Annotated in this window: 53 protein-coding genes and 1 riboswitch (1 of these 54 running past the window's edge); of the genes, 24 read left to right on the plus strand and 29 right to left on the minus strand. The window is 67.8% G+C overall.

Annotation, left to right across the window (positions count from 1 at the left end):
- Positions 1-6: 6 nt before the first annotated feature.
- From ACXJKJ_RS13795 to ACXJKJ_RS13805, 3 genes are all read left to right on the plus strand, one after another.
- The gene (locus ACXJKJ_RS13795) at positions 7-162 is read left to right on the plus strand and encodes a transposase (protein WP_457390582.1); all 156 of its coding nucleotides are present in this window, start codon (positions 7-9) and stop codon (positions 160-162) included.
- Positions 163-832: 670 nt separating this feature from the next.
- Positions 833-1,117: a hypothetical protein gene (locus ACXJKJ_RS13800; RefSeq protein WP_457390508.1), complete on the plus strand. Its 285-nt coding sequence runs from the start codon at positions 833-835 to the stop codon at positions 1,115-1,117.
- Positions 1,118-1,193: 76 nt separating this feature from the next.
- Positions 1,194-1,676 (plus strand): GNAT family N-acetyltransferase, encoded by a 483-nt coding sequence (locus ACXJKJ_RS13805; RefSeq protein ID WP_457390509.1) that lies wholly within the window; start codon positions 1,194-1,196, stop codon positions 1,674-1,676.
- Here the strand turns inward: ACXJKJ_RS13805 and ACXJKJ_RS13810 are convergent.
- The 3 genes from ACXJKJ_RS13810 to ACXJKJ_RS13820 are packed head-to-tail and all read right to left on the minus strand — an operon-like array spanning position 1,648 to position 4,729.
- Entirely contained in the window at positions 1,648-2,253 is a 606-nt protein-coding gene (locus ACXJKJ_RS13810; protein WP_457390510.1) for a M15 family metallopeptidase, read from the minus strand. The two genes, ACXJKJ_RS13805 and ACXJKJ_RS13810, sit on opposite strands and share 29 nt — an antisense overlap.
- Positions 2,250-3,149 carry a LysR family transcriptional regulator gene (locus tag ACXJKJ_RS13815; RefSeq protein WP_056192080.1) on the minus strand — a complete coding sequence of 300 codons (900 nt, stop codon included), beginning with the start codon at positions 3,147-3,149 and terminating at the stop codon, positions 2,250-2,252. Before ACXJKJ_RS13815 ends, ACXJKJ_RS13810 begins: the two co-directional genes overlap by 4 nt.
- Positions 3,146-4,729 (minus strand): ABC transporter substrate-binding protein, encoded by a 1,584-nt coding sequence (locus tag ACXJKJ_RS13820; RefSeq protein WP_457390511.1) that lies wholly within the window; start codon positions 4,727-4,729, stop codon positions 3,146-3,148. The genes ACXJKJ_RS13815 and ACXJKJ_RS13820 overlap by 4 nt, the downstream gene beginning before the upstream one ends.
- A gap of 455 nt (positions 4,730-5,184) precedes the next feature.
- Here ACXJKJ_RS13820 and ACXJKJ_RS13825 point away from each other — a divergent pair, with 455 nt between their 5' ends.
- The 3 genes from ACXJKJ_RS13825 to ACXJKJ_RS13835 all read left to right on the plus strand — a co-directional run bounded on the left by ACXJKJ_RS13825 (position 5,185) and on the right by ACXJKJ_RS13835 (position 10,597).
- Positions 5,185-8,214 (plus strand): hypothetical protein, encoded by a 3,030-nt coding sequence (locus ACXJKJ_RS13825; protein WP_457390512.1) that lies wholly within the window; start codon positions 5,185-5,187, stop codon positions 8,212-8,214.
- 300 nt (positions 8,215-8,514) lie between these two features.
- Positions 8,515-9,402: an alpha/beta fold hydrolase gene (locus ACXJKJ_RS13830; RefSeq protein WP_457350998.1), complete on the plus strand. Its 888-nt coding sequence runs from the start codon at positions 8,515-8,517 to the stop codon at positions 9,400-9,402.
- A 130-nt stretch (positions 9,403-9,532) separates the two neighbouring features.
- Positions 9,533-10,597: a homocysteine S-methyltransferase family protein gene (locus tag ACXJKJ_RS13835; protein WP_457350996.1), complete on the plus strand. Its 1,065-nt coding sequence runs from the start codon at positions 9,533-9,535 to the stop codon at positions 10,595-10,597.
- Positions 10,598-10,600: 3 nt separating this feature from the next.
- On the opposite strand, the gene ACXJKJ_RS13840 is transcribed toward ACXJKJ_RS13835, so the two are convergent.
- The 3 genes from ACXJKJ_RS13840 to ACXJKJ_RS13850 are packed head-to-tail and all read right to left on the minus strand — an operon-like array spanning position 10,601 to position 12,871.
- Entirely contained in the window at positions 10,601-11,746 is a 1,146-nt protein-coding gene (locus ACXJKJ_RS13840; RefSeq protein ID WP_457390513.1) for a hypothetical protein, read from the minus strand.
- A gap of 19 nt (positions 11,747-11,765) precedes the next feature.
- Positions 11,766-12,275 carry a hypothetical protein gene (locus ACXJKJ_RS13845; protein WP_457390514.1) on the minus strand — a complete coding sequence of 170 codons (510 nt, stop codon included), beginning with the start codon at positions 12,273-12,275 and terminating at the stop codon, positions 11,766-11,768.
- A complete protein-coding gene (locus tag ACXJKJ_RS13850; protein ID WP_457390515.1) occupies positions 12,272-12,871 on the minus strand; it encodes an RNA polymerase sigma factor in 600 nt (199 codons plus the stop codon). The genes ACXJKJ_RS13845 and ACXJKJ_RS13850 overlap by 4 nt, the downstream gene beginning before the upstream one ends.
- A 151-nt stretch (positions 12,872-13,022) precedes the next feature.
- On the opposite strand from ACXJKJ_RS13850, the gene ACXJKJ_RS13855 reads away from it, so the two are divergent.
- The 4 genes from ACXJKJ_RS13855 (at position 13,023) to ACXJKJ_RS13870 (ending at position 15,863) form a co-directional block, all read left to right on the plus strand.
- Positions 13,023-13,436 carry a VOC family protein gene (locus ACXJKJ_RS13855; RefSeq protein WP_457390516.1) on the plus strand — a complete coding sequence of 138 codons (414 nt, stop codon included), beginning with the start codon at positions 13,023-13,025 and terminating at the stop codon, positions 13,434-13,436.
- Positions 13,437-13,438: 2 nt separating this feature from the next.
- Complete coding sequence (locus tag ACXJKJ_RS13860) at positions 13,439-13,894, plus strand: hypothetical protein (protein ID WP_457390517.1); 456 nt, start codon at positions 13,439-13,441, stop codon at positions 13,892-13,894.
- A 26-nt stretch (positions 13,895-13,920) separates the two neighbouring features.
- A complete protein-coding gene (locus ACXJKJ_RS13865) occupies positions 13,921-15,072 on the plus strand; it encodes a methionine aminotransferase (RefSeq protein WP_457390518.1) in 1,152 nt (383 codons plus the stop codon).
- A gap of 107 nt (positions 15,073-15,179) precedes the next feature.
- Positions 15,180-15,863: a methyl-accepting chemotaxis protein gene (locus ACXJKJ_RS13870; protein WP_457390519.1), complete on the plus strand. Its 684-nt coding sequence runs from the start codon at positions 15,180-15,182 to the stop codon at positions 15,861-15,863.
- A gap of 4 nt (positions 15,864-15,867) precedes the next feature.
- Here the strand turns inward: ACXJKJ_RS13870 and ACXJKJ_RS13875 are convergent, their stop codons facing one another.
- A complete protein-coding gene (locus ACXJKJ_RS13875; protein WP_056192111.1) occupies positions 15,868-16,242 on the minus strand; it encodes a MerR family transcriptional regulator in 375 nt (124 codons plus the stop codon).
- Positions 16,243-16,318: 76 nt separating this feature from the next.
- Here ACXJKJ_RS13875 and ACXJKJ_RS13880 point away from each other — a divergent pair, with 76 nt between their 5' ends.
- Entirely contained in the window at positions 16,319-16,720 is a 402-nt protein-coding gene (locus ACXJKJ_RS13880; protein WP_457390520.1) for a hypothetical protein, read from the plus strand.
- A 1-nt stretch (position 16,721) separates the two neighbouring features.
- Here ACXJKJ_RS13880 and ACXJKJ_RS13885 read toward each other — a convergent pair whose 3' ends face one another.
- From ACXJKJ_RS13885 to ACXJKJ_RS13925, 9 genes are all read right to left on the minus strand, one after another.
- Entirely contained in the window at positions 16,722-16,946 is a 225-nt protein-coding gene (locus ACXJKJ_RS13885; RefSeq protein WP_457390521.1) for a hypothetical protein, read from the minus strand.
- Between the two features lie 19 nt (positions 16,947-16,965).
- Complete coding sequence (locus ACXJKJ_RS13890) at positions 16,966-17,604, minus strand: MltR family transcriptional regulator (RefSeq protein WP_457390522.1); 639 nt, start codon at positions 17,602-17,604, stop codon at positions 16,966-16,968.
- A 186-nt stretch (positions 17,605-17,790) separates the two neighbouring features.
- Entirely contained in the window at positions 17,791-19,056 is a 1,266-nt protein-coding gene (locus tag ACXJKJ_RS13895) for a Zn-dependent hydrolase (protein WP_457390523.1), read from the minus strand.
- Between the two features lie 9 nt (positions 19,057-19,065).
- A complete protein-coding gene (locus tag ACXJKJ_RS13900; protein WP_457320458.1) occupies positions 19,066-19,425 on the minus strand; it encodes a bleomycin resistance protein in 360 nt (119 codons plus the stop codon).
- Positions 19,422-20,873, minus strand: a complete 1,452-nt coding sequence (hydA, locus tag ACXJKJ_RS13905) for a dihydropyrimidinase (RefSeq protein WP_457390524.1) — start codon at positions 20,871-20,873, stop codon at positions 19,422-19,424. Before hydA ends, ACXJKJ_RS13900 begins: the two co-directional genes overlap by 4 nt.
- Positions 20,870-22,339, minus strand: coding sequence for an NCS1 family nucleobase:cation symporter-1 (locus tag ACXJKJ_RS13910; RefSeq protein WP_457390525.1), 1,470 nt, complete (start codon positions 22,337-22,339; stop codon positions 20,870-20,872). The genes hydA and ACXJKJ_RS13910 overlap by 4 nt, the downstream gene beginning before the upstream one ends.
- Before the next feature lie 18 nt (positions 22,340-22,357).
- A complete protein-coding gene (locus ACXJKJ_RS13915) occupies positions 22,358-23,857 on the minus strand; it encodes a CoA-acylating methylmalonate-semialdehyde dehydrogenase (protein ID WP_457390526.1) in 1,500 nt (499 codons plus the stop codon).
- Between the two features lie 10 nt (positions 23,858-23,867).
- Positions 23,868-25,175 carry an NAD-dependent dihydropyrimidine dehydrogenase subunit PreA gene (preA, locus tag ACXJKJ_RS13920; RefSeq protein WP_457390527.1) on the minus strand — a complete coding sequence of 436 codons (1,308 nt, stop codon included), beginning with the start codon at positions 25,173-25,175 and terminating at the stop codon, positions 23,868-23,870.
- On the minus strand, positions 25,168-26,541 hold the full coding sequence (locus tag ACXJKJ_RS13925; RefSeq protein ID WP_457390528.1) for an NAD(P)-dependent oxidoreductase: 1,374 nt from the start codon (positions 26,539-26,541) through the stop codon (positions 25,168-25,170). Before ACXJKJ_RS13925 ends, preA begins: the two co-directional genes overlap by 8 nt.
- A gap of 105 nt (positions 26,542-26,646) precedes the next feature.
- Between ACXJKJ_RS13925 and ACXJKJ_RS13930 the strand changes: the two genes are divergently transcribed.
- Positions 26,647-27,279: a TetR family transcriptional regulator C-terminal domain-containing protein gene (locus ACXJKJ_RS13930; RefSeq protein WP_457390529.1), complete on the plus strand. Its 633-nt coding sequence runs from the start codon at positions 26,647-26,649 to the stop codon at positions 27,277-27,279.
- A complete protein-coding gene (locus ACXJKJ_RS13935; RefSeq protein WP_457390530.1) occupies positions 27,279-27,719 on the plus strand; it encodes a nuclear transport factor 2 family protein in 441 nt (146 codons plus the stop codon). The genes ACXJKJ_RS13930 and ACXJKJ_RS13935 overlap by 1 nt, the downstream gene beginning before the upstream one ends.
- A 38-nt stretch (positions 27,720-27,757) precedes the next feature.
- Here ACXJKJ_RS13935 and ACXJKJ_RS13940 read toward each other — a convergent pair whose 3' ends face one another.
- From ACXJKJ_RS13940 to ACXJKJ_RS13950, 3 genes are all read right to left on the minus strand, one after another.
- Positions 27,758-29,617: a diguanylate cyclase domain-containing protein gene (locus ACXJKJ_RS13940; protein WP_457390531.1), complete on the minus strand. Its 1,860-nt coding sequence runs from the start codon at positions 29,615-29,617 to the stop codon at positions 27,758-27,760.
- A 74-nt stretch (positions 29,618-29,691) separates the two neighbouring features.
- Positions 29,692-30,291 carry a hypothetical protein gene (locus ACXJKJ_RS13945; protein WP_457320474.1) on the minus strand — a complete coding sequence of 200 codons (600 nt, stop codon included), beginning with the start codon at positions 30,289-30,291 and terminating at the stop codon, positions 29,692-29,694.
- On the minus strand, positions 30,288-30,785 hold the full coding sequence (locus ACXJKJ_RS13950) for an RNA polymerase sigma factor (RefSeq protein WP_457320476.1): 498 nt from the start codon (positions 30,783-30,785) through the stop codon (positions 30,288-30,290). The genes ACXJKJ_RS13945 and ACXJKJ_RS13950 overlap by 4 nt, the downstream gene beginning before the upstream one ends.
- A 78-nt stretch (positions 30,786-30,863) precedes the next feature.
- On the opposite strand from ACXJKJ_RS13950, the gene ACXJKJ_RS13955 reads away from it, so the two are divergent.
- The gene (locus tag ACXJKJ_RS13955) at positions 30,864-32,156 is read left to right on the plus strand and encodes a S8 family serine peptidase (protein WP_457390532.1); all 1,293 of its coding nucleotides are present in this window, start codon (positions 30,864-30,866) and stop codon (positions 32,154-32,156) included.
- Positions 32,157-32,265: 109 nt separating this feature from the next.
- On the plus strand, positions 32,266-33,051 hold the full coding sequence (locus tag ACXJKJ_RS13960) for a hypothetical protein (RefSeq protein ID WP_457390533.1): 786 nt from the start codon (positions 32,266-32,268) through the stop codon (positions 33,049-33,051).
- A 52-nt stretch (positions 33,052-33,103) separates the two neighbouring features.
- On the opposite strand, the gene ACXJKJ_RS13965 is transcribed toward ACXJKJ_RS13960, so the two are convergent.
- The 6 genes from ACXJKJ_RS13965 to ACXJKJ_RS13990 form a co-directional block, all read right to left on the minus strand.
- Positions 33,104-33,889 (minus strand): ABC transporter permease, encoded by a 786-nt coding sequence (locus tag ACXJKJ_RS13965; protein WP_457390534.1) that lies wholly within the window; start codon positions 33,887-33,889, stop codon positions 33,104-33,106.
- The gene (locus tag ACXJKJ_RS13970) at positions 33,886-35,979 is read right to left on the minus strand and encodes an ATP-binding cassette domain-containing protein (protein WP_457390535.1); all 2,094 of its coding nucleotides are present in this window, start codon (positions 35,977-35,979) and stop codon (positions 33,886-33,888) included. Before ACXJKJ_RS13970 ends, ACXJKJ_RS13965 begins: the two co-directional genes overlap by 4 nt.
- A 9-nt stretch (positions 35,980-35,988) precedes the next feature.
- On the minus strand, positions 35,989-36,657 hold the full coding sequence (locus ACXJKJ_RS13975; protein WP_457390536.1) for a hypothetical protein: 669 nt from the start codon (positions 36,655-36,657) through the stop codon (positions 35,989-35,991).
- A complete protein-coding gene (locus tag ACXJKJ_RS13980) occupies positions 36,654-37,547 on the minus strand; it encodes an ABC transporter ATP-binding protein (RefSeq protein WP_457390537.1) in 894 nt (297 codons plus the stop codon). The genes ACXJKJ_RS13975 and ACXJKJ_RS13980 overlap by 4 nt, the downstream gene beginning before the upstream one ends.
- Positions 37,544-37,933 (minus strand): GntR family transcriptional regulator, encoded by a 390-nt coding sequence (locus ACXJKJ_RS13985; protein WP_457390538.1) that lies wholly within the window; start codon positions 37,931-37,933, stop codon positions 37,544-37,546. The genes ACXJKJ_RS13980 and ACXJKJ_RS13985 overlap by 4 nt, the downstream gene beginning before the upstream one ends.
- Positions 37,934-38,034: 101 nt before the next feature.
- Positions 38,035-39,237, minus strand: coding sequence for an HD-GYP domain-containing protein (locus ACXJKJ_RS13990; protein ID WP_457390539.1), 1,203 nt, complete (start codon positions 39,235-39,237; stop codon positions 38,035-38,037).
- Between the two features lie 83 nt (positions 39,238-39,320).
- Positions 39,321-39,391, plus strand: a riboswitch (S-adenosyl-L-homocysteine riboswitch).
- Positions 39,392-39,410: 19 nt separating this feature from the next.
- On the opposite strand from ACXJKJ_RS13990, the gene metH reads away from it, so the two are divergent.
- The 3 genes from metH to ACXJKJ_RS14005 all read left to right on the plus strand — a co-directional run bounded on the left by metH (position 39,411) and on the right by ACXJKJ_RS14005 (position 43,262).
- Positions 39,411-42,104, plus strand: coding sequence for a methionine synthase (metH, locus tag ACXJKJ_RS13995; RefSeq protein ID WP_457390540.1), 2,694 nt, complete (start codon positions 39,411-39,413; stop codon positions 42,102-42,104).
- A gap of 94 nt (positions 42,105-42,198) precedes the next feature.
- On the plus strand, positions 42,199-42,768 hold the full coding sequence (locus ACXJKJ_RS14000) for a glycine zipper 2TM domain-containing protein (protein WP_056192176.1): 570 nt from the start codon (positions 42,199-42,201) through the stop codon (positions 42,766-42,768).
- Positions 42,769-42,812: 44 nt separating this feature from the next.
- Positions 42,813-43,262 carry a glycine zipper 2TM domain-containing protein gene (locus ACXJKJ_RS14005; protein WP_457390541.1) on the plus strand — a complete coding sequence of 150 codons (450 nt, stop codon included), beginning with the start codon at positions 42,813-42,815 and terminating at the stop codon, positions 43,260-43,262.
- 14 nt (positions 43,263-43,276) lie between these two features.
- Here ACXJKJ_RS14005 and ACXJKJ_RS14010 read toward each other — a convergent pair whose 3' ends face one another.
- Genes ACXJKJ_RS14010 through ACXJKJ_RS14025 form a run of 4 tightly spaced genes read right to left on the minus strand, consistent with a single transcriptional unit; the run spans position 43,277 to position 49,102 of the window.
- Complete coding sequence (locus tag ACXJKJ_RS14010; protein ID WP_457390542.1) at positions 43,277-45,622, minus strand: diguanylate cyclase domain-containing protein; 2,346 nt, start codon at positions 45,620-45,622, stop codon at positions 43,277-43,279.
- An 11-nt stretch (positions 45,623-45,633) separates the two neighbouring features.
- The gene (locus ACXJKJ_RS14015; RefSeq protein WP_457390543.1) at positions 45,634-46,596 is read right to left on the minus strand and encodes an ABC transporter substrate-binding protein; all 963 of its coding nucleotides are present in this window, start codon (positions 46,594-46,596) and stop codon (positions 45,634-45,636) included.
- 8 nt (positions 46,597-46,604) lie between these two features.
- Positions 46,605-47,585: an ABC transporter substrate-binding protein gene (locus ACXJKJ_RS14020; protein ID WP_457390544.1), complete on the minus strand. Its 981-nt coding sequence runs from the start codon at positions 47,583-47,585 to the stop codon at positions 46,605-46,607.
- Between the two features lie 2 nt (positions 47,586-47,587).
- Entirely contained in the window at positions 47,588-49,102 is a 1,515-nt protein-coding gene (locus ACXJKJ_RS14025) for a YifB family Mg chelatase-like AAA ATPase (RefSeq protein WP_457390545.1), read from the minus strand.
- Between the two features lie 326 nt (positions 49,103-49,428).
- Here ACXJKJ_RS14025 and ACXJKJ_RS14030 point away from each other — a divergent pair, with 326 nt between their 5' ends.
- The 6 genes from ACXJKJ_RS14030 to ACXJKJ_RS14055 form a co-directional block, all read left to right on the plus strand.
- Complete coding sequence (locus ACXJKJ_RS14030) at positions 49,429-50,166, plus strand: TorF family putative porin (protein ID WP_056192317.1); 738 nt, start codon at positions 49,429-49,431, stop codon at positions 50,164-50,166.
- A gap of 15 nt (positions 50,167-50,181) precedes the next feature.
- Complete coding sequence (glnK, locus tag ACXJKJ_RS14035; protein WP_056192325.1) at positions 50,182-50,520, plus strand: P-II family nitrogen regulator; 339 nt, start codon at positions 50,182-50,184, stop codon at positions 50,518-50,520.
- A 35-nt stretch (positions 50,521-50,555) separates the two neighbouring features.
- Positions 50,556-52,070: an ammonium transporter gene (gene amt / locus ACXJKJ_RS14040; RefSeq protein WP_457320170.1), complete on the plus strand. Its 1,515-nt coding sequence runs from the start codon at positions 50,556-50,558 to the stop codon at positions 52,068-52,070.
- An 88-nt stretch (positions 52,071-52,158) separates the two neighbouring features.
- Positions 52,159-53,304, plus strand: a complete 1,146-nt coding sequence (locus tag ACXJKJ_RS14045) for a GGDEF domain-containing protein (RefSeq protein ID WP_457390546.1) — start codon at positions 52,159-52,161, stop codon at positions 53,302-53,304.
- A 208-nt stretch (positions 53,305-53,512) separates the two neighbouring features.
- A complete protein-coding gene (gene gshA / locus ACXJKJ_RS14050) occupies positions 53,513-54,778 on the plus strand; it encodes a glutamate--cysteine ligase (protein WP_457390547.1) in 1,266 nt (421 codons plus the stop codon).
- Between the two features lie 68 nt (positions 54,779-54,846).
- Positions 54,847-55,304, plus strand: the 5' end (the start) of a protein-coding gene (locus ACXJKJ_RS14055; RefSeq protein WP_457390548.1) for a M13 family metallopeptidase. Its footprint extends 1,543 nt past the window's final position; 458 of the gene's 2,001 nt are visible here — the first part of the coding sequence; the start codon lies at positions 54,847-54,849; the stop codon falls past the right edge of the window.

A 55,304-nucleotide genomic window follows, 5' to 3' on the forward strand; every position in this document is an offset into this window, starting at 1 on the left:
CAGCGCATCGCCACCGTCGAGCCGGTGTTCGCCAACCTGCGCCACAACAAGCGGTTGAGCCGCTTCACGCTGCGCGGCAAGGACAAGGTCGGCACGCAGTGGCGGCTGTTCTGCCTGGTGCACAACATCGAGAAAATCGCCAATAGAGGCGAACGATCATGAGGAATGGGAAAGGTGCGCAACGCGAGCAAGGCGCCAGAAGCGCCACACAGGGCATTCACAAGGTCCAATCCAATCGGGTCGGTGCCTCGATGCATCAAACGATGAAGAATTCCTCAGCATCTACGGTGATCAGCCGCTGCGGGCATCGCAGAAATCGGGTTATTGCCCAGCCTCGTTAGGCGTCAAACTATGAGCGAGTCCCTCACGTTCTCCTTACTCGGAAAATTCCTCGTCCGCGCAGTTGTCGCAACGATAGGCAGTGTGATTGCGATCGTGTTGGCGATGTTGAGCGGGATTTTTTCCGGAGGAGGTCGTGATGGACTCACTTTCGCAGCGGCATTCGCGCTATTCGGAGTGGGCTGGTCATTTCTTCCAGTGGTACGAGCAACGCGAACGAGTGCAATCGCTGTCCTTATTGGCTGGCTAGCGTTGGCTGGTTTCCTAGCCACGTTTGGAGCCTCTGGAGTAAGGGGGTGGATGCTTCTCCCGTGGTTCCTGGCATCAATCGGGCTTGGGGCGTGTTTGGCTTTCGAGCCACCACCATTTCTTACAGAAACCCATAGCGCGACAGAAACACAAAGTGGTGAAAATGACGCCTAACCGGTCTTTCGAGCGGACTGCCCTCGGCAAGCCTCGGTCAGCCGCTCAACTTCAACGTCAGAGCGCATCAATGAAATCCTACGCAACCATCGCTCGCCGAGCGGTACGCATCCTCGGGCACCCAAACAGTGGGTGGTCGCCCGCAGATCCTGATGACGATAACGCGCTGGAGATCGAGTTTCGATTCGAGATCACAGACGATGGAAACAAGAACTTCTTGCTTGTTTGCCATTCGTTGGATGGGTGCTATGCCGCCGATACCTGGCATGAAACCCTTGAGGAGGCCGTTGCCTGTGCACAAGACTCCTATGACATCGCGCCATCGGAATGGATGATGTCTGGGCCCACCACCTAACTGAGTGAGCAGGCCGTGACGCAGACCGGCGCGTCAGGCGAGTTATGCCTTCCCTACAAGCCATGGAGCCATTTGCTTGACGAGCATCACCTTTGAATCTGCCAACCAGCCGGAGGTCATCGCCCTCATCGCCGAGTTGGACGCCTACCAGGACACCCTTTATCCGCCCGAAGCCCGGTATGCCTTGGACCTGGCTTCGCTGACCCAGCCGAACGTCGTCTTCGCCGTGGCCCGGGATACGGTGGGGCGGGCCGTGGGCTGCGGCGCAGTCGTGCTGACCCCGGAGTTCGGCGAGCTCAAGCGCATGTTCATCAGCCCGGCGGCACGTGGCCAGGGGCTGGCCCAGCGGCTGCTGTCCGAGCTGGAAGCCGAAGCGGCCGCTCGGGGTTGCGGGCTGGTGACGCTGGAGTCGGGGCCCTACCAGCTCGAAGCGCTGGCGCTGTATGCCCGATGCGGCTACGTCCGCCGCGGGCCCTACGGCGGCTATGCCGACGATCCCTTGAGCGTCTTCATGGAGAAGCGCATCGACGTCAAAGCACCCGCGGCAGATCCCGCCTGACCGCGACGCGGTCGCCGAAGTCGAAATGCCACCACTCGGTGGCGATACCGTGAAAGCCCGCCTCGCGCATCGCTGCGCGCAGCCAGCCACGCTCCACAAGGTGTTCGGGCGTCAGCGCGCCCAGGGCCAGGTGCTCGGCCTCGTGGTCGGGGTGGGAGGCCAGCGTCATCTCGTCGAAGCCGCTGCCCATGTCGACCTCGCGGCCTTGCGGGTCGAGCAGCGTCAGGTCCACGGCCATGCCAAAACTGTGGATGGAGCCGCGCTCGGGGTTGGCGAGATACATCGTCAACGGCGTGCCCTGCAGCTCGTCCCACAGGCGCTGCTGCACGCGCTGGGGGCGCAGGGCGTCCAGCACGAGCAGGCGGTAGCCGGGGCGGCGCTCATGCAGCCATGCGGCGGCCTGCTCCAGCGCGTCCGCGGCCTCGCGGCGCAGCCAGGCGCAGTCGATGCCGGCGTAAACGGAATGGCCGACGAAGTTGTCGGCCGTCGCGTAGCGCAGATCCACGGCGATGCCGTGCTGCAGCGAGGCGAGCGGGCGGAAGTCCGAATGCGAGGCAATGTCTTCGATGCGAATCACGGCAGTCGAGAAAGGTGTTCGTGCGCAGCGGCCGTGATGAACTTGACCAGGCGGCGCGAGGCCTGGCCCAGCGGCGCGCTGGCGGCGCTGAGCAGATAGAGCTGCACCGGCACGGTGGGTGACAGTGGCCGCACGCGGACCTTGCTGGCGTCGGCGCTGGCGGCGGTGAAGGGGTCCACCAGCGTCATGCCGACGCCGGCCTCGACGAGGGCGCGTGCGAGCTGGTAGGTCTGCACGGTGATGCGGCTGGCCAGCGGCTGGCCCAGGGCCTCGCCGGCGTGGTGCAGCAGGCCGGCGAGCGGGTCGTCGCTCTGCAGGCCGACGATCTCGGTGCGGATGTCGGCCAGGCCCAGCGGCCCCTCGCCCTTGGCCTCGGGGCTGTTCAAGGGGCACAGGGCAACCATGGCGCCGCTGGCGATGACTTCGGCCTTGATGCCGGGGTGGCGCGGGTCCTGCAGCGACAGGGCCAGGTCGGCCTCGCCCAGCAGCAGCGCTGAGACGATCTCTCGCGTGTGATGGGTGGCCAGCGAGCAGCTCGCGTTCGGGTAGGCCTTGCACCAGGGCGTCATCGCGGCCGGCACGATGGCCATCGCGAGGGCTGGTGTGGCAACGAGGCGCACCTGCTCGCTCTCGCCGCTCTTCAGGTTGGCCGCCAGGCGGCGGATGCCGACGAGATCGCGGTTGAGCTTGTCGATCTCGACGAAGAGGCGCTGGGCTTCGGGCGTCGGGTAGAGCTTGCCGCGCACGCGGTCGAACAGGGCCATGCCGAGCTGCAGCTCGCAATGCTGCAGCACCTTGGTCACGGCGGGCTGGGAGATGTGCAACAGCTGGGCGGCACCGCTGATGGTGCCGGCCTGCATGATGGCGTGGAAGACTTCGATGTGGCGCAGCCTCACTTGCGATACACCCCTTCGAAGTTCACTGAGCCGTTGGGCGCCATCTTGAAGCCCACCACGTCCTTGCGGATGGGGATGTAGACGGTGGAGTGGGCCATCGTGATCCAGGGCCGCTCGTGCTTGAAGATCTCCTGGGCCTTCTCGTACAGCGCGATGCGCTTCTTCTGGTCGGGGGTGGCGCGCGCCTCGTCGATGAGTTTCTCGAATTCTGCGTTGCAGAACTTGATGCCGCTCTTGTTGGCCGCGCAGCTCAGGTTGGGCGTCAGGAAGTCATCGGCGTCGCCGGTCTCGCCGCTCCAGCCGCTCATGTAGACGTTGTGCTCGCCGTTGTTGGCGCGCTTGAGGTACTCGCCCCATTCGAAGGTCTTGATGTTCGCCTTCACGCCGATCTTGGCCCAGTCCTGCTGGATGAGCTGGGCCATCAACTGGCCGTTCGGGTTGGTCGGGCGCTGCACGGGCAGGGCCCAGAGGTCGATCTCGAAGCCGTTGGGAAAGCCCGCCTTGGCCAGCAGCGCCTTGGCCTTCGCCGGGTCGAACTCGTTCTTCAGCTTCTTGTTGTAGCCGGGGATGGCCGGCGGGAAGGCGCTGACGGCCTGCATGGCGTCGCCGCGCGGGAACAGGGCCTTGAAGATGGCGTCGCGGTCGACGGCAATGTCCAGGGCCTCGCGCACCTCGCGCTTGTCGGTGGGCGGCTTCTTCAGGTTGAAGCTCAGGTAGGAGATGTTGAGCGCCTGGATCTTCTCGATGCTGATGTTGGCGTTGTTCGCCAGCGGGGCGATGTCGACGTCGCGCAGGGCTGCCGTTACATGGCATTCGCCGGCGGCGATCTTCTGCACGCGCACATTGGGCTCACGGCTGATGCTGAAGACCAGATTCGACGTGGGCTGCTTGCCGCCCCAGTAATCTGGGTGCGCTTCCATACGCAGCACGTCGTCCTTGGCATAACTTTTGAAGCGAAAGGGCCCCGCGCCGACCGGCTGCACATTGATTTGCGAGGCCTTTCCTTCCTTCAGAAGCTGCGCGGCGTACTCGGCGGACTGGATGCCCGCCCAGGCGAAGGCGAAGTTTGCGACGAATGTCACATTGGGCTGACGAAGCCGGAAACGAATTGTGCGGTCGTCGATTTTGTCGATGCCCTCGATCAGCTTGGTCAGTCCAAGGTTCTGCGGGTAGATGAAATTTGCCGGAAACGCCCTGTTGAACGGGTGGTTGGGGTCGATGAAGCGTTGAAAAGTGAACAGCACATCATCTGCATTGAGGTTGCGGGTGGGCCTGAACCAGGGGGTGGTGTGGAACTTCACGCCGTCCCGCAATCTGAAAATGAAGCTCTTCGCGTCGGGCGAGATTTCCCAGCTTGTGGCGAGCTTGGGGGTCAGCTCCGTCGTGGGTCGTTTGAAGCCAAGCAACCCGTCGAACATCTGTGCGCTGACCGTGTTGGTGCTAGCGCTGTCCCACATTCCAGGGTCAAAACCTTCCGGACTGGCGTCGGCGCAGTAGATCAGCGGCTTGTTTTGGGCTTGCACCGCAGGCGCGCTGGCCAGCGCAACCAGGGTCAGCAGGGCGAAGTGCAGGGGCTTCATGACGGTGGCTTTTCAGAGGGAGAACGGGCGGGAATTGTTTGGAGCACGACCCGTCGCGGCAAGGGCGGCGAAGGTCGAGACGCATAACCCAAACTTATACCCTCCGCGCCCCCTAGTTCGTAACGTTTAGCCACGGTCCCGTCAGGGCCTGCCATCAGAATCCGTTCCGCCCCCCTAGGCCACCCCCCTAGTACCGAAGTGCAGCGACGTTCGCTGCTAAGGATTGCTTTTCCATGACTGACCCCCAGCGCCGTAAATTCCTCCAGTATTCAGCCGCTCTTGGCGGAGCTGTTCCCTTGGCCGGTTGCGGTGGTGGAGGGGGAGAGGCCATGGCCGAGGCGACTGCGTCGGACGGAGCGACCGTCACTGCTTCGGTGATCAAGCTGCCCACGACCGCTCCTGCCCCCGCACCCGTTCCGGCTCCGCCCCCGGCTCCAGCTCCTGCCCCCGCACCTGTGGCCACTCCGACGCTCGGCCTGTTTACTGGCGCGATGCAGTTCAGCTTGGTCAGTACCAAGACGCAAGCCAAGGCGCCCTTCAGCCTGGGCTTCGCCTTCAAGCGCGGCGACATCCCGGCGGGCAGCACGGTGGGCTCTAGCCTGTCTGTGTTGCAGGTCACACCACGTACGACCTGGCCTGACGGCTCCCTGAAGTTCGCCCAGATCGCCGGCTTTGCCGACCTGACGGCCAACAGCTTGCTGACCGTGCGGCTGCGTCGCGTTGCAGCCAGCGCTGGCAGCGCTGCGCTGCTGACCGTTGCGGACCTGAAGAAAACTGGCATCACCGCCGAGGTTGGCGCCGGCAGCCTCGGCACGGCCAGCTTTGGCGCTGCCGACTGGGATGCGCCGCAGGCCACCTGGGTCAGTGGCGCGCAGATGTCGTCCTGGGTCTTCCGCAAGCCGGTGGGCAGTGACGCTCACCTGGTGGCCTGGTTGGAGGTGCGCCTGTTCGCCGGCGGCGCCGTCGAGATCCTGCCCTGGATCGAGAACGGCTACCTGATGGTGGCGGGCCCGACCAGCAAGGCGGCGACCTACACCTTCAAGATCAATGGCACGCAGCGTTTCTCGGCCACCATCGACCTGTCCCACCATTGCCGCACGGCGCTGATCAACGGCACGGCCCTGTCCTACTGGCTAGGCACCGACCCCGACGTGACGCCGCGCCATGACCTGGCCTATCTGCAGGCCACCGAGCAGGTGCCGACCTACAGCGCCCGCGTGGACGCCAATGGCGCCGTCGCCCAGTGGCTGGTGACCAGCTACACGCCGCTGGACAAGGCCAACTTCACCTACGCAGGTGACTCCATGGCGGCCACCGGCTACCAGGAACCCATCGGCCTGCTGCCGATGCATGACGCGCTTTATCTGACCTGCGAAAGCAGCAACACCTATGCGGCCGTGGTGCGCAACGGCTTCGCGGCAGGTCGCTATCCGCTGTTCTATCGCGACGAGAAGACGCAGCGCCCGATCCGCTTTTCCCAGTACCCCAACCTGGTGTTGCACAAGGACAGCCGCGTCAGCGACCTCGGCAGTTCGACGCGCAGCCAGTTCACGCCCCAGCCTACCGGCACGCAGTCGCCGCGCTGGGACTGCGCCCACAGCCCGTCGGTGGGTTATATGGCCTATCTGGTCACGGGCCGCTGGTACTTCATGGAGCAGGTGCAGTTCGCCGCCACGCTGAACTACCTGAGCAAGGCCGACGAGCCCAACATGCGCCGTGGCTCGCAAGGCCTGGTGCAGTCCTGCTTCGGCGGCTGGCAGACCCGTTCCGCTGCGTGGCAGTGGCGCGCTCTGACGCAGGCGCTGAACGTGACGCCGGACGACGACACCACGCTACGCCAGGAGTTCATCAACTGCGTGCAGTCCAACATCGAGAACTTCCACGCCGTCTACGTCGCCCAGCCCAACAACCCTTATGGCTGGATCCAGCCGGGCGAAGGCTACGAGAACACCATGCAGTTCGGTGCGGTCTGGCAGCAGGACTTCGTCACCGCCGCCTTCGGCTACTCGTTGTCCATGGGCCTGCCGGTACCGGCGGCCGTCGAAACCAAGCACGCGGCCTTCTTCCGCTGGAAGGCGCGCAGCGCCGTCATGCGCCTGGGGCCGGCCACCGGCTTCTGGTACGTGAACGCGGCCGTCTACACCATGAGCATTTCGCCTGTTGCGGTGCCCGACTTCCAGACCGGCAAGGGCCCCTGGCATCTCAACGATGCAGCTGTCTACCTGGCCAGCTATGCCAGCCTGCCGGCCTGGTTTGGCACCGTGGAAGGTAAGCTGGCGGGCGAGATCATGCCGGGTGATCGCGCGGCATGGGGCAACCTGACGACGGCCATGGCCTATGCAGTCAGGCATGGCGTCGACGGCGCCGCCACCGCCTACCAGCGCCTCATTTCGGCCAGCAACTATCCGGCGCTGCGAGATGCCTTCAACAGCGCGCCGGTCTGGTCGGTGGCGCCGGCGCGGGTCATTCCAAGCTGGCTGGCCAGCAAGCCCTTGAACACCTGGTTCGAGATCCCCGGCACGGCTGGCGCCGGCGGCGCGGCAGTCGATGCCTACAGCGGCATCGCCATCAACGACCGCACCAGCGAAATCATCATCGCGGCGGCCGGTGGCCATACCGATTCCTATGACAACCGGGTCGTCTCCATCAGCCTCGCGTCGGACGCGCCGACCTGGAAGGTGCGCCTGGCGGCCAGCAAGAGCTACGCGCAGAATGTTGCCCACTACACCGATGGCATGCCGTCGTCGCGCCATATCTACAGCACGGCTCATTTCATTCCGCAGATCAACCGCCTGATGCTGTTCGGTGCGCGCGGTGTGTACGGTTCATCCTGGGACTTTGCCAAGGTCGACGCCTTCAACCTCGACACCAACACCTGGGACAAGGCCGGCACCTGGGCCGACATGCCCTCGGGCTATTACGGTGCTGCGCAGATCCGCGCGACCGGCGAGGTTGTCAGCACTGGCCTGAAAAAGTGGTCGCCCGTCGATAAGAAGTGGACGGACCTCGTCACCAACCCCGTGGGTGACGCGGTGCGCTGGCCCATCGCCTTCGATGCGCGACGCAACCAGATGTTCTGCCTGCAATGGGGCGACGGCCAGGGCTTCGACCCGCAGCGCATGGTGGCCAGCCGCGTTCCGCTGGGCAGCGGCCAGCAGATCGCCGTCACATTCAACGCCAGCAGCGCGCTGACGCAATGGCAGAACGAAAAGCCGAGCTATGCGGCGATGGACTATGACCCGGACAGTGACCGCTTCCTGTTCTACAGCGGCCAGGGCGAAGCGGCGGGCCGCGTCTATGTCGTCACTCCCAATGACAGCAATGTCTGGGACATGAGCCTGCTCAACGGCGGCAGCCAGAAGATCGCGCCCACCCCCGACAACGGCAGCGGCCTGCAGAACCGCATGCGCTACGTGCCGGCTCTGCGTGGCTTCGTGCTGCTGACGCGTGGCAGCGCCAACCTCTACTTCCTGCGCACGGCCTGACATGCAGCCCCTCGTCCGGCCGCACACCGCTGAACGCGGTGCGACCGACCGGTCTTGCAGACCGCGCTGCGGCAGTGCCGCAGCCCTTCGGCAGGCACATGGCGCCCACTGGGCGCCATGTGTCCGGCCTCAGCCCCCGGGGGGGACGGCGATGCTTGCGGCATCGAACCGCAAGCACATCGCCAGCGCGGGCCGGCTCGGGAGCGGCCCAGCGCTCGGCCCGCAAGATGTCGACCCCGTCGGCTGCGGCACCGGCACTGCGCCGCGGACAACTGAAGGTGGCGGCAGAATCGGTCCACGATGTGGGCCGACTTCCAACCGCTAACCGTTCAGCGCGACGGCGTCACGCTGTTCGCCCGCCAGGGCGGCCCGTCGGCATCCGGCAGACCGCCCTTGCTGCTTTTGCACGGCCACCCGCAGACCATGGCGATGTGGCACCGGGTTGCGCCCACCTTGGCGAAGACGCGACGCATCGTGCTGATGGACCTGCGCGGCTATGGCGACAGCGACCGCCCACCGGCCGGTGAGGGCAGCGCGGCCTATGCCAAGCGAGAAATGGCGCGGGATGCCATCGCGCTGATGCAGTCCCTGGGCCATGAGCGCTTCGCCGTGCTCGCCCATGACCGCGGCGCGCGGGTGGCCCACCGGCTGGCGCTGGACCACCCCCAGGCTGTGACAAGACTGATGCTGCTGGACATCGCGCCCACGCTGGCCATGTACGAGGGCACGACCGAGGCCTTTGCGCGTGCCTACTGGCACTGGTTCTTCCTGATCCAGCCGGCGCCGCTGCCGGAGCGCCTGATCGAGGCTGATCCGATCGCCTATCTGCGCGACGGCATGGGCCGGCGGGGCAGCGGCTTCTTCGACAAGCGGGCCTGGGCGGAATACGAGCGCTGTATGGTGCGACCGGGTTCGGCCGCGGGCGTCTGCGCCGACTACCGTGCCAGCGCCGGCATTGATCTCGAACACGACCGTGCCGACCGTGCCGCGGGCCGGCGTGTGACCCCGCCGCTGCGCGTGCTGTGGGGTGCCAATGGCGTGGTGGGTCGTTGCTTTGACCCGCTCAAGCTCTGGCAGGCGGCGGCCGAACACGTCAGCGGCCGCGCCGTTGACAGCGGCCACTACATCGCCGAGGAAGTGCCCGAGGTGGTGCTGGCCGAGGCGCAAGCCTTTTTCAACGAGGATTAAGGGCTTTCGAGGCCATTGCCCGAGCTGCGACATGGTCTTGGCGCGTTGATTCCTATCGTAGGAATGCTCGCAAATCAGGGTTTCCTGCGCGTCAACGGTTCACGCGCCAGGAGCCAGCGAAAATAGCGCCATGAAGTCCATCGCCCAAACCCCCAAGTACAGCCGCGCCCAGGGCCTGCCCGCCCTGCTCCAGCAACGCATCGCCGTGCTCGACGGTGCGATGGGCACCATGATCCAGCGCTACAAGCTGGTCGAGGCCGACTACCGCGGCGAGCGCTTCAAGGACCATCACAAGGACCTGAAGGGCAACAACGAGATGCTGATGTTCACGCGGCCCGACGTGCTCAGCGAGATCCACGAGCAGTACCTGGCCGCCGGCGCCGACCTGATCGAGACCAACACCTTCGGTGCGACCTCGGTCGCCCAGGAGGACTACGACCTCGCCGGCCTGGCCTACGAGATGAACGTCGAGGCGGCCAAGCTGGCCCGCGCCGCCTGCGACAAGTACTCGACGCCCGACAAGCCGCGCTATGTGGCTGGCGCGCTGGGCCCCACGCCGCGCACCGCGTCCATCAGCCCGGACGTCAACGACCCCGGCGCACGCAACGTCGACTTCGACACCCTGCGGGCCGCCTACTACGAGCAGGCCAAGGGGCTGCTGGAAGGCGGATGCGACCTCTTCCTCGTCGAGACCATCTTCGACACGCTCAACGCCAAGGCCGCCATCTTTGCGCTGGACGAGCTGATGGAAGACACCGGCGAGCGCCTGCCCGTCATCATCTCCGGCACGGTGACCGACGCCTCCGGCCGCATCCTGTCCGGCCAGACGGTGACCGCCTTCTGGCACTCGGTGCGCCACGCGCGGCCCATCGCCATCGGCCTGAATTGCGCCCTGGGTGCGACGCTGATGCGCCCCTACATCGAGGAGCTGTCCAAGGTGGCGGGCGACGTGGCGGTGAGCTGCTACCCCAACGCCGGCCTGCCCAACCCGATGAGCGACACCGGCTTCGACGAGACGCCGGACGTGACTGCGCGGCTCGTGGGCGAGTTCGCCAAGGCCGGCTTCCTGAACATCGCCGGCGGCTGCTGCGGCACGACGCCCGACCACATCGCGGCGATTGCCAAGGCCGTGTCGGCCTACAAGCCGCGCGTCAGTGGCGAGAAGTTCTTCAGCCAGATGCTGGCGGCGGCCTGAGCCTCAGGAGGCGCGGTTCGGCGCGCTTGCTGGCTTGGCGCTGCGCCGCGGGCTCTCGCTGAATTCCGCCGGCGGCTTCATCAGCGCCGGGTCGGGCTCACCCCGCTTGAGCTTCTCCAGCCGGTAGTTCTGTTCGCCCATCCGCGGGTCGGCGTCGCGGCTCATGACCGTCAGCATCAGTTCCGGACTGCGCCAGACCTCGCGCGTGCTGACGATGGGCTTCTCGTTGCCGATCTTGCCGGCCTCGATGGTCCAGGTGGTGCGTTCGCCGCTGACCTTGAGGCCGTCGATCTCCTTGGGCGCCAGCGCCGTCGTCGTGCCGCCTTCGCGCGGCAGCATGCCAGGCAGCAGCAGCGGCATGGGCGGCACAGGGGGCGTGGGCACCATCAGCGGTGTGGGTGGGGCGGGCATGGCAGGCGGCGCGGGCAATTCGCTGGCGCGGATGACGCGCAGCTCACGGCGACGCTCGACGGCGCTGGCACCCGGTGCGGGTGTTGTCATCAGCTCCTGCTCGATGACGATGCCCGGCTCACCGGCCATCGCCCGGGCGCGCACGCGCTCCGCATCCACGCTGCGCGCCCGCTCGGCGACCCGACCTCCCCATTCCTTCCAGCGCGCCGCCTGTTCCTTCATGCGCTCGCCCCAGTCCTGCATCGAAGCTTCCCAGGCGGCATGGGCCGCCGCGTCGGCGCCAGGCGCCCAGGCCGCGTTGCTGCGCAGTCGCTGCACGCGCTTCTGGTCGGGGTAGACGACCCAGCTCTCCTTGGACACCGGGTCGTTCAGGTAGATGACCTTGGGGCCGCCTTCGCGCTGCACCTCGCGGCGAGTGCGGCCCTCGCCGTCGCGGCAGAGCTGGCTTTGCTGCTTGCGCACGATGCGGTTGCCGTCACCCAGCGTCTGTACGTTCTCGTGCACGGCGGTGGCGCAGTAGGGCGCGCCCCTGACGACGCGCTCGCTCTCCAGCTCGCGGCCGGCGAAGCTCAAGGCCTGGTCGCCCAAAGCGATGCGCACGGGCATGTCAGACAGGGCGATCTGCACGCTGCGCTCGATATCCCGTTCGAAATCGCGCTCGATCAGGCGGTCGGCCTCCAGCGCGGTGGCCGAGGCCGCCAGGGCCAACAGTGCCAGGCCGGTGATGGGTTTCTTCATGTCGTTCTCCGTCGTCAAGTCAATTCAGGATGCGCACGGCCAGCACCTGGCCGCTCGGGTCCAGCATCAGTTCGGCGCGCACCGTTTCGTCGGCGCGTGCGGCGTCAAAGGGCAGGCCCAGCAACGCCAGGCGCTCGCGCGGTAGTTCGGTGGGCTGCAGCCACACGGCGGCGCTGCGCTCGGCCGTCAGCGCGGCCTGGAACTCGCGCTCGGACACCAGCGGGATGAAGCCGCTGCCGGCCGTGGCGGCCTGGGCGGTCTGGCTGCCCGGCGGGTCGAGCAAAAGCATGGCGCTCAACAGCACGGCGGCCGTGGCGCCGAGCGCGCCGCTGCCCCAGGCGAGGCGGCGCAGCCAGCGCGGCTCATGGGCTTCGGCCCTTTCAGCCGCCATGCGGCGCACGCGCAGCAGGTGCTGCTGCTCGGCCAAGCAGGCAAGTACGGCGGCGTCCTGTTCCGCGCCGGGTTGCAGCTTGGAAAAGTCCGCGCGGGCCGGCAGCAGCCAGGCTGGCGTGTCGTTGTCGATGCTCATGGTCGTTCTCCCACGGCCAGCAGGTCGGTCAGCCGCTGGCGGGCGCGGTGCAGGCGGGTGCGCAGCGCGTCGACGCTGACGCCGGCAATCGCCGCGGCGTCGTCGTAGCTGCGCTCCTGCAGGTCCACCAGCACGATGGCCTCGCGCTGCGGCCAGCTCAGCCGGCGGATGGCGGCCCAGAGGCCGTCCTGCCGCTGGTTTTGATTCAAACGCGTGTCGCTGCCCGGCATGGGCTCGGCGGTGTCATCGGTGTCGAGCGAGTCGTCCAGCGGCACGTGGCGGCGTGCGTCGCGCCACTGGGTCAGCAATTGGTGCCTGGCCATACCGGCGAGGTAGGCGCCGAGCGAGCCGCGGCCGGGCTGGTAGGCCTGCGGGCCGCGCAGCAGCTGGGCAAAAGCCTCCTGCACGGCGTCCAGCGCGGTGGCCTCGTCGCCGGCCAGGGCCAGCGCGTAGCGATACACCGAGCCGCTCTCGCGCCGGTAGAGCAGGGCCAGCGCATCGGCATCGCCATTGGCCACGCGGGCCATCAGGGCCGCCTCATCACCTGACGCCGAAKCGGCCGGCGCGACAAAGCCGAGGCGGGTCAGCCAGCTCATTCCGGGCAGCATGGTGTGAGGGCCTGCGGGGTTTGCATGCCTCTATTGAGCGTGGGCAGGCCCTTTCGTTACTCCGGACAAACCCGCCGTCACTTTCAGCACAGGCCCGGCGCGGCATGATGCTGCGCACCGAAAAAAGGAGAACGCCGCGATGCTGAAGCTGCAAGGCATTGACCACCTCGTGCTGCGTGTCATCGACCTGGACACGATGGTGCGCTTCTACGTCGACACGCTGGGCTGCTCGATCGAGCGCCGCCAGGACGAGATCGGCCTGGTGCAACTGCGCGCTGGCCACTCGCTGATCGACCTCGTGCCGGTGGCCGGCAAGCTCGGCCGCATGGGTGGCGCAGCGCCCGGCGCCGAGGGTCGCAACATGGACCACTTCTGCCTGCGCGTCGAACCCTTCGACGCGGCAGCCATCCGTGCTCACCTGGTTTCTCACGGTGTCGAAGCCGGCAAGACCGAGAGCCGCTATGGCGCCGAAGGCGAGGGGCCGTCCATCTATCTGAGCGACCCCGAAGGCAATGTCGTCGAACTCAAGGGCCCGCCCGGGAGCATCACATGAGCATGAAACCACTGACCCGCGCCATCGTCTGGGGCGGCCTGCTGGCCGGCACCGGCGACTTGATCTTTGCGCTGAGCTACTACGGCATGAAGCTGCGCGTTTTCCAGGGCGTCGCCGCCGGCCTCATCGGCCGCGAGGCGGCCTTTGGCGGCGGGCCGGAGACCTTTGCGCTGGGCGTGGCGCTGCACTACGGCATCGCATGGATCTGGGCCGCCATCTTCTGCGTGGTGGCGCTGCGCCTGCCCGTCCTGCTGCGCAATGCGACCGCCGCCGGCCTGGCCTACGGCTTTGTCGTCTACTTCGGCATGAACAACGTCGTGCTGCCGCTGTCAGCCCTGCATACGCCGTTCTGGCCGCCCAAGCTGGACGCGGCGGCGATTGCGGCGCATTGCTTCGTGTTCGGGTTGCCCATCGCGCTGGCGGCGCGGCGTTGTCTGCTGGGCCCGCCAGTGCGTTGAAACCTGGCGCCGGCAGAATTGCCGCCATGCCCGTCCTGCCCACCAAGTTGCCGAACACCGGCACCACCATCTTCACCGTCATGTCGGCCCTGGCCGCCGAGCATGGCGCCGTCAACCTCGGCCAGGGCTTCCCGGACTTCGATGCCGACCCGGCGCTCATGCAGGCCGTCACCGAAGCGATGGCCGCCGGCCACAACCAGTACCCGCCGATGACCGGCGTGCCGGCGCTGCGCCAGGCCGTGGCCGCCAAGCTGAATGCGCTCTACGGCTCGGCCTACGACGCGGACCGCGACATCACGATCACGGCTGGCGGCACGCAAGGCCTGATCACGGCGTTGCACAGCTGCGTTGGCGCAGGTGATGAGGTCATCATCATCGAGCCAGCCTACGACAGCTACGACCCGGCCATCCGCCTGGCCGGCGCGGTGCCCGTCGGCGTGCCGATGACTCTGGACTACCGCATCGACTGGACGGCGGTACGCGCCGCCATCACGCCGCGCACGCGGGCGCTGGTGATCAACACACCGCACAACCCCAGTGGCCGCATCGCGACCGCCGAGGACCTGCGCGAGCTGGAGCGCATCGCCGAAGCGCACGACCTCTTCATCGTCAGCGACGAGGTCTACGAGCACATGGTGTTCGACGGTGCGCCGCATGAGAGCGTGGCGCGTTACCCGGGTCTGCGCGAGCGCAGCTTCCTCGTCAGCAGCTTTGGCAAGACTTTTCACGTAACGGGCTGGAAGGTCGGCTTCGTCGCCGCGCCGCCAGCGTTGAGTGCGGCCTTCCGGCGCCTGCACCAGTACACGGTGTTCACGGTCCACACGCCGACGCAGCACGCCATCGCGGCCTACCTCGCCAACCCGGCCCCCTGGCAAGGCCTGAGCGACTTCTATCAAGCCAAGCGCGATGGCTTCCGCGCCGCGTTGGAAGCCACGCCGCTGAAGCTGCTGCCCTGCGAGGGCACCTACTTCCAGACGGTGGACTACAGCGCGGTGTCGGATCGGCCCGAGCTGGACTTCGCCAAATGGCTGACCACCGAGGTCGGCGTCGCTGCCATCCCGCTGTCGGTCTTCTACCAGCAGCCGCAGGAGCGCGGGCATGTGCGGTTCTGCTTTGCGAAGCGAGGCGAGACCTTGGCACTGGCGACGCAGCGTTTGCAACGTGGCTTGCCCCGCTGAAGGGCGTCCGTCCCTGGCGCTGGCACGCTCCGTGCAAACCCGAGGTCACATGACCGGCACGCCCGCTGTACGAGGCGTCGGTCGAGAACCAGTTCACGGAGTCCTTCATGTTGCACCACACGCGTGCGCTTACCGATGCACCAAAGCGGGCGTCTGCTGCACCCAAGCAGACCGCGGGCGAGCTGTTCGGCAAGACCATCAACCTGTCGGGCCGCCGCCGCTTCACGTCGCAGCGCGTCGTGCTCTATGCAGTGCTCGCCTCGCAGGGCCGCGACGGCGCACTGACCATTGCCCGCGACGCACTGACCACCTTCAGCGACGCACATGGGACGCTGCTGCAGGGTGAGCTGTCACCCGACGCGCTGGGCGGCGAGCTGAAACAGGCCTATTTCGGCCCTGACCGCGCCAACGAGCGCATCGTCGGCTTCATCGAACTGGCCCGGCGCGCCATCGAGGCCATCTCGGCCAACGCACACAGCGCACCGGCCCTGCTTGAGGAACTCGTCGAGGCCGCGACGCCGTTGCTCGCCACGCTGAACCGGTTGACCCAGATCTACGAAGACCTCGCCCGCCAGCAGGCCGCCTCGGCCAAGAAACAGCTGACGGCCGTCATGGGCGACATCGAGCTCATCGCCAGGCATGCGCGCATCGTGTCCTTCAACGCCCAGGTCGTCGCGGCGCGGGCGGGCACCTCGGGCCGCGAGTTCGCGGTCGTGTCGGGAGAGTTCACGCAGATCACCGGCAAGCTCGACGGCCTGGTGCGCGAGGCCGTGAGAAGCGCGGTGGCTTGATCGGTCAGGCGGTAGGTCGCAGCGGGCAGCTCGCGCCTGTCTCGGGAGTCTCGGCCAACCGCATGGACAGCTCGGCCCTCAGCCCCTGCAACGCCGCAATGCGCGCGTCGATGTCTGCCAGTTTGCGCGCCAGCGCCGCCCGCAGCGCCGGGCCGGCCTCTTCACCCTGGGCGAGCAAGGGCATGTCGGCCGCGATCTCGGTCAGCGTGAAGCCCAGCTGCTGGGCCGTGCGCACATAGCCCAGCCATTGCACGGTCTCCTCGGGGTAGTCGCGGTAGCCGTTGTCAGCGCGGCGCGCCTGCAGCAGCCCGCGCTTCTCGTAGAAGCGCAGGCTGTCGCGGCTCAGGCCGGTCAGTGTGGAGAGGGTGCCGATGAGCATGGGGCATCCGAAATGGCTTGACCTTGGAGTGTGGTCCAAGGTCGAGCATGCGCACGTCCCTGTTTCGTGCCTCTCCATGCCTGCTTTCAGCAACTCCAGTTTCCTGCGCGTCGTCTGGTTCAGCGCACTCTACGACCTCATCGTCACCGCGCCCTTTGCGACGCCCTGGACCTTCGAGCTGAACCGGGCGCAGCTGAGCGCCATCAACCAAGCCCTGGGCGGCCAGCCGCTGCCGCCTTTCGACCCGATGCAGACGCTGTTCGCGGTGCTGATGGGCAGCGTCGTGATGGTCTGGGCGGTACTGCGGCTGCGCGGTCCGACGCAGCAGTTCGGCCGCTATGACGCGGCGGCGCGGGTACTGTTCGGCGTTTGGATGGCGTGGGCCTGGATGCAGTCCGGGGCGCCGGTGCTGCTGCTGTTCATCGTGCCGGAGGTGGCGTGGGCGGTGGTGCAGGGCTGGTGGGTGCGGCGGGCCTGATTCAGGCCAGTTCCACAGGCACCGTAAGTGCCGCTTTCGCAGCTCGCCTGGCCAGCGCCTTGTCGAACGTCACGAAGCCCGTGCATCTTCCGCTGCGAGCAACGTGCAACGCGTCGGCGAAATCGAGTTTGCGCGATTCACAGGCCTCAAGCGCCGTGAGCATCTCGTCACGGCCTTCCAGGTGCACGTTTGGCATGCCTGCGAGAGCGCGCAGCACGCGGATCACGTCCGCGCTTCATCACGCTTCAGCGACGGGTTTTTGCTGTCAGCGAGGCTGGATCGAAATTCGGCTGTTTGCGCTGCTTACCCCGTGAAGGGGCCGTGACCATGCCGGCGAGGTCGCTCGCTTTGGCGGTGGGGACGGCGGCCTGCACCCGTAGGCCGTCGGGCTCTTCGGCCCCAGCGGTTTGGAGCCTGACGTTGGTTTCGGCTGCACGAAGTAGGAAGTCCAGAATGAACAAAGCGGTGAACTTGAATCGCTCCTTCGGTGGCGGCAATGGTCGACCAGCATGAAATAGCAGTTCGTCCAAATCTCCATTCTTGAGAGTAGACATGTAGTTCAGGCTTGAGCAGGCCTTCTGGATATCAAGGTCGGCGAACGAAAGTGCGATGTGGTGATGCGCGAACATATTCCGAACCTGGGCAAGCTGAATCAAGTCTTGGTACATCGCTTTCGGAATGAGACTCATGGAGTAAGCCAAGTCAGCTCGTACAGTCAGTGAGCCCAGTGCCCCACGGCCAGGGTCGAGAAGTTGGTCGGTGACGCCGCTTCTAAGAAGAGAACTTCGGAGTAACGACCCAAGGCACGCATCCAGGTACCCCGTAGCGATGATGACGATGGCAAAGTCTTTCTCATCGTTCAGCACGTCGAGCAGCGCTTGCATGTCGGCACGAAGAAGCTCTGGGGCTAGGACTACGCGTTTTCTTGTTGGAGCTTTCATGCGGAATTTAGCCTCGTAAGCTGGAGTTCATGAAATGAACCCCAGCGCCCTCGGACTCTCCAAATCAGGCGCCTGAGCATGTCACGGGCGTTGGGGTTCGCTGTGCTCACCGCCAACCTACCGAACAAGCTACCCGGCAACCTGAGCGCGCTCAAGCATCGCCTGAAGCAACACATTGCACCCCGCCTCGATGTGCGCCGGCTTGGCGTCCTCGATCTCGTTGTGGCTGATGCCGTCCTTGCAGGGGATGAAGATCATGCCGGCCGGGGCCAGGCGGGCCATGTAGACGGCGTCGTGGCCGGCGCCGGAGACGGCGCGCATATTGCTGTAGCCCAGCGCATCGGCGGCCTTCTGCACGGCGGCGATGCAGTCGGCGTGGAAGGGTTGGGCGGGGTAGGCGCTGACGGGCGTGATCTCGATGGGCAGGCCGCTCTCGGCGCTGAGCTTGGCGGCTACCGCGCGGATGTCGGCGTCCATCGCTTCGCACAGCGCATCGGTCGCGTTGCGCAGGTCGATGCTGAACTTGACGCGGCCGGGGATGACGTTGCGGCTGTTGGGGTGGACCTGCACCATGCCTACCGTGCCGCGGCCGTGCGGCGGGTGTCGGTGGGCGCAAGCGACGACCTCCTGCATCAGCTTGGTGGCCACCTGCAGCGCGTCCTTGCGCAGGGCCATGGGCGTTGGGCCGGCGTGGGCCTCCATGCCGGTGACGACGCAGTCATACCAGCGGATGCCCAGCACGCCGGTGACGACGCCGATGGTCTTGTCGTGGTCCTCCAGCACCGGGCCCTGCTCGATGTGGGTCTCGAAGTAGGCGCCGATGGGGTGGTCGCCGGGGATTTGATCGCCGATGTAGCCGATGCGCTCCAACTCGCCCTTGACGGTCTTGCCCTCGGTGTCCGTCGCCGCGTAGGCATGCTCGAGCGTGAAGGCCTTGGCGAAGACGCCCGAACCCATCATGACGGGCACGAACCGCGAGCCTTCCTCGTTGGTCCAGAAGGCCACCTCGATGGGCGCCTCGGTCTCGATGCCGTGGTCGTTGAGCGTGCGCACGACCTCGATGCCGGCCAGCACGCCGTAGTTGCCGTCGAACTTGCCGCCCGTGGGCTGGGTGTCGATGTGGCTGCCGGTCATGATGGGCGGCAGGCTGTTGTTGCGGCCCGCGCGTCGCATGAAGCCGTTGCCGATCTGGTCGATGGTGACCGTCATGCCGGCTTCGCGCGCCCAGCGCGTGACGAGGTCGCGGCCCTGCTTGTCGAGGTCGGTCAGTGTCAGGCGGCAGACGCCGCCTTTCTCGGTGGCGCCGATCTGGGCCAGTTCCATCAGCGAGTCCCAGAGGCGTTGGCCGTTGACGCGCAGCTTCGTGATGTCGGGGCGGGTGACGACGGTATCCATGACGAATCCTTAGAGCTTCGTGCCGAAGCGCAGCTTGTTGTGGTCGGGGTCGACGAGCAGGAACTCGCGCACACCCCAGGGCATGTCTTCGATGGCCTTGACGGGCTTCACGCCCTTGGCCGTGAAGGCGGCATAGACCGCGTCGGCGTCGGGCACCCAGAAGTAGACGGCGCCGCCGGGCGCGCAGTCGCCGGCGTGGCCGCTCAGGAAGATCGTCTGGCCGTCGCGCGTGATCTGCAGGAAGAGGGGCAGGCCGGGCTCGAACTGGTGCTGCCAGTCGATGCTGAACCCGAGCTGATCGATATAGAAGGCTTGCGCTCGCGCCGCGTCCGTCATGCGCAGCTGCGGGATGACGGTTTGGGTGTTCATCGGGCCACGGCGGTGGGCTGCAGGTCGGCAGCGCGCTTGGCCGCCGCGTCGAACTGCGGCCCGAACGGCGGGCGCTTCAGGTAGCGGCCCTTGCCTTGCTCGGCGCGCAGCTCGCCCCGAGCGAACACCACGCGGCCCTGCGCGATGGTGTGGCTGGGGATGCCACGCACCGTGCGGCCCTCGAAGATGTTGAAGTCGTTCCTGGAGAACTGTGTCTTGGCGCTCAACGTCTTGATGCCGGCCGGGTCCCACAGCACGAGATCGGCGTCCGATCCTTCGGCGATGACGCCCTTGCGCGGGTACATGTTGAACAGCTTGGCCGCGTTGGCGGAGGTGATGGCGACGAACTCGCTGGGGGTGAGGCGGCCCGAGTTGACGCCGGCATCCCACAGCACCGCCATGCGTTCCTCCACGCCGCCGCAGCCGTTGGGGATCTTGGCGAAGTTGTCCTTGCCCGCGGCCTTCTGTTCGGCGCAGAAGGTGCAGTGGTCGGTCGCCGTCGTGTGCAGCTGGCCCGACTGCAGGCCGCGCCACAGGAACTCCTGGTGGATCTTGGGGCGGAAGGGCGGGCTCATCACATAGGCGGCAGCCTTCTCGAACGACGGGTCGCGATAGACGCTGTCGTCGATCAGCAGATGGCCGGCCAGCACCTCGCCGTAGACCCGTTGGCCTCGCGCACGCGCACGCGCAATCGCCTCGGCGCTCTCGATGCAGCTCACGTGCACGATGTAGATGGGCACGCCCAGCACATCGGCAATCGCGATGGCGCGGTTGGCGGCCTCGCCTTCCACCATCGGCGGGCGCGACATCGGGTGGCCCTCGGGGCCGGTGATGCCCATCTTGGCGACCTCGGCCTGCAGCAGATAGACCAGCTCGCCGTTCTCGGCGTGCACGGTCGGCATGGCGCCGAGTTCGAGGGCACGCTTGAAGCTGTTCACCAGCGTCTCGTCGTCGCACATGATGGCGTTCTTGTAGGCCATGAAGTGCTTGAAGCTGTTCACGCCTTCCTCGCGCACGAGCGTGCCCATGTCGGCGTGGACCTGCTCGCTCCACCACGTCACGGCGACATGGAAGGCGTAGTCGGAAGCGCTCTTCTCGGCCCAGCCGCGCCACTGCTGGTAGGCGTCCATCAGCGGCTGCTGCGGGTTGGGGATGACGAAGTCGATGATGGAAGTCGTGCCGCCCGCCAGGCCAGCGGCGGTGCCGGTGAAGAAGTCGTCCTGCGTCACCGTGCCCATGAAGGGCAGCTGCATATGCGTGTGCGGGTCGATGCCGCCGGGCAGCAGGTACTGGCCGGTGCCGTCGAGCGTCGTGGTGCCGGCCGGTGCTTCGCGCGCGGCGCGTTCGCCAATGGCGGCGATGCGGCCGTCGACGCACAGCACATCAGTGCGGGACTCGGCGTCGGCATTGACGACGACGGCGCCGCGGATCAAAAGAGAAGAAGTCATGTCGCGCTCCTTGTGAGCGATTGGGGCTGGGTCTTGCCGGCCATCAAGGCGCCATAGACGATGGCGGCCAGCGCCAGGCCGGCAAACCACGCATAGGTGTAGATGGCCTTGAAGGCCGCACCGACCTCGGGGAAGGCCGCCGGGAAAGCGGCGTTCAGGAAGCCCGGGATATTGGGCGCCACGCCGACGGCGAAGGCGATGACGGCGGCGATGTTCCAGCCACCGCGATAGCTGTAGCGGCCGCCTTCGCGGTAGAGCTCGTCCACCGCCAGTTCGGTCTTGCGCAGCACGTAGTAGTCGACGATGAGGATGCCGGCCACCGGCCCCAGCAGCGCCGAGTAGCCGATCAGCCACGTGAAGATATAGCCCTGCGTGGACTCAAGAATCTTCCACGGCATCATGGCGATGGCGATGCCCGCCGTGAGCATGCCGCCGGTCTTGTAGCTGATGCGCCCCGGCGCCAATGCCGAGAAGTCGTAGGCCGGGCCGACCAGGTTGGCGGCGAGGTTGACGCTGACGGTATCGATCAGCAGCACCAGCAAGGCGATCAGCACCGCGGCACCGGTCATGCGGCTGGCCACGTCCACGGGGTCCCAAAGCGCCTTGCCGTAGATGACGACGGTGGCCGACGTGACGAACACGGCGAGCGCCGCGAGCAGGCCCATCGGCAGCGGCAGGCCGATGGCCTGGCCAATGAGCTGGTCGCGCTGGGTCTTGGCGAAGCGGGTGAAGTCAGGGATGTTCAGCGCCAGCGTGGCCCAGAAGCCCACCATGGCGGTCAGCGACGGCCAGAACACGGCGGAGAACTGGCCCGCCTTCTTGCCGCCTTCAACAAACGCAGACGGCTGGTCGAGGATGGGGCCGAAGCCACCGGCCTTGTCCCAGGCCCACCACAGCAGCACGAAGCAGATGACGATCTTGATCGGCGCCGTGTAGGTCTCGAGCTTGCGGATGGCTTCGATGCCGTGCACGACAAACCAGAACTGCAGGGCCCAGAACAGCAGGAAACAGCCCAGCTGCGCAGCGTTGATGCCCAGGCCCGGCAGCGGGTCGCCCGTGAGCGGATGCCCGATCAGCACGCCGGCCAGCGTGTAGATCATCTGGCCGCCAAACCAGGTCTGGATGCCGTACCAGCCGCAGGCGACCAGCGCCCGCAGCAGCGCCGGCAAGCGCGCGCCCTGTGTGCCGAAGGAGGCCCGCGCCAGCACCGCATATGGGATGCCGTACTTGGCGCCGGCATGGCCGATCAGCAGCATGGGCACCAGCACGATGAGGTTGCCCAGGAAGACCGTGCCGACCGCCTGGCTCCAGCTCATGCCCGACTCGATGAGGCTGGCCGCCAGCGTGTACGCCGGGATGCACATGACCATGCCCACCCACAGCGCCGCGAAGTGATACCAGCGCCAGGTTCGCTGGGCGGCCGTGGTCGGGACCAGGTCAGGATTGCTCAGCGTCGGATCGTTCATGGTCAGCTTCCGTCGAGTTCAGGTGTTCTGCGGGAAAGCAAATTGCGGGCCCTTGGGCAGGGAATCCGGCCAGCGCTGCATGACGGCCTTGTGCTTGGTATAGAAGCGCACCGCCTCGGGGCCATAGGCATGGTGGTCGCCGAACAGGCTGCGCTTCCAGCCGCCAAAGCTGTTGAAGGCCATGGGCACCGGCAGCGGCACGTTGACGCCGACCATGCCGACCTGGATGTGGTGCACGAACTCGCGCGCCACATGGCCGTCACGCGTGAAGATGGCGACGCCGTTGGCGTACTCGTTGGCTTCGATCAGTGCAATGGCAGCAGCCAGGTCGGGCACGCGCACGACGCACAGCACGGGGCCGAAGATTTCTTCCGTGTAGCAGCTCATATCGGCCGAAACACCGTCCAGCAGCGTGCCACCGACGAAGAAGCCGTCCTCGAAGCCGGCCACGCGGTGGCCACGGCCATCAACGACGGCCTTCGCACCGGCCGCCACGCCTTCGCCGATCAGCTTCTCCACGCGCTGCTGTGAAGCCCGCGTGATCAGCGGCCCCATCTCGATGCCGCTGCCATGGCCTTCACCGATCTTCAGCGCGGCCACCTTGGGTGCCAGCGCCGCCACCAGCGCATCGGCCGCATCGCCCACCGCCACGGCCACCGAGATCGCCATGCAGCGCTCGCCGGCCGAGCCGTAAGCCGCGCCCATCAATGCATCGACGGCCTGCTCCAGGTCGGCGTCGGGCATGACCACCATGTGGTTCTTCGCGCCGCCCAGCGCCTGCACACGCTTGCCGTGCGAGCTGCCCACCTTGTAGATGTGCTCGGCCACCGGCGTGGAGCCGACGAAGCTGACCGCGGCGATGCCGGGGTGGGCGAGGATGGCGTCGACGATTGTTTTGTCACCCTGCACGACGCTGAACACGCCGTCGGGCAGGCCGGCTTCCTTCAGCCATTGCGCCATCAAGAGCGACGCCGACGGATCGCGCTCACTGGGCTTCAAGATGAAGGCATTGCCGCAGCCGATGGCCAGCGGATACATCCACATGGGCACCATGGCGGGGAAGTTGAACGGCGTGATGCCGGCGACGACACCCAGCGGCTGGCGCACGCTCCAGGCGTCCAGGCCGCGCGCGATCTGCTCGGTGTACTCGCCTTTGAGCAGCTGCGGCATGGCCGTCGCGAACTCGATGTTCTCGATGCCGCGGGCCACTTCGCCCAAGGCATCCGGCATGGTCTTGCCATGCTCGCGCACCAGCGCGGCGGCCAGTTCTTCGCGCTTGTCCTGCACGATGGACAGGAACTTGAACAGCACGCGGGAGCGGGCCAGTGCCGGCGTCTGGCCCCAGGCCTTGGCGGCCTTGGCAGCGGACGCGACCGCGGCGTCCAGGTCGGCCACGCTGCCCAGCAGCAGCTTGCCCTGCACCGCGCCGGTGGCGGGGTTGTAGATGTCCTGCTGGCGCTCGCCGCTGCCGCGCGTGATGGCGCCGCTGATCCAATGACCGACTTCGTAGGGACTCATCTCGATTCCTTCAAGTGCATCCGGCACTCATCGGGTTGTTCGGGTGCGTGGTCCAGTTCGCATAGCTGCCGTCGATGACGCGACCCGTGCGCGCATCCGTCTCGCCGGGCTGCAGCGCGCGCATCGAGATGGTGCCAGGGACCGGGCAGATCGACACGCAGAGATTGCAACCGACGCATTCCGCGTCGTTGACCTCGAAATGGCGCTGGCCATTCTTGGTGGCAAAGATGGCCTGGTGCGACGTGTCCTCGCAGACGACATGGCAGCGCCCGCACTTGATGCAGCTGTCCTGGTCGATGACCGCCTTCTCGACATAGTTCAGGTTGAGCTGGTTCCAGTTCTTCACGGTCGGCACCGCGCGGCCCTGGAAGTCGGCAATGCTTTTGTAGCCCTTCTCGTCCATGAAGGTGTTCAGGCCCGAGCACATGTCCTGCACGATCTTGAAGCCGTAGACCATGGCCGCGGTGCAGACCTGCACCGTGCCGCAGCCCATGGCGATGAACTCGGCGGCGTCGCGCCAGGTGGTGATGCCGCCAATGCCACTGATGGGCAGGCCGGCCGTGGTCGGGTCGCGTGCGATCTCGGCCACCATGTTGAGCGCGATCGGCTTGACGGCCTGGCCGCAGTAGCCGCCGTGCGAGCCCAGGCCGTCGGTGACGGGGCTCATCGTCATGCGGTCCAGGTCCACGCCCATGACCGAGTTGATGGTGTTGATGAGGCTGACCGCATCCGCGCCGCCGGCGTGGGCGGCGCGCGCCGGGAAGCGCACATCGGTGATGTTGGGTGTCAGCTTGACGATGACGGGCATCTTCGTGTGCTTCTTGCACCACTCTGTCACCTGCTGGATGTACTCCGGCACCTGGCCTACGGCCGAGCCCATGCCGCGCTCGCTCATGCCGTGCGGGCAGCCGAAGTTCAGCTCCACGCCGTCGGCGCCGGTGTCGGCCACGCGCTCCAGGATCGCCTTCCAGCTCGCCTCGTTCACCGGCACCATCAGCGACACGATCATGGCCCGGTCGGGGAAGTCGCGCTTCACACGCTTGATCTCGTCCAGGTTGATCTGCAGCGGCCGGTCGGAGATCAGCTCGATGTTGTTGAAGCCGATGACGCGGCGGTCCTGGCTCCACAGCGTCGCGTAACGCGGGCCGTTGACGTTGACGACCGGCGGGTCCTCGCCCAGCGTCTTCCAGACCACGCCGCCCCAGCCGGCCTCGAAGGCGCGGCGCACGTTGACCTCCTTGTCGGTCGGCGGTGCGGACGCGAGCCAGAAGGGATTCGGGCTCTTGATGCCCAAAAAGTCGGTGCTCAGGTCAGCCATTCGCGGCCTCCGTGTCCATGTGGCGGGCGGTGTTCAGGCCCAGGGCGCGGTCAATGCTGACGGCGGCGCGTTTGCCGTGTTCGACGGCTTCGACAGTCAGGTCCCGGCCACCAGCGCGGCAATCGCCGCCGGCCCAGACGCGGGCCAGGCTGGTTTGCCCGTCCGCATCGGTCTTGATGCGCCCGCCTTCCAGCTCGATGGCAGCGCCGGCCGCTTCGGCCTGGTAGGTCTGGCCGATGGCGCGCAGCACCATGTCGGCCTCGATGAAGAACTGCTCGCCGGTGTCGACGAGCTTGCCGCCTTCCAGCTTCGTCGCTGCAAAGCGCATGCCGCGCAACGCGCCGCTGTCGGCCTCGACGCCCAGCGGACGTGCCCAGCAGCGGATGGTCACGCCGTTGGTCTGTGCCCAATGCTGTTCGTGGGTGGAGGCCGACAGGCCGTCCGGCCCGCGGCGGTAGACCATGGTCACCTGTTCGGCGCCCAGCAGCCGGCTTTGCACGGCGGCGTCCACCGCCGTCATGCCGCCGCCGATGACGACGACCCGGCGGCCCACGGTGACGATCTCGGGCGCGTTCTGGCGCAGTTCGGCGATGAAGTCGACCGCGTTGCGCAGGCCGGTGACCTGGGGCTCGGCAATGCCCAGCGCATTCACGCCGGCCAGGCCCAGGCCCAGGAAGACGGCGTCGTATTCGGAGAGCAGGCCGTCGAGCGTGATGTCGCGGCCGAGTCGACAGTTGAGCTTCGGCGTGATGCCGCCGATGGACAGCAGCCAGTCAATCTCCTTTTGCGCAAAGCCGCCCGCCACCTTGTACGTGGCCAGGCCGTACTCGTTCAGGCCGCCCAGCTTGGGTGCTGCGTCGAACAGCACGACGTCGTGCCCGCGCCACGCCAGGCCATGGGCCGCAGCCAGGCCGGCCGGCCCGGCGCCAACGACGGCGATGCGCCGGCCCGTCGGCATGCCGCGTTCGAACAGCGGCTTGGCGCCGGGGTTGGCGAAGTGACCCTCCACCGCATAGCGCTGCAGCATGCCGATCTCCACCGGCTTGCTCTCATTGGTGTTGCGCACGCAGGCCTGCTCGCACAGCACCTCGGTCGGGCAGACGCGGGCGCACATGCCGCCCAGCGGGTTGGCCGTCAGGATGGCCTCGGCCGCGCCGCGCACGTTGTCCTGCGCCACGCGCTGGATGAAGCTGGGGATGTCGATGCCGGTCGGGCAGGCCGTCTGGCAGGGCGCGTCATAGCAGTAATAGCAGCGCTCCGCCTCGATCAGCGCCTGCGTCCGGTTCAGCGGCGGATGCGCGTCGGCAAAATTCTGCGCGTAGTCATCGGGCGTCAGGCGCCCGGATTTCAGATCGGCAAGGTCCACGGGAATCTCCGGGTGGAAAACACCCAAACATTACTACTCCGTAAAAATTGACCTAAGCGTAAAAACCCGCAGCTTCAGCTTGGTGCGCGCCGTCAGAATGCGGGCATGACCGTGACCGCTGCCGCGCGCACCCCGCGCGCCGCCACCCTGCGCAAGCAGGAGGCCATCCTCGCTGAAGCCGAACGCCAGTTCGCCCGATACGGATTCGAAGGTGTCAGCCTCGACAGCATCGCTGCCGTGCTCGATCTGTCGCGCCAGAACCTGCTCTACCACTGGCCCAGCAAGGAGGAGCTTTACCGCGCCGTGCTGGACAGCGTCATGGGCGAGTGGATGGCCAACATGAATGCCATCACCGAGGCCGACGAACCCGAAGCCGCCATCCAGACCTATGTGTCGGCAAAACTACGGTTCAGCCGCGATCGGCCGAGTGGCAACGCCGTTTTCACGCGCGAGATCATGGCCGGCGCACCGCGCTACCAGGACGTGCTCAAGGCCCAGGTCATGCCGCTGCTGCATGCCGACGTGGCGCGTTTCGAGGGCTGGGCGGCCGAGGGCCGCATCCGGCGCGTCGATTTCACGCATCTGATGTTCCTGATCTGGTCGTCCACCCAGGCCTATGCCGACCTGGGGCCGCAGTTCGCCCTCTACATGGGCAAGCCCGCGTTGGAGGAAGAGGACTTTGACCGTGCCCGCGAGCTGATCACGGGGCTGATCTGGCGCAGTCTGAAAGTGGCCTGATGAAGCGTCGCAGCCTGCTGATGGGGTTGATGCTGGCGGCCGGCCTGGCCCAGGCCGCCCCGCCGGCCGAGCTGGTCGCGCAGCTCAAGGCCCAGTCGGACGCCTGGGACCAGGCCATCGTCCGCCGGGACCGCGCCGCCATCGAGGCCAACATGGCCGACGATTTCCGCCAGATCGACGGCCGCGGCAATGTCGAGACCAAGGCCAGCTTTGTCGAAGGGCTGGTCTCGCCCGACCTCGTCATCGACCCCTACACCGTCGAGGACTTCGAGGTGCGCGCCTATGGCGACACGGCCCTGCTCAGCGGCCGCACGCGCATGACGGGCCGCTATCAGGGGCAGGCGTTCAAGAGCCATTACCGCTACATCGACATCTACGTGAAGCGCGGCGGCGCCTGGAAGATCGTCAGCGTGCAGATCAGCCGCATCCCCGAACCCTGACCTGCTGGCCAGCGGGGTGCGGCAGTTGCGCGCGCGGCTCAACCTGTCGACCCGTCCTCGTCTTCATACATGACCCACCGGCCCTTGCCGGTGCGCTTGCCGGCCAGCATGGCCCGGTCGGCGCAGGTGATCAGGGTGTTGACGTCGCGCCCATGCCGCGGGTACATGGCCACGCCGATGCTGATTCCCACCCGGGCCTCGCCGCCGCCCGGCAGGAGGACGGGCGCTTCGAAGGCGGTCAGCAGCCGGTTCAGCGCATGCCTTTCGTCGTAGAGCCCGTTGAGCTGGTTGAGCACCAGCACGAACTCATCGCCGCCGATGCGTGCCACCACGTCGTTGCCGCGCACGCTGGCGCTCAGGCGCTCGGCGGTGATGCGCAGCAGCGCGTCGCCGGCGTCATGGCCCTGGGCGTCGTTGACGGCCTTGAAGCCGTCCAGGTCCAGATAGCAGACCGCCAGCCAGCGGTCGTTGCGTTCGGCGTCGCGCAGCAGGAAGGCCAGCCGCTCGAACAGCAGGTGCCGGTTGGGCAGGCCGGTCAGCATGTCGTGGAAGGCCAGGTGGCGGGCCTGCTCCTCGCTGTGCTTGATGGCGGTGATGTCCAGCATCAGCCACAGCGACTCGCCGTCCGGCAGGGCCGTGCCGCTCAGGTCGATCCAGACCGGGCTGCCGTCCTTGCGCCGCATGCGCAGCTGCGTGCGGTAGCGTTGCGGCGTCTCCAGGCACTGGTAGGCACGGCCGACCTCGGCGTAGGACTCATCGTCGAGATAGAGCAACCGCGAGGACTGGCCGCTCAGCTCCCCAGGCTCGTAGCCGAACAGCCGGTCCAGGGCGGCGTTGTGCCAGACCTCGCTGCGGCCGTGCAGCCTGACCATCGCCACCAGCTCGTTGTCCAGCAGCGCGCCGCGCTCGGCGGCCAGCAGCTCGACGCGGCTGCGCTCCTGCACCTGCCGGGCCTGGGCGCGGTAGATGAAGACCGAGAACGCGACCAGCACCGCCTCCAGCAACAACAGCAGCGCGGCCAGCACGCCGACCTCCCGGCGCCAGCCGGCGTAGAAGTCCTCGGTGGCCAGGCCCGCCAGCATCAGCATCGGGTAGTCGGGCACGGCCTCGTAGGCGGTGGCGCGTTCCACGCCATCCAGCGCCGTGCGCGTGACAAAGCTGCCCTGCTTCGGGTTTGCGGCCAGTGCCGCGCGCAGCTGTTCGGACACCCGGGTTGTGCCGGTGCCGGCCTCGGGGTTGGCGTCCAGTGGTGAATACCGCGCGATCAGCTGCAGCGAGCTGGAGCGCAGCGTCACGGCCCCCTGGGCGCCGATGCTGGCACGCTTGAAATCGTCCCGGAAATGCTCCGTCTTGATGCTGGCGTAGACCACGCCCAGGAAGCGGCCATCCGCGGCCGTGCGGGCGCGTGCCAGGACCAGGCCCCAGCCACCAATGATGCGCCCGCGCTGGGGCTCGGAAACGGCCGTGCGCGTCGGGTCGGCCTGCGCCGCGCGGAAATAGTCGCGGTCGGCCATGGACACGGCCGGCCTGTCGCCGGGGTTGAGCACCAGGCCGTTGGCGTCGGTCACGCGCAGCGCATCGATGGTGGGCACCAGGGCCCGCTGCTCCTCGGCAATGCGCGCGATCTCGCGAAGGTCCGCCCCCTTGGCCGGCAGCTCATCCAGCCGCTTCAGCAAGGACTGCAGGCTGTTGTCCACCAGCCTGAAGCCCGCGCTGACGTTCTGCCCCAGCGTGTGCGCCAGATTGGCCGCCGTTTGGCGCGCCTGCGCCTCATGGGTCTGCTGGCTGGCATAGGCGACCCGCAGCGCGACCAGGACAACCATCGCCAGGATGACGAGGTTGCCGAGGATCAGGTAGCGCTTGAAGCGCAGCAGGCTTGCAGAGATTCGCCAGGGCATGCGAAGGCAAAGTCAGGGGTTGGTATGTGGTTTGCCCTCCCCGGCTGCCCCATGCTAGCCCAGCCGCGGTGCTTTCAGTGCCAGCCGGCGTCGCGCGCGGTGCGCTCCTGCTCGGCGTTGAGGGCTTCGCCGGCGATGAGCCCGTCCATCGCACCCAGCACGGCGGGTGGCAGGGCGGTGGCGGCCTGGCGCATGCCGGTGCCGGGCGTGGGCGCCACGGCCGCGACCTGCTGCAAGGCCCAGGCGCCGTCGCCGTCGCGGCAGGCCAGGCCGGCCGAGGCGGTGGTCGTGAAGCTGCGGCAGTAGCGGCCGTCCCTGGCCTTGAAGCTGACCTGCACGGCCACTGCGCCGCCTGGTGCGCTGGCGAGCTGGCGGTCCAGCGCCTGGGCGATGGCGCCGGTGGCGACAAGGCGGTTTTCATCGGTCGCGCCCGGTGGCGTCAGGCGGGTGCCGATCAGCGTGCCCAGCAGCAGCGTTGCGGCCATGCCGCCCCAGGCGGCCCAGCTGGACATGGCACGCCGCTGGGCGCGCACGGTGCCGAGGTCCACGACCTGCGCGGCCGGCTCGGCCAGCAGGGCCTTGAGCCGCTCCGGCACAGGCTCCTTCAGCACGCCGTCAAAGGCGGCGGCCAGGCGGCGGCGCTCGGCTTTCAGTTGATCCTCGTTCATGTTCATGGCCACTCTCCCAGCAGTTCCTGCAGCGCCTCGCGGGCGCGGGCGACGCGGCTCGTCACGGTGCCGACCGGCACGCCCAGCGTCTCGGCGGCTTCCTGATAGCTCAAGCCCTCGACCAGCACCAGGCCGACCACCGTGCGGTGCTCGTCGCTCAACTTGGCTACGGCCTTGCGCACGAGGATGGCGTCCAGCGGCGCGCCCGTCATGGCGCCGTCGCCGACGTGCTCGCCTTCCTCCTCGGGCAGGAAAGTCTGGCCGCGCCGTTCACGGGCCCTCAGTTCATCGATCCACGCGTTCTGCATGATGCGAAACATCCAGCTGTCCAGACGCGTTCCAGGCGTCCACTGGTCGGTGCGGTTCAGCGCCTTCTCGATGGCGACCTGCACAAGGTCGTCGGCGTCTTCGCGGGAGTGGGCCAGCGTGCGGCCGAAACGGCGCAGCCGCGGCAGCAGGGCAGCAATTTCCTGGCGAAGTTCGGAAAGGTTCTCGGGCATCGATACAGGGACAACGGACGAGGCATGGATTTTGTTCCCTCCCTCGCTCGTTATCCTCACAAAAGCTGTTGCGACGCCATGAAACCTCTTCTCGCTCTGACCCTCGCCGCCCTGGCCGTGCCGGCCCAGGCCCAACTGCGCCTGCCGCAACTGCCGGGCGTGTCGCGCCTGCCCGGTGTGGTGGACCGTGTCGTGGACCGCGTCGTGCAACCCCTGCCCGAGCTGCTGTCGTCGACCACGCAGCTGGTGGACCTGCGCGCGACGACGGTGCGCGACCTGCTGCAGCGCCATTCGGACGTCGTCGAGGCCGACCCGCGCGGCGAGCTGATGCGCCGCCGCGAACTCGTGCTGCTCTCGCCCAGCGATGCCGCCTTGGCCGCAGCGGCGGCCCTGGGCCTCATCAAGCTGCGCGAGGAGGCCTGGCCCGAGCTGGAACTTCGCGAGGTCGTGCTGAGTGTGCCCGCGAGCCTGGGCACGGCCGAGGCGCTGGACAAGCTGCGCGCCGCCCAGCCCGATCTGCAGGCCGACTTCAACCATCTGTATTCGCGCAGCGGGGAGCTCGTGCCCGGTGCTGCTGTCGCCCCGGCCAGACCGCGCGGCCCGGTGCGGGTGGGCCTCATCGATGGTGGCGTGGACCGCCGTCACACCGCCCTGCGCCATGCGGCCGGCGGCAGCTTCGGCTGCGCTGGCAGCGTGGTGGCGAGCGAACATGGCACGGCCATCGCCTCCCTGCTCGTCGGCCGCGACCGCGGCTTTGCGGGCGCTTCACCCAAGGCCGAGCTGTTTGCTGCCGACGTGTACTGCGACAAGCCCGACGGCGGCTCGGCCGAGGAGGTCGTGCGCGCGCTGGCCTGGATGGCGCGCGAGCGTGTCGCCGTCATCAACCTGAGCCTGGTCGGCCCACCGAACCGGCTGCTGGAGCAGGGCGTCGCGGCCCTGGTCAAGCGCGGGCATCTGCTGGTCGCGGCGGTCGGCAACGACGGCCCGGCCGCGCCGCCGCTGTTCCCGGCTTCCTATGCCGGCGTCGTCGGCGTGACCGGCGTCAACCCATCGCGCCGCGTGCTGCCCGAGGCGGCGCAGGGGCCACAGGTGCTGCTGACGGCGCCGGGCGCCGATGTCGCCGTGGCCCGCAGCGGAGGCGGCTATGGCATCGCGCGCGGCACCTCGTTCGCGGCACCGCTGGTGGCGGGCCTGCTTGCTGCGGAACTGCGCGAACCCGACCCGGTGGCCGCTGCGGCAGTGCTGGAGCGCCTGGCCGCCTCAGCCATCGACCTGGGCGCGCCCGGGCGCGATCCGGTCTATGGCCGCGGCCTCGTGGGCGAGGACCTGCGGGTGGTGCCCGAGCAGTTGCAGGCGCGCCAGGCGCGCTGAAACACAAGGTTGCATCTGGGCGCGGAAGGATGTCTGGGCGGTGGTCGTTGTGATCAGTGAAAGGGCCGGAATGGCTGGCTCTTCCGCAACAACCACCCGGAGATCCATCATGTTTGCAACCCGTCGCACCCAAGTTCTTCGCACCACGCTGAGCATCGCCGCTGTTGCAGCCGGCCTGCTGGCTTCCAACGCTCACGCCGGCCTGCTCGGCGGTGGTGGCGGTCTCACCGGCGGCTTGACCGGCGGCCTGAATGGCGCGCTATCGCCCCGCCAGCTCGATGTCGGTGGCCGCGCGAACGGCAATGCCAGCGGCTCGGCGGACGGTTCCCTCGTCAAGGGCACGCTGGACAAGACCAAGGGCGCCGTCGGCGGCGTCAAGGACACGGCGACGGCCAAGGTCGGCGAGGTGAAGTCCACCGCGACCGACAAGGTGGGTGAGCTGAAGGCCGCCGGCGATGGCGCCAAGGACTCGCTGGGCAATGCTGCCGGCACTGCATCCGGCAGCGCCGATGGCAGCGTCAGCGGTGCGCTCAACGGCACGGCGGGCGGCGTCAGCGGCAGCCTGGCCGGCCAGGGCAGCGGCATGCTGAATGGTGCGCTGAGCCGTGGCGATACGCCGGCCGCGACGACGCCGGCCAACCCGGCCACGCCGGCCACGCCGACGGCCACGACGCCGGCCGCGCCCACGGCCTCCACCACGCCCGCCGCCGCCTCGCCGCTGACGCTGGGGGGTGCCGCCGCGGGCAGCGCCAGCAAGAAGGAAGTCAGCGGCAATGCGAGCGGCCAAGCCACCGGCCGCCAGACCCAGGCTGCGGGCGGCGCCTCGGCCAAGGCCTCGCGCACCGACCAGTCGCTGGCAGTGGACGGCACGGCCAATGGCTCGGTCAAGCGCTGAGCGGCCTGCGGGCTGATGGACAAGGGCGGCTTTCGGGCCGCCCTTGTGTTTGTCAGCCGCGCCGCTTCAGGCGAACCATGGCGATACCGCTGCACAGCACCGTGAACCCCAGCAGCACGGCGAACGCCATCTCCGGCCCGATGTAGCGGAACTTGTCCACCCCACCAGCGGCGAACACGAGCTGGTTCAGATGGAACTGCGGCCACCACGGGGCCTGGAAGTACATCGACTTGGGCAGCGGAAAGAACACGCCCGACAGGTAAAGCCCCGGCAGGTAGAGCAGGTGGGCATAGGCCGGCGCGGCCGAGCCGCTGGCCAGCACGCCCACCATCAGCCCCATCGCGCAGAACGGGATGGCGCCGGCGATCAGCACGGCACTCATGGCGGCAAGCTGGCCGGCGCTCAACATGGCCTGGCCGCTGGCGGCGGTGACGACGAGGATGGGCAGGTAGGCGATCACGCCCGTCACGACGCCGGCAATGATCTTGGCGGTGAGCCAGGCGCCGGGCGGCGCAGGTTGGGCGCGCTTGAGGGTCAGCAGGCCCAGCTCGCGCTCCATCGCGATGGACGGGCAGGTGGCGAACACGGCGGCCATGGTCACGGCCATCAGCGAGAAGCCGGCGAACATGAAGCGCGCGGCGTCGGGGTCCTTGGCGGTCTGCTCGCCGGCCACCGCGAAGGCGAACAGCAGGTAGAGCGCCACCGGCAGCACGAACATCGGCAGCGCAAAGGCCGGAGCGCGCAGCAGGCGCAGCAGTTCGAGGCGCATCTCGACGACATAGGGTGAGGCCCGGCGCGGGGTCGGCGCGCGGTCCAGGCGATAGGTCAAGGTGGTCATGCGGCCTCCCGGGTCAGTTCGTTGAATGCCTCATTGAGCCCGGCCTGTTTCACTTCCAGGCGCGACAGCTGAGGATCGGCGGTGAGCAGGCGGCGTACGACGCTTTCGGCATCGGTGGCGACGATGGCGAGCTGGTCGTGGTCGCAGCTCACATCCACCACGCCGGGCCACTGGCGCACGTCGCCTGGCACCAGCGATGTCTCGCAGCGGATGTGGCGGCGCGACACCAGCGCACGCATCTCGGCCACGCTGCCCGAGGCGATGACGCGCCCCTTGCCCAGCACGGCCACGCGGGTCGCCAGCGCCTCGGCTTCTTCCAGGTAGTGCGTCGTCAGCAGGATGGAGCAGCCTTCTTGCAGCAGCGCGCGGATGTTGGCCCACATCAGCTCGCGGGCCTGGATATCGAGACCGACGGTGGGCTCGTCCAGGAACAGCACCCGAGGGCGCCCGCAGACGGCGATGGCGAACTGCACCTGGCGCTTCTGGCCGCCGGAGAGCTTGCCGTAGGGCCAGTTGGCCAAGGCCGTGATGCCGCCGCGTTCCAGAGCCTCTTTCACGCCCAGCGGCTGCTGGTAGTAGCTGGCCGAAAGCGCGACCAGCTCGTGCACCTTGAGGTCCTTGGGAAGCTCGACGTCCTGCATCATGACGCCCAGCCCCTGGCGCCGCGCAATCTCCTGCGGCGAGCCGCCGAGCAGGCGCACGATGCCGGCGTCGGCGTCGTGCAGGCCCAGCCACAGCGAGATGGCGGTGGACTTGCCGGCGCCGTTGGGGCCGAGCAGTGCGAGCAGCTCGCCGCGCCTGAGCTGCAGGTCGACGCTGCTGAGTGCCTCCAACTTGCCGTAGCGCTTGGACACGCCGCACAGCGAGGCGACGACGTCATCGGTCATCGGTTCTTCGACGGGTTCCACCACTGCATGACGCGGATAGGCGCGACCATTGAGCACTTTGCCAATGACCGTCGAGCGCACCAACCAGTGATAGCTCAGCAGCAGCACGGCGAGGCTGCCCAGCAGGACGAGCGGGTACTTCGCGCCCCAGTGCAACGGCCAGTCGCCCACCCAGACTTGCAAGGCGCACACCAACGGCAGGTGGACGAGGTAGATCCAGTAGGACGCATCGGCCACGTAGCGCAGGGCCGGGCTGTGGCCGGACAGGAAACGCAGCGCGAGGCCCGTGATGGCGAAGGTCCACGACCAGGCCGATGCAACGAAGGACAGCGCGAAGACCAGCTTCGGCGTATCGGGCATGCCGAACGGCGGCTGGGTTTTCAGGATGTAGAGGCAGACGGCCGAGGAAGCGATGGCCAGCGCCAGATGCAGCAGCCAACCTGCGCCCAGCGCCGCCAGCGCACCCGGCGCGCGATGCACCAGCCAGCCGAATATGAAGGCCGTGCCGAAGCCGACGGTGGCGGACAGTTGCGGGATCAGCGACTGGTCGGGCGTGGGGATGCCGACCGCGGGTATCCACATCTGCAGGGACAGCAGGCAGCCCGCGAGTGGCAGGCCCAGCAGCAGCGCACCGGCCGGCCAGCGCAGCGCAGCGGTCGTGACGCGGTCCACCCAGCCGCGCAGCACCTGGCCCCGGTCCAGCGCCGCGATGGCACTGCGCAGCAGCAGGGCGCCGGCATACAGCCACAACAGCTGGTAGAGGAACCACAGATGGAACAGCGGCAGCGCGCCAAAGGTCTTGGGCATTTCCGGAGGGGCCGGCGGCGCGCCGTTGAACACCTTCTGCATGCCCGCTCCCCACACGAAGATGATGGCGACGAACATCAGTGGCCAGCCGACGACCAGCGGCACGGCGATGCGCTTGCCGCGGTTGAGCCAGAAGCCGGCGGTGCCCAGCTTCTGGTGCTGCAGCCGCGCGAAGTAGCCGGCGATGAAGAAGAACAGCGTCATGCGAAAGCTGTGCGCGACGAAGGCCGCGTCGCCCAGGAAGGCACTGGGCGAGTTGTCGCTCATGGCCCATAGCCCCTTGGGAATGCCGGGGATGAAGGACATGCTGGCGTGAAAGGCCACGCCCAACAAAAGGGCAAAGCTCCGCACTGCGTCGAGGGCGTGCAGCCTCTCGCCGTTGGGTTGTGAAGTCATGGTGTTTCCCTAGAGGAAGTCGCGCCGACGTGCGGCGCTGAACAGGGGCAGGGACAGGGCGAGGAGGGTCAGGGCCAGTTCGGCGGCGACGAGCTGCCAGAACGTGGCGTTCCAGACGGGGGAGGCGCCCTGCATGTGCTGCCCCATCGCGGGAATGCGGCCGACGCCCATCATGAAGAGCGAGACCGACATGTTCGTGAGGATGATGACGCCGCCCATGCCCGCCTCGGAGCTGATGTTCAGCGCGGCGCACAGCACCAGCGCGAAGTTCAGCAGCAGGAAGACGCACAGCAGCACGGCGTAGGGCAGCAGCCCGTCGGCGATGCCCGGCATGACCAGGATCAACGCCAGCGCGCCTGCGCTCAGCAGCGCCCAGGGCAGCAGGAAGCACACGAGCAGGCCCAGCAGCTTGGCGCGCACATAGTCGCCTGGCGACAGCGGCAGGCTCAGCACGAACAGCAGCGAACGGTCCTTGCGCTCGGAGGCGACTCCGAACAGCGCCAGCATGACGCCCAACGCAATGATCGCCGTCAGCCAGACGATGAAGCCGACGTTGAAGCCCACCTCGCCGCTGGCCGCGGTCAGCAGCCCGGCAAAGCCGGCAGCGGTGGCGCCGACCAGCAGCCAGCGGTAGAGGTACAGCTCCTTGGCGACGAGCTTGCGGGTAAGCAGGTTCATGGCCGTGCCTCCAGCGCTTGCCGGCTGTGCATGACGGTGGCGACGAAGACTTCTTCCAGGCTCATGCGGTGCACCTCCTGCACAGGCTCGCCGAGGCGGGCGAGGAAGTCGTCGCTGAAGCCGTCGACCGTCAAGGTGACGTTGGGGCCGTCCGCGTCGCGGTGGACGATCTCCGGCAGCCGCCAATCAGGAATCCCGTGCGGGAGCCGCAGGCGCAGCGTGCGCCAACGCTCGAGGAAGTCCTCCTTGTTGTTCGACGCGACGACGCGGCCACGGTCGATGAAGGTGATGCGGTCGGAGATGCGCTCCACATCCACCGTGTTGTGCGACGAGAACAGGATGGAGCGGCTGTCGTCGCGCAGCACGTCCATGAACTCGGTCAGCAGCTCCTGGCGGGCCACCGGGTCCATGCCCGACGTGGGCTCGTCCAGCACCAGCAGGCGTGGGCGCCGCGCGAGCGCCAGCAGCAGCAGGGCCTTGGCCTGCTCGCCCGTGGACAGGCTCTTGGCCATCTGCCCCCCATGCAGGCCGAAGCGCTTCAACAGCGTGGCGGCGTAGGTTGCGTCCCAGCCGGGGTAGAGGGACGCGACGAAGTCCATATGCCAGGCGAGTGTGGCCTGCGGCAGCAGCTTCATGTCGTCGCTGACGAAACCGACGTCGGCCTTGGCGGCGGCCTGCTGGCTTGGCATGTCATGGCCGAGCAGTCGGATGCTGCCGGCGTCGGGCGTCAGCAGGCCCATCAGCAGCCGGATGGTGGTGCTCTTGCCGGCGCCGTTCGGGCCGACGAGACCCATGATCTGGCCCTGTTCGAGGTCGAGGGACACGTTCTCCAGCGTGAAGAAGCGGAACGCCTTGCGCACGCCGGTCATCTCTATTGCCTTGGCGCTCATGCTTCGGGCTCCTGGTTGTTCAGCGCGCTGCGCAGTCGGTCGATCAATTCGGGCTCGGGCATGGCCAGCGACCTGGCAATCTCGCCGGCCGCGGCGAGGTGGGTGTCGAGCTGGGCCAAGCGCATGTCCTTGGCCAGCCCTTGCGCATCGGCCACGAAGGAACCCTTGCCATGGCGGGTGACGATGACGCCCTCGGATTCCAGGTCCAGGTAGGCACGCTTGACGGTGATGACACTGACCCGCAGGTCCGCCGCCAGCGCGCGGATGGACGGCAGTTCCTGCCCCGCCGGCCAGTCCCCGGCGGCCACGCGCTGGCGGATCTGCTCGACGATCTGCAGGTACATCGGCCTCGCATCGGTCTGCGAGATGAAGAGGTTGCTGTGCATAATGTGTATACACAGAATATATGCACAATCCGGCGAACGCAAGCGGCGGAATGCAAAGAGCGGCCCGCGGGCCGCTCTTGCCGGGCGAAATCAACCGCCGCTTAGAGTTTCAGCAGGGCCTCAAGATTCACGCGCAGCTTGAATTCCGCAGGTGCCAGGCTTGCCGAGATAGCCTGGGCGGGGAGCCGCGTGTCACGCGGCACGGGGTTGCTCAGTGGGCTGCCGCTCTTGCCGATCAGCGCGGCCACCAGCGGCTCATTGGCGCTGAAGCCGCGCTTGAACACGATGCCCACCTCCCCATTGGCGAGGCGCACGATGCTGCCCGGCGGGTACAGACCCACGGTCTTGATCAACGCTGCGCCGGCTTCGTCGGGCTGGCCGAATTCATCCAGGAAGACGGCCCGCGCTGCCGCGGCACCGCTCATGGCCTGGCGGCTGCGGCGGGGCGACAGCCGCGCGCCGAAGAGGTCGATGCGGCGCAACAGCCGGGCCAGCCTCTCGCCATCGCTGCGGCCGGCCAGCGGGCCTGGGCCGGCTTCGTGATGCAGGCGTACGGCAGTCAGCCAGACCGGATCGGCGACGCCGACCTGGGCCAGGCGTTGCGCGGCGCGGTCGCCGTGGGCCGCCAGGGCCTGGCGCTGGGCGGGCGTGGCGGCGTCGAGCTGGTTGGCCAGCCGGTCATGGGCCGGGCCGGCGCCGTAGTTCATCGTCAGCGCAGCGCCCTGCAGCGCGCTGCGCAGTTCCGGTGCCAGTTGCATCTGCTGGGCGACCAGGTCGCAGAGCAGCAGCGTCAGCAGCGCGTGGCGGGCGCTGTAGTCGCCGAATTCCTGGCTGCTCTCGAAGATCAGCAGCATCAGGGTCGCGTCAGGGTGGGCGTGCAGGCGCTTCAATGCGGTGTCGCGCAGCGCGGCCAGCCGGGCGGTGAAATCAACCGGATCGGCCTCGCGCAGCAGGCTGTGGGTGTGCAGCAGCAGGTTGGACCAGGTCTCGCGCGGGCCGAGTTCCACCTTGGTCGGCGCCAGGGTGTCGAGCCGGAAACTGCCGTCGGCCTTGACGATGTCGGACAGCGGCACGTCCTGCATGACCATGGTGTCCAGGCGATGGGCCAGCGCGCGCTGGTACTCCATCGTGTCCGATGAGTTCACCCAGGCGCCGCCGTCGACCAGGCTGCGCACCAGCGGCGAGTCGCGCAGCACCTGGCCACGCGCGAACAGCAGCTTGCCGCTGGCGTCGAACAGGTCGTAGGGCAGGGTCATGCCCAGCCGCAGCGTGCGGCTCGGTAGAGGGATGAGGTCAGAGGCCATGGATTGAGGCATTCTCAACGGCCTTCGGCTTGCGCAAGCCAATCTTGAGCGTTGGCGAAGGGGTGGCTGCGTAGAATTCCCGGCCATCCGAGGAGCGCTGCGACGGGTTTCTTGCCTGCCAGGCTCGGATTTGTTGAAACGGCGCTCATCGATCCTCTGCCTGAGCCTCATCGATGACCACCCCGCCTGCACTGAAACTCTCCGGCCTCGAGCCCGTCGCCATCGACGCCGGCAGCCTGTTCGTCAACATCGGCGAGCGCACCAACGTCACCGGTTCCAAGGCCTTTGCCCGCATGATCCTGGCCGGCCAGTTCGAGCAGGCGCTGGCCGTGGCGCGCCAGCAGGTCGAGAACGGCGCCCAGGTCATCGACATCAACATGGACGAGGCCATGCTGGACAGCCAGGCGGCCATGGTGCGCTTCCTGAACCTGATCGCCGGCGAGCCCGAGATTGCGCGCGTGCCGATCATGATCGACTCGTCCAAATGGAGCGTCATCGAGGCCGGCCTGAAGTGCATCCAGGGCAAGGGCATCGTCAACTCCATCAGCCTGAAGGAAGGCGAGGCTGAGTTCAAGCGCCAGGCCAAGCTGGTGAGGCGCTTCGGTGCGGCCGCGGTCGTGATGGCCTTCGACGAGAAAGGCCAGGCCGACACCTTCGCGCGCAAGACGGAGATCTGCGAGCGGGCCTACCGCTTCCTCGTCGACGAGGTGGACTTCCCGCCCGAGGACATCATCTTCGACCCCAACATCTTCGCCATCGCGACCGGCATCGAGGAGCATGACAACTACGCCGTGGACTTCATCGAAGCCACGCGCTGGATCAAGCAGAACCTGCCCGGCGCCAAGGTGTCGGGCGGCGTGTCCAACGTGTCTTTCAGCTTCCGCGGCAACGAGCCGGTGCGCGAGGCCATCCACACCGTCTTCCTGTACCACGCCATCCAGGCGGGCATGGACATGGGCATCGTCAACGCCGGCATGGTGGGCGTTTACGACGACCTCGACGCCGAGCTGCGCGAGCGCGTCGAAGACGTGGTGCTGAACCGCCGTGCGGACGCCGGTGAGCGCCTCATCGAGATTGCCGATCGCGCCAAGAGCGCCGGCAAGGACGACTCGGCCCGCCTGGCCTGGCGCGCGGGCGACGTCAACCAGCGGCTGTCGCACGCGCTGGTGCATGGCATCACCGACTTCATCACCGAAGACACCGAGGAAGCCTGGCAGGCCATCCTGGCCGGTGGTGGCCGGCCGCTGCACGTCATCGAAGGTCCGTTGATGGCCGGTATGAATGTCGTCGGTGACCTGTTCGGCSMGGGCAAGATGTTCCTGCCGCAGGTGGTGAAGWGCGCGCGCGTGATGAAGCAGGCCGTGGCCCACCTGCTGCCCTACATCGAGGAAGAAAAGCGCCTGCTCATCGAAGGCGGCGGCGATGCCAAGCCCAAGGGCAAGATCGTCATCGCCACCGTCAAGGGCGACGTGCACGACATCGGCAAGAACATCGTCACGGTGGTCCTGCAGTGCAACAACTATGAGGTCGTCAACATGGGCGTCATGGTGCCAGCCCAGGACATCCTCAAGAAAGCCAAGGAAGAGGGCGCGGACATCATCGGCCTGTCCGGCCTCATCACGCCGAGCCTGGAAGAGATGCAGCACGTCGCGGCCGAGATGCAGCGCGACGAGTACTTCAGCAGTCGCCACATGCCGCTGCTGATCGGTGGCGCGACGACGAGCCGCGTGCACACGGCCGTGAAGATCTCGCCGCACTACGACGGCCCGGTGGTCTACGTGCCCGATGCGTCGCGCGCCGTGGGCGTGTGCACCGAACTGCTCAGCGATGACCGCGCCGCGGCCTACATCGCCGAGTTGAAGGCCGACATCGAGAAGACGCGTCAACTGCACGCCAGCAAGAAGCAGACGCCGCTGGTCACTCTGGCGCAGGCGCGCGCCAACAAGGCCGTGCTGGACCTGAGCCGGGTCGCGCCCGCCCCGAAGTTCACTGGCCGGCGCGTGCTGAGGAACCTCGATCTTGCCGAGCTGGCCCGCTACATCGACTGGGGGCCTTATTTCCAGACCTGGGACCTCGCTGGCCCCTATCCGGCCATCCTCGATGACGCAGTGGTTGGCACGGAAGCGCGCAAGGTGTTCGCCGACGCTAAAGGAATGCTGAAGAAGATCATCGACGGCCGCTGGCTGCAGGCGCACGCGGTGTTCGGCCTTTACCCGGCGGCGCGCATCAACGACGACGACATCGAGATCCGCAGTGAGCCGCCCATGACCTGGCGCGGCCTGCGCATGCAGTCCGAGCGGCCGGTCGTCGAAGGCGTGAAGCGACCCAACCGCTGCCTGTCCGATTTCGTTGCGGAAGAGGGCGACCACGTCGGCATGTTCGCCGTCACCGCGGGCCTGGGCGTCGACAAGAAGGAGGCGGACTTCCTCGCGACGCATGACGACTACTCGGCCATCATGCTCAAGGCCCTGGCCGACCGCCTGGCCGAGGCCGCCGCCGAGTGGCTGCACGAGCGCGTGAGGCGTGAGTTCTGGGCCTATGCGCCGGCCGAGTCGCTGAGCAATGCAGAGCTCGTGGCCGAGAAGTACGAAGGCATCCGCCCCGCGCCCGGCTATCCGGCCTGCCCCGATCACCTCTCCAAGCGCGACCTGTTTCGCGTGCTCGCGCCCGACGAGATCGGCATGGGCCTGACCGACAGCATGGCAATGACGCCGGCGGCCAGCGTCAGCGGCTTCTACCTGGCCCACCCGGACGCGGCGTACTTCAATGTCGGCCGCATCGGCGACGACCAGCTCGCCGACTGGGCCGTGCGCTGTGGCTTGGACGAGACCGAGGCGCGCCGCGCGCTGGCGCCGCTGTTGGGCTAGGTCGACACCCTGGGCCTGAAGCGGTTTCGTCCTACAGGGAGGGCCGCTGTAGGGGCGGCATGCTTCGGGTCATACCAACCACATCGGAGGCCCCATGTCGACCCCCATGAATTCCGTCAAGTCCACGCAGATCGTCGCCGGCGTCGCCGTCGTGCTGGCGCTGCTCGGTGGCGCCTATGCAGTGGGCCGGTCGCAGACGGTCACCAGTGAGCCGATTGCCGCGACGACACAGCAGCAGACCACCGCCGCACCGCAACGGCTGGCCAGTGCCGACCCGGTACGCCAGGCCCAGCCGGCGCCCGTGGTTGAAACCCAGGCCCCGCCCGCGCTGTGCGACAGCTGCGGCCGCGTGACCGACGTGCATACCGAGGCGCGCCGTGGCAAGGGCAGCGGCGTCGGTGCCGTGGGCGGCGCCGTCGTCGGCGGCCTGCTGGGCAATATGGTGGGTGGCGGCAACGGCAAGAAGCTCGCCACCGTGGCGGGCGCCGTGGGTGGCGGTTATGCCGGCAACGAGATCGAGAAGAACCAGAAGAGCTACAACGTCTGGATCGTGCAGGTGCGCGAGCGTGATGGCCGTCTGCGCCGCTTCGAGCGCAGCGCCGACCCGGGCCTGCGCGTCGGCGATGAGGTCAGGCTGACCGAGAACGGCTTCGTGCGCGCCTGACGCGACGCGAAGCCAGGGCAGGGCGGGTTCCAAGGAGTGATGCGATGAAGTTGCTGATTGCCACCGCGGCCCTGGCGGCCACCCTGTCCACTGCCGTGCGTGCCGAGGACAACCCCGCCCCGGTGCTGTCCATCCCGACACAGGCCCAGCGCAACGCGCTCTGTGACGGCTGCTTGTGGGTGCAGGAAATCCACAGCGAGACCCGCAAAGGCAAGGGCAGCGGCCTGGGTGTCGTGGGTGGTGCCGTCATTGGCGGCCTGCTGGGCAACCAGGTGGGTGGCGGCACCGGCAAGAAGCTGGCGACCGTCGGTGGTGCCGCGGCCGGCGGCTATGCCGGCAACGAGGTCGAGAAGAACGCCAAGAAGTCCACCGTCTGGGTCGCGCAGGTCGTCGATCGCCATGGCCGTATGCGCAGCGTCGAACTCGGCGCCGATCCCATGCTGAGAGCCGGTGACACCGTGCGCGAGAAAGACGGCCAGCTCGTCAGGCCCTGACGAGGAGGCCCCCGCTACGACGCGTGCAACCGGTACTGGTTGCGCCCTGCGCCCTTGGCGAGATACAGCGCCTGATCGGCTCGGCCGAGCAGTTCCTCGCCGCCGAGTTCGTCGCGCGGGTGAACGGCGATACCGATACTCGTCGCTATCGACAGTTCGCCGACCGATGTCGCAAACGGCCGGTTGATGGCCGTGATGATCTTGCCGGCGACGATCTCCGCTTCGGCGGCTGCGTGCAGGCCTTCCAGCACGACGACGAATTCATCACCCGCCAGCCGGCCGACAAAGTCGGTGCCCCTGACCAGCTGCAGCAGCCGCCGCGCAAACTCGCACAGCACCTCGTCGCCGACACCGTGGCCATGGCTGTCGTTGATGAGCTTGAACCGGTCGATGTCGAGGAACAGCAGCGCCGTGAAGCTCTGCGCCCGGTGGGCCCGCTTGATCACCGCGGCCAGCTGCTCGTTGAAGCTGTAGCGGTTGGGCAGCCCGGTCAGCGCGTCAGTGCGGGCCAGCTCGGCAAGCTGGCGCTCGAGCTGCCGGCGTTCGGTCACGTCCGTGCTGAGCGCATAGAGGCCGCGGACTGAGCCGTCCTCGGCGATGTCGGGCAGGTAGAGGTTGTGCAGCGAGCGGGCCGCGCCGGCCGCCGTGGATTCGACATGGAACTCGACACGCTCGCCGCCAAGTGCCCGCGCCAGGTGCTCGCGGCGCTGTTCGTACAGCGCCGCCGGCACGGCCTCCGCCACGGTCTTGCCGACGGTAGTGCGGTGATCCAGGCCTGTCCACTTGCTGAAGGTCTCGTTCAGGAACAGCAGGCGCTGGTCCTTGTCGATATAGGAAATCATCACCGGCAGGTTGTCGGCGATGTCACGCAACCGTTTCTCGCTTTCGGCCAGCTTCGCCTCGGCTTGGCGACGTTCCGTGATGTCGAAGGAGACGGAATAGAAGCCCTGGACCTGGCCGGCCGCATCGACGTCGGGCACATAGCGTTGCGCGAAGTACAGGGTGCCATCGCCATGGGTCACGAAGGATTCGAACTGGCGGGGCTGCCCTTGCATCACGGCGTCGATATGGGGCTTGGCGATCTCCCACACCGCGTCTCCCCGGATCTCGCGGAAGGTCTGCCCCAGCAGCTCGGAGATGGGGCGCCGCAGCACGCGCTCGGCGGCAAGGTTGCCAAAGTCCGCGCGCAGGTCCTTGTCGAAGTGCGAGACCACAACGGGGATGTTGTCCGTGATGTCCTTCAGCCGATGTTCCGAAGCCTGGACGGCCAGCTCGGCGGCCTTGCGTTCGGTGATGTCCATCGACACCGAATAAAAGCCCACCACCGTGTCGAACGCGTCGCGCCTGGGTACATAGAGTTGATGGAAATGCCGCTGCGCCCCGGGCAGTACCTGCGTGCTGTCAAACTCGACGGACTGGCCCTGCAGCACAGCCTCGATGTGGGGTTGCAGTTGCCGCGCCCCGTCCTCGCCGCGCACGTCGCTGACATGCTTGCCGACAAGCGCTTCGGCCGGCACGCCGTAGACCCGCCCGGCCGTTGCATTGGCGAACACGATGCGGGCGCCGGCATCGAACTCGGTGATGAGCACGGGGACGTTGTCCGCAACGGCGCGCATGCGTTGCTCGGCTTCGCGCAGCTCGCCCGTGCGGCGCTGCAGGGCGATGGTCATGGCGTCAAAGCGGCGCTTGAGGGTGCCGAGCTCGTCTCGGGCCGTGCTGCCGAACAACGGCACCTGCTCGCCGCGCTCGAGGGCCTCGGTGGCCTGCGTGAGCAGGGCCAGCGGCCGCAGCACGCGGCGCACGCCAACACTGGCCAGCACGACCAGCAGCATGCTGAAGGCGACCACCGCGGCCATGGTGACCTGCTCGTGCACGTCCTCCGCGAGCCTGCGCGCGTCGCCAGCGTTGCGTGACCAGCGGAAGGCCGCGTCCGCCATGGCTTGGGTGTCGCCGAGCAGCAGCTCGAAGGCCTGGTCGTGGCGGCGGCGCTGGAAGTCGCTGTCTGGCGCGGCTGCCGTCTTCAGCGCGCGCTCAAAGAGAGCAGGCAGCCGGCCGGCCGCGTCTCTCAGCAATTCGACTTCGGCATGCGCTGATCCCTGAAGATCGGCGCCTGCCAGGTCACGCACGATGTTGGCGTGCCAGCTCTTCCACTCCGAGACCGAGAGCTCGTCGCGCTCACGCTGGAACACGTAGGTCGCGCCGACCAGGCCCGCCACGTCGCGCGCCACCTGCTGCGCTCGTTGCTGCTGGGCTTCCGCGCGGCCTTCCAGCCGGGTGGCCGTCCACATCGCGACGATGGCCGACGTGCCCACCAGCGCGGCGACGGCCCCAGCGGCAATGAAGAGGGAGCGGATCTTCATGGTGGTGCAGGTCAGCGAGGCAGGCCGACGGCGTTGGGCAGCACGGCACGCAGCGGCGCGGCGTCGACCAGGGTGCGGTAATCGGCAGGCTTTCTGCCGGTGGCATAGCCCTCCCGCACCGCCCAGTTCGCCTGCGACTGCAGGGTGCGCAGCAAGGCCTCGTCCAGGGACAGCTCGGCGTGGGTGCGCTGCATCGACCAGCGCGCAAAGCCGGGCTCGACGCCCAGCCGGTTCACGAAGATGGCCTCGGCCCGGCGTGGCTGGGCGCGGATGAATTCGTTGGCGCGGTGGATGGCCTTGAGGAAGCGCTCCAGGTCGGGCCGCCGCGCCTTCAGGACGCTCGTCTGGACCACGAGGTTGAAGGTCTGCTTGTAGTCCCCGGATTCGCTCAGCACGACACCGTCCACGCGCGGGCTGTGCGCCGCCGCATAGGCAAAGGGCTGGAAGACGGCCACCGCATCCACCTGGCCGGCGGCCATGGCGTCCAGCGCGCCCTCGGGCTGGATGGCGACCTGCAGGACGTTCTTGGGGTCGACATCGTTGTTGAGCAGGAAGGTGTCCAGGAAGTATTGGGCCGAGGTGCCTTTGACGACGCCGACGCGCTTGCCGACGAGGTCGCGGGCGGCCTTGATGCCCGCGCTGCGGCGGGTGACCAGTTCGACGTCGCTGGATGTGCTGGAGAAGGTCGCGATGACGGAGAAATCGGTGCGTTCGAAGGATTCGAAGGCGATGGCGGTGTCGGCGGCCGTGCCGAGGTCGGCCTGGCCTTCGGCCATCAACTTCAGGCAGCGGCGGCCGCTGGGCGCCTCGATGGCCTTGACCGTCAGGCCTTCGGCCTCGAACAGCCCCTCGGACAGGGCCACCAGCACCGGCAGCGAATGCGGCGACCGGGACACCGCCACGGTCAGCGGCGCCGCGGTGACGGTACCTGCCAGCCATGCCACCAGCAATGCCAGCAGGCGTCGTGCGTTCAAGGCGAACCTCATCGTGTGAGCGTGACCGAGCCCGGGGCGAGTGACTGCAGCGGGCGGGCGTCGATCAGCTGCTGCATGGAAGGGACCGGTTCCGTCGCCTTGCCGTCCTGGCCCAGTTGCCAGCGGATCTGGCTGAGCATCGTCGCCGGCAGCGAGGTATGCAGGGCGAGCCGGTAGTCCTGCTCGGCCATCAGGCGCTGCGCCACGGCGGCGCTGACCTTCAGGTTGGCCGCCAGGATGGCCTGGGCCTCGTTGGGCGATTCGGCGATGAAGCGCTGGGCCCGCAGCAGGGCACGCAGGACTTTCTCGAAACGCGGCCGGTCCCGGTCGACTGCGCGGGCCTGGGCCACGATGCAGAAGTGCTGGGTGTAGACATGGGCCGAAGGCAGGCGGACCGCATCGGCGCCAAGCCGCTCCTCGATGCGGGCCGCCTCCGGCTCCCACACGACCGCCGCGGCGGCCTTGCCCTGCTGCACGAGATCGCCCAACGCGCCGGGCTCGGCGAAGCTCAGCTTGACGCGGTCGGGGTCGATGCCTTGATAGGTGAGCCAGCGGTCCAGGAAGTACTCGGCCGAGGTGCCCGCCACCGTGGCGATGCGCTTGCCGGCCATGTCCCGGCTCTCGCGCACGCCGGCGCGCCGGCTGGCGATGAGCTTGATCTGAGCGGTCGACTCGCCGATGGACGCCAGGATGGTGACGGCCGGTGTCTGCGCAGCCGTCATCGCGACGGCAAATTCGGCGCCCGCGGCGACTTCGGCGACGCCAGAGCGCAGCGCGGCCAGGCAGGCTTTGCCGCTGTTGCAGGGAATGCGTACGACGTCCAGCCCCTCGGCCTGGAACAGGTGCTGCTCGATGGCGACCAGCAGCGGCAGGGCGACCGGGCCGCTGGGCACGGCAATGCTGATCGTCGCGGCCTGCGACGGCACCGCGATCGCCGCCAGCAGCAGCGCGGTGGCCAGCCCGAGCGCCAGCCCGATGCGGCGGCGCATGGTCAGCCCGCCTGCCCGGGCAGCCCCCGGCGGAGCTGGATGGCTTCGGCGACATGGGCGCTGCCAATCGCCGCCGCTCCCGCCAGATCGGCCACCGTGCGGGCCACGCGCAGCACGCGGTGAAAGCTGCGTGCCGACCAGCCCAGGCGCTCGGCCGAGCGCTCCAGCAAAGCCTTGGCTGCGGGCTCCAGCACCGCATGTTCGGCCAGGTCCTGGGCCTGCAGCTGGGCGTTGGCCACGCCCTGGCGCGCCACGGCCCGCTCACGCGCTGCGGCGACCCGTTCCGCGACGACGGCGCTGGGCTCGCCCGGGGCCAGGTCCTGCAGGTCGCGCGGCGGCACGGCAGCCACTTCGATGAGCAGGTCGAGCCGATCGAGGAAGGGGCCGCTGAGCCGGCCCTGGTAGCGTGAGACCTGGTCCGGCGAGCAGCGGCAGGCTTTCAGGGGACTGCCCAGATGACCACAGGGGCAGGGGTTCATCGCGGCGACGAGCTGGAAGCGCGCCGGGAATTCGGCCTGGCGGGCGGCGCGCGAGATCAGGATGCGACCGGTCTCCAGCGGCTCGCGCAGGGCTTCCAGCGCGGCGCGGGGGAATTCGGGCAATTCATCCAGGAAGAGCACGCCGTGCTGGGCCAGCGAGATTTCGCCCGGCCGGGGCGGTGAGCCGCCGCCCACCAGCGCCACGCTCGACGCCGAGTGGTGGGGCGAGCGCAGCGGGCGCAGCCCCCAGCGCGCAATGTCGAACTGGCCAGCCAGGCTGAGCACGGCGGCGGATTCCAGCGCAGCCTCGTCATCCAGCGCCGGCAGCAGCGCGGACAGGCGTTGCGCCAGCATGGACTTGCCGGTGCCGGGCGGACCGACCATCAGCAGGCTGTGGCCGCCCGCCGCGGCGATCTCCAGCGCCCGCTTGGGGCCGGCCTGGCCCTTGATGTCGGCGAGATCGGGCAGGCCGCGTGCGGCCTCGCGGGTCAGGGCGATGGCGCGCGGCAGGGCTTCGCCGTCGGGCTGCAGGGCCGCCACCACGTCAAGAAGATGGCGGGCCTGCCGCACCACCAGGCCGTCGACGAGGGCCGCCTCGGCGGCGCTGGCCTCGGGGAGCAGCAGTTCTCGCTCGCCACCGTCCTGGCGCAGCGCCAGGGCCATGGCCAGGGCGCCGCGCACTGCGCGCACCTCGCCGGCCAGCGACAGTTCGCCCGCACACTCGAAACGCGCGAGCCTGGCGGCATCGATCTGGCCGTTCGCGGCGAGCAGGCCCAGTGCCATCGGCAAATCAAATCGGCCGCCTTCCTTGGGCAGGTCGGCCGGGGCCAGGTTCACCGTGATGCGCTTGTTCGCTGGGAATGACAGCCCGCTGTTCTGCAGCGCCGCGCGCACGCGCTCGCGGGCTTCCTTGACCTCGGTGTCTGCGAGCCCGACGACCGTGAACGACGGCAGGCCGTTGGCCAGATGGACTTCCACGGTGACCGGCGCGGCGGCGAGGCCATCGAGAGCGCGGCTGTAGACGGTGGCGAGACTCATTGAAGGTCGGCTGGCGGGGGTAGTTGACGCTGGCGGCTGCATTGATCGTGCCGGGGGCGGACGATCCCGGCATCAGTGCGGCTCCTGAGCCGGCGGGCCAGTCTAGCCGCCGGTCCGTCGCAGATCGGCCCGGTGCTTCTCCCAGGAATGCACCGTATAAGTGCCATCCAAACCGCACGAAGATCCAATTTGGTGCAAATGCCTGACTTGGGGGCGCGACCCGCCCAGATTCGTGCGGGGTGACAAGGTGTGACGCTTGGCACGGAAGCTGCAAATACCCCGCCGGATCGAAACCCCCCCACTTTTTTACTCAGGAGCTCCCCGCCATGAAGTTGTCCCCTTCGCTGCTCGTTCTGGCACTGGCCGCGGCCGCTCTGCCTGCGTTTGCCGATGAGCCGGCGCCGGCGCCGGACCCGTTGTCGTTCAACGTCGGCGTCGTCAGCGAATACCGCTACCGCGGCATTTCCCAGTCGCGCCTGAAGCCGGCCCTGCAAGGCGGCCTGGACTACGCCGCGCCGAGCGGTTTCTACGTCGGCGCCTGGGCGTCGACGATCAAGTGGATCAAGGACGCGGGCGGCGACGGCCAGGTCGAGGTCGACCTGTACGGTGGCTACAAGACCGAAGTCGCCACGGGCCTGACGCTGGACGTCGGCGTGCTGCAGTACTACTACCCCAGCAACAAGCTGTCCACCAGCGCCAACACCTTCGAAATCTACGGCGCACTCAGCTACGGCCCCGTGACGGCGAAGTACTCCAACACCAACGGCACCAACCTGTTCGGCGTGCCGGGCACCAAGTACAGCGGCTACTTCGACGTGTCGGCCAATTTCGACCTGGGCGATGGCATGACGCTGACGCCGCACATCGGCCATCAGACGATGCGCCACGTGCCCGCCGGCTCCTACTCCGACTACTCGCTGACGCTGGCCAAGGACTTCTCCGGCCTAGTGCTTAGCGGCGCCGTGATCGGTACCGATGCCGACAAGAGCTTCTACGCCAGTCCCGCCAACGGCAAGTTCATGGGCAAGACCATGCTGGTTGTCGGCCTGAAGAAGACCTTCTGATTACTGGAGAGCGACATGAAATTGATCACTGCCGTCATCAAGCCCTTCAAGCTCGACGAGGTGCGTGAGGCCCTGAGCGCCATCGGCGTGCAGGGGCTGACGGTCACCGAAGTCAARGGCTTCGGGCGCCAGAAGGGCCACACCGAGCTGTACCGCGGCGCSGARTACGTCGTCGACTTCCTGCCCAAGGTCAAGATCGAGGCCGCCGTGAACGACGACGTCGTCGAGCGCGTCATCGAGGCCATCGAGTCCTCCGCCCGCACCGGCAAGATCGGTGACGGCAAGATTTTCGTGTCGCCGCTGGATCAGGTCGTACGCATCCGCACCGGCGAAACCGGCAACGACGCGCTCTGAAGCGCGTCCATAACAACCGTTTGGAGATCACTCAAATGAAGAAACTCCTCGCCGGCCTTGCGCTTGCCGCCGGCCTGCTGGCGCCGGCCGCCTGGGCCCAGGAAGCTGCTTCGGCGCCTGCCGCCGCCGTGGCGGCCACGGCTGCTCCCGCAGCTTCCGCGGCCGATGCTGCCGCCTCCGCGCCGGCTGATGCAGCCTCTGCCCCGGCCGCTGCCGTGCCCAACAAGGGCGACACTGCCTGGATGCTGCTGTCCACGCTGCTCGTCATCATGATGACGGTGCCGGGCCTGGCCCTCTTCTACGGCGGCCTGGTGCGCAGCAAGAACATGCTGTCGGTGCTGATGCAGGTCATGGTCGGCTTCTCGCTGATCGTCGTGCTGTGGGTGCTGTACGGCTACAGCTTCGCGTTCACCGAGGGCAATGCCTTCATCGGTGGCACGGATCGCCTCTTCATGAAGGGCATCTGGGACAACGTCGCAGGCACCTTCGCCACCGGCGGCACCTTCAGCAAGGGTGTGCCGATGTACGAGATGGTGTTCGCCGTCTTCCAGGCCACCTTCGCCGGCATCACCGCCTGCCTGATCATTGGCGCCTTCGCCGAGCGCATCAAGTTCTCGGCAGCCCTGGCCTTCCTGACGCTGTGGTTCACGTTCAGCTACCTGCCGATCGCCCACATGGTCTGGTTCTGGATGGGCCCGGACGCCTACTCCGCCAAGGAAGTCGCCGATGCGATGAACGCCAAGGCCGGCTATATCTGGCAGATGGGTGCGCTGGACTTCGCCGGCGGCACGGTGGTGCACATCAACGCCGCCGTTGCGGGCCTGGTGGGTGCCTTCATGATCGGCAAGCGCGTCGGCTACGGCAAGGAGCAGTTCACGCCGCACAGCCTGACGCTGACCATGGTCGGTGCCTCGCTGCTGTGGGTGGGCTGGTTCGGCTTCAACGCCGGCTCGGCACTGGAAGCCAACGGCTTCGCGGCTCTGGCCTTCATCAACACCTTCGCTGCCACGGCTGCCGCCGTGCTGGCCTGGTGCGTGGGTGAAGCGCTGCTCAAGGGCAAGGCCTCGATGCTGGGTGCTGCCTCGGGTGCCGTCGCCGGCCTCGTGGCCATCACGCCGGCTGCCGGCAACGTCGGTATCGGTGGCGGCCTCGTCATCGGCATCGTCGCCGGCTTCGCCTGCCTGTGGGGTGTGTCGGGCCTGAAGAAGCTGCTGGGTGCGGACGACTCGCTGGACGTCTTCGGCGTGCACGGTGTCGGCGGTATCGTCGGCGCCCTGCTGACCGGCGTGTTCGCCTCGCCCAACCTGGGTGGCCCCAGCGCCATGGGTGACTGGGTCACGGCGACCATGATCACGCCGGCCGACTTCTCGATCGGCGCGCAGTTCTGGATCCAGGCCAAGGCCGTCGGCATCACCATCGTCTGGTCGGGCATCGTCTCGCTGATCGCCTACAAGCTGGTCGATATGACCATCGGCCTGCGCGTCACCGAAGAGGAAGAGCGCGAAGGTCTGGACATCTCGTCGCACGGCGAGACGGCCTACCACAAGTGATCCCGGGGACCGGCGCCAAGCCGGCCCCTCTTTCACGCCAGGCCGCCCCTCGGGGCGGCTTTTTCTTGGCCCCTGCGGACCCGCCGTTATGCTGGCCCGTATGGATGTCATCACCCTCCTCGGGGCGGTGCTGGTCAACGCGCTGTTGATGAGCCTGGCGCTGGCCGTCGGCGTTGGGCTGCGCACCCGCAGCGGCTTGCAGGCCTGGCAGTTCATGCTCCTCGGCCAGGCATTCGGCTTCGGCCTGTTGATTGGCGCCACCTTTGGCGCACCGCGCCTGCTGGCGACGCTCGGGGTCATGGCGCTGAGCGGGTCGGCCTCGGCCACGGTGATCACGGCCTGTCGTTTCCTGGGGTTGAGGGCCTCACGGCGCTGGCTGCTGGGTGCGCCGCTGGGGCTGGGCGTCGTGCATGCCCTGGTCTTCAGCGACCTCGGCGTCGCCACCGGCCTGACCAACCTGACCATCGGCGCCCAGATCATCTGGGCCAGCGTGCYGCTGMTGCGCGGCGCGGGCGGCATGCGCTGGCGCTGGTTGTGCGGCGGCGCTGCGCTGGCCAACGGCGCGATGACGCTGGCCCGCGGCTGCCTGGCGCTGGGCTGGCCCGAGATCTATCCGCGCTTTCTCACGCCCAATCCGCTCAACATCGGCTCGATGATGCTGCTCAACGCCAGCCTCGTGCTCGGCACCATGGGCTTTTTGCTGGCTCATCGTGACGCGGCCGAGCAGGCCCTGGTGCGGCTGGCCTCGCTGGACACGTTGACCGGCCTGCTGAACCGCCGCGAATGGATGAACCGCGCCGGCCGGGCGCTGGGGATCGGCGCCACGAGAGAGGCGGCTCCCGTGCTGATGATGCTGGACCTGGATCATTTCAAGCGCGTCAACGACGAACGCGGCCACCCGGTCGGCGATGAGGTGCTCAAGCTGGCCGGCGAGGTGCTGCGCGGCGAACTGCGCGCCAGCGACCTGGTCGGCCGCTACGGCGGCGAGGAGTTCTGCCTGCTGCTGCAGCACTGCGAGCCCGAGGCCTTCGGCCGGTTGGACTCGCGCCTGCACATGGCACTGACGCGACGCTGTGAGGCGAGCCTGGGCTTCGTCGTCGACTTCAGTGCCGGCGCCGTGCGCGTCCAGCCCGGCGAGGCCCTGGCCGCTGCCATCAAGCGGGCCGACGATGAGCTCTACCGGGCCAAGCACGCCGGGCGCGGGCGCACCTCCTGCGCGGGCGGCGTCTTGTGATCCGTCCGGTCGCCCCCAGGTGGGTCGACCTGCAGAAGCTGCAAACGAACACCGCACGCCCGCTCATCTCGCCGCAACGCCGCCACTCGGCGTTGCAAAACTTGCCGTAGCCCCCAGCTACGGCGGCGTTTTGCGCCTTGATTGGCGACGCTGCGGCGGTCTGCTCGGCCGCGCAGAGTCCATTCACAGCTTCTGAGATCATTCGGCCATGGTTCCCCATCTGATCACCGCCCTCAACGGCCCCATCAATGAGCTGGAGGCCCGCATCCTGGAATCCATGCCGGCCACGGAACGCTGGTTCAGGCTGGAATGGATGGAGCACACGCCGACCTTCTACGCCTCGGTGGACCTGCGCAATGCCGGCTTCAAGCTGGCGCCGGTCGACACCAACCTTTTCCCTGGCGGCTTCAACCACCTCACGGCCCAGATGCTGCCCCAGGCCGTGCAGGCCGCCATGGCGGCCATCGAGAAGATCTGCCCCGAGGCGCGCAACCTGCTGGTCATTCCCGAGACCGGCGCGCAGTGCAGCTTCTACCTGGACAACCTCGCCACGCTGGCCCGCATCTTCACGCAGGCCGGCCTGAACGTGCGCTTCGGCACGCTGGACACCAGCGTCACCGAGCCCACCGAGCTGCGCATGCAAAACGGCGAGACCCTGGTCGTCGAGCCCCTGGTGCGCAAGCGTGGCCGGCTGATGCTCAAGGGCTTCGACCCCTGCACCATCCTGCTCAACAACGACCTCTCCGCCGGCACGCCGCCGCAGCTGATGGGCTTGCATGAGCAATACCTGCTGCCGCCGCTGCACGCCGGCTGGACGGTGCGGCGCAAGAGCCAGCATTTCCGCGCCTACGAGGAAGTGGCCAAGCGCTTCGGCAAGCTGCTGGGCATGGACCCCTGGCTGATCACGCCCATGTCCAGCAGCGTCGACCTGCACGGCAAGAAGGGCCTGGAGGCGCTGCAGACGGCGGCCGACGCCCAACTGACCAAGGTGCGCCGCAAGTACAAGGAATACGGCATCAACGAGAAGCCCTTCGTCATCATCAAGAGCGATGTGGGCAGCTACGGCAAGAGCGTCATGACCGTGCGCGACGCCAAGGACATCGAGGGCCTGGCTGCAGCGCTGCCCGAGAACCTGGGCCAGGAGGTCATCGTGCAGGAGGGCGTGCCCACGCACGAGCGCGTGCACGAGGCCGTGGCCGAGCCGGTCGTCTACATGATGGACCGCTACGTCGTTGGTGGTTACTACCGCGTGCATGCTCACCGCGGCATCGACGAGAGCCTCAATGCCCCGGGCGCCAGCTATGTGCCGCTGGCCTTCGCCGACTCACCTCATCTGCCCCGCCCCGGCGAGAAGCCTGGAGCGAGCGCTCCCAATCGCTTCTACATGTACGGCGTCATCGGCAGGCTGGCCATGCTGGCGGCCAGCTATGAGCTGGAGGCGACCGATCCGCAGGCGGAGGCGGAAGCCGCCTGAGCGGGCAACTTTCGGCAGGGCGCGGCCTTTGATCTAGGCTGGCGGTTTCGCGCAAACCGCTGCCCCAGATGAAGATCTACCGCCTCGCCGCCCTCGTTCTGTCCCTTCAGTTGGCCGGCCCTGCCGGTGCCGCGCCGCATTCCGGCCTCGACCTCGCCGGCATCGACCGCACCGTGCGCCCGCAGGACGACCTGTTCCGTGCCGGCAATGGCCACTGGCTGTCCACCACCGAGATCCCGGCGGACAAGTCCTCCTTCGGCATGGTGGCCCAGCTGCGCGACCTGTCCGACCAGCGCGTGCGCGCCCTCGTCGAGGGACTGGCCCAGGCCAAGCCTGGTTCGGCGGAGCACAAGATCGGCGCCTACTACGCCAGCTTCATGGACACGGCGGCCATCGACAAGGCCGGCCTCGCGCCGATGAAGCCCGTGCTGGACGGCATTGCCGCCCTCCAGACCCGCCAGCAGCTCGCCGCCTGGCTGGGGCGCCAGAACGGCGTCATCGACCAGCCGCTGACGATGGTCGTCGA

The organism is Roseateles sp. P5_E1 (assembly GCF_054049335.1).

What these genes read in the sequence shown, in the direction of transcription:
- gshA (WP_457390547.1), top strand. Translation starts at nt 53,513, where the DNA reads ATGGTTCCCCATCTGATCACCGCCCTCAACGGCCCCATCAATGAGCTG.
- preA (WP_457390527.1), bottom strand. Translation starts at nt 25,175, where the DNA reads ATGGCTGACCTGAGCACCGACTTTTTGGGCATCAAGAGCCCGAATCCC.
- ACXJKJ_RS14020 (WP_457390544.1), bottom strand. Translation starts at nt 47,585, where the DNA reads ATGCGCCGCCGCATCGGGCTGGCGCTCGGGCTGGCCACCGCGCTGCTG.
- ACXJKJ_RS13830 (WP_457350998.1), top strand. Translation starts at nt 8,515, where the DNA reads ATGTGGGCCGACTTCCAACCGCTAACCGTTCAGCGCGACGGCGTCACG.
- ACXJKJ_RS13910 (WP_457390525.1), bottom strand. Translation starts at nt 22,339, where the DNA reads ATGAACGATCCGACGCTGAGCAATCCTGACCTGGTCCCGACCACGGCC.
- ACXJKJ_RS14010 (WP_457390542.1), bottom strand. Translation starts at nt 45,622, where the DNA reads ATGAAGATCCGCTCCCTCTTCATTGCCGCTGGGGCCGTCGCCGCGCTG.
- ACXJKJ_RS13845 (WP_457390514.1), bottom strand. Translation starts at nt 12,275, where the DNA reads ATGAGCATCGACAACGACACGCCAGCCTGGCTGCTGCCGGCCCGCGCG.
- ACXJKJ_RS13980 (WP_457390537.1), bottom strand. Translation starts at nt 37,547, where the DNA reads ATGAGCGCCAAGGCAATAGAGATGACCGGCGTGCGCAAGGCGTTCCGC.
- ACXJKJ_RS13880 (WP_457390520.1), top strand. Translation starts at nt 16,319, where the DNA reads ATGCCTGCTTTCAGCAACTCCAGTTTCCTGCGCGTCGTCTGGTTCAGC.
- ACXJKJ_RS13975 (WP_457390536.1), bottom strand. Translation starts at nt 36,657, where the DNA reads ATGAACCTGCTTACCCGCAAGCTCGTCGCCAAGGAGCTGTACCTCTAC.
- ACXJKJ_RS13820 (WP_457390511.1), bottom strand. Translation starts at nt 4,729, where the DNA reads ATGAAGCCCCTGCACTTCGCCCTGCTGACCCTGGTTGCGCTGGCCAGC.
- ACXJKJ_RS13860 (WP_457390517.1), top strand. Translation starts at nt 13,439, where the DNA reads ATGAAACCACTGACCCGCGCCATCGTCTGGGGCGGCCTGCTGGCCGGC.
- ACXJKJ_RS13855 (WP_457390516.1), top strand. Translation starts at nt 13,023, where the DNA reads ATGCTGAAGCTGCAAGGCATTGACCACCTCGTGCTGCGTGTCATCGAC.
- ACXJKJ_RS13955 (WP_457390532.1), top strand. Translation starts at nt 30,864, where the DNA reads ATGAAACCTCTTCTCGCTCTGACCCTCGCCGCCCTGGCCGTGCCGGCC.
- ACXJKJ_RS13985 (WP_457390538.1), bottom strand. Translation starts at nt 37,933, where the DNA reads ATGCACAGCAACCTCTTCATCTCGCAGACCGATGCGAGGCCGATGTAC.
- amt (WP_457320170.1), top strand. Translation starts at nt 50,556, where the DNA reads ATGAAGAAACTCCTCGCCGGCCTTGCGCTTGCCGCCGGCCTGCTGGCG.
- ACXJKJ_RS13800 (WP_457390508.1), top strand. Translation starts at nt 833, where the DNA reads ATGAAATCCTACGCAACCATCGCTCGCCGAGCGGTACGCATCCTCGGG.
- ACXJKJ_RS13900 (WP_457320458.1), bottom strand. Translation starts at nt 19,425, where the DNA reads ATGAACACCCAAACCGTCATCCCGCAGCTGCGCATGACGGACGCGGCG.
- ACXJKJ_RS13990 (WP_457390539.1), bottom strand. Translation starts at nt 39,237, where the DNA reads ATGGCCTCTGACCTCATCCCTCTACCGAGCCGCACGCTGCGGCTGGGC.
- ACXJKJ_RS13960 (WP_457390533.1), top strand. Translation starts at nt 32,266, where the DNA reads ATGTTTGCAACCCGTCGCACCCAAGTTCTTCGCACCACGCTGAGCATC.
- ACXJKJ_RS13950 (WP_457320476.1), bottom strand. Translation starts at nt 30,785, where the DNA reads ATGCCCGAGAACCTTTCCGAACTTCGCCAGGAAATTGCTGCCCTGCTG.
- hydA (WP_457390524.1), bottom strand. Translation starts at nt 20,873, where the DNA reads ATGACTTCTTCTCTTTTGATCCGCGGCGCCGTCGTCGTCAATGCCGAC.
- ACXJKJ_RS13935 (WP_457390530.1), top strand. Translation starts at nt 27,279, where the DNA reads ATGAAGCGTCGCAGCCTGCTGATGGGGTTGATGCTGGCGGCCGGCCTG.
- ACXJKJ_RS13870 (WP_457390519.1), top strand. Translation starts at nt 15,180, where the DNA reads ATGTTGCACCACACGCGTGCGCTTACCGATGCACCAAAGCGGGCGTCT.
- ACXJKJ_RS13865 (WP_457390518.1), top strand. Translation starts at nt 13,921, where the DNA reads ATGCCCGTCCTGCCCACCAAGTTGCCGAACACCGGCACCACCATCTTC.
- ACXJKJ_RS13965 (WP_457390534.1), bottom strand. Translation starts at nt 33,889, where the DNA reads ATGACCACCTTGACCTATCGCCTGGACCGCGCGCCGACCCCGCGCCGG.
- ACXJKJ_RS14005 (WP_457390541.1), top strand. Translation starts at nt 42,813, where the DNA reads ATGAAGTTGCTGATTGCCACCGCGGCCCTGGCGGCCACCCTGTCCACT.
- ACXJKJ_RS13930 (WP_457390529.1), top strand. Translation starts at nt 26,647, where the DNA reads ATGACCGTGACCGCTGCCGCGCGCACCCCGCGCGCCGCCACCCTGCGC.
- ACXJKJ_RS13840 (WP_457390513.1), bottom strand. Translation starts at nt 11,746, where the DNA reads ATGAAGAAACCCATCACCGGCCTGGCACTGTTGGCCCTGGCGGCCTCG.
- ACXJKJ_RS14030 (WP_056192317.1), top strand. Translation starts at nt 49,429, where the DNA reads ATGAAGTTGTCCCCTTCGCTGCTCGTTCTGGCACTGGCCGCGGCCGCT.
- ACXJKJ_RS13940 (WP_457390531.1), bottom strand. Translation starts at nt 29,617, where the DNA reads ATGCCCTGGCGAATCTCTGCAAGCCTGCTGCGCTTCAAGCGCTACCTG.
- ACXJKJ_RS13875 (WP_056192111.1), bottom strand. Translation starts at nt 16,242, where the DNA reads ATGCTCATCGGCACCCTCTCCACACTGACCGGCCTGAGCCGCGACAGC.
- ACXJKJ_RS14000 (WP_056192176.1), top strand. Translation starts at nt 42,199, where the DNA reads ATGTCGACCCCCATGAATTCCGTCAAGTCCACGCAGATCGTCGCCGGC.
- ACXJKJ_RS13915 (WP_457390526.1), bottom strand. Translation starts at nt 23,857, where the DNA reads ATGAGTCCCTACGAAGTCGGTCATTGGATCAGCGGCGCCATCACGCGC.
- ACXJKJ_RS13890 (WP_457390522.1), bottom strand. Translation starts at nt 17,604, where the DNA reads ATGCAAGCGCTGCTCGACGTGCTGAACGATGAGAAAGACTTTGCCATC.
- ACXJKJ_RS13835 (WP_457350996.1), top strand. Translation starts at nt 9,533, where the DNA reads ATGAAGTCCATCGCCCAAACCCCCAAGTACAGCCGCGCCCAGGGCCTG.
- ACXJKJ_RS13945 (WP_457320474.1), bottom strand. Translation starts at nt 30,291, where the DNA reads ATGAACATGAACGAGGATCAACTGAAAGCCGAGCGCCGCCGCCTGGCC.
- ACXJKJ_RS13970 (WP_457390535.1), bottom strand. Translation starts at nt 35,979, where the DNA reads ATGACTTCACAACCCAACGGCGAGAGGCTGCACGCCCTCGACGCAGTG.
- ACXJKJ_RS13895 (WP_457390523.1), bottom strand. Translation starts at nt 19,056, where the DNA reads ATGGATACCGTCGTCACCCGCCCCGACATCACGAAGCTGCGCGTCAAC.
- ACXJKJ_RS14025 (WP_457390545.1), bottom strand. Translation starts at nt 49,102, where the DNA reads ATGAGTCTCGCCACCGTCTACAGCCGCGCTCTCGATGGCCTCGCCGCC.